This window comes from Amycolatopsis sp. NPDC004747 (genome assembly GCF_053601335.1).
In genome coordinates this window covers 57,113-112,945 of sequence record NZ_JBSGBQ010000029.1, presented here as the reverse complement: position 1 = coordinate 112,945, position 55,833 = coordinate 57,113, and the positions used below count along the sequence as shown (strand labels likewise).

Genomic DNA, 55,833 nt, shown 5'->3' with positions numbered 1-55,833 from the left:
TGCTGGTTCTGGGGACCGGGCTGGTCCTCGGCACCGGCACGACCGCCGACGACGCCTACGCCGCGGGCGCGCCGGCCCCGGTCACCACGCCCGTCACCACTGCGGCCCCCAGCCCCGTCACCACTTCGGCTCCGGCCCCCGTCGCCTCGCCCGCTCCGGCGGCACCCGCCGTCCCACCGGTCGGGGCGCTGTTCGCGAACGGCCGTCACTTCTGCTCGGCGAGCGTCGTGCACTCCGCCGCGGGCGACCTCGTGCTGACCGCCGCGCACTGCGTCCGGGACGGCATGAGCTTCGCCCCGGGCTACCACGACGGCGTCGCGCCGGCCGGGATGTGGACGGTGACCTCGGTGGCCGTCGCCGGCGGCTGGACGGCTTCGGCGGACCCGGATCTGGATTTCGCGTTCCTGACCGTGCGGCAGGCCGGAAACCCGGCTTCGCTGGAAAGCCTCACCGGCGCGAACGCGCTCGGCACGAATCGCGGGTTCGAGCACCGGATCACCCTCACGGGCTACCCCGACACGACCGATTCCCCGGTGGTTTGCGAGGGGAACACGACCCGTTCCGACACTTATCAGCTGCGCGTGGCGTGCCCCGGTTTCCCGGACGGAACCAGCGGCGGGCCGTGGGTCACCGGCGGCGAAGTCATCGGCGTGATCGGCGGTTACCAGCTCGGCGGCGACACCCCGGACGTTTCCTACAGCCCCTATTTCGACGACGACATCGCGAAGCTCTACGCGTCGGTCACGGGCTGAAACGCAAACCGGGCCCGCGTCCCTGGCGGAGGACACGAGCCCGGTTCACCTCTGTAACATTCAGCAGGTCACGATCAGCCCAGTGAGCGCCTGGCACGTCTTCGACGCGCTGTCGTCGGCGGGGTTGGGATCCGACGGCGAGCTCGCCGTCCGCACCGCCGTCGTGGTGTACGAACCGAGCGCGAGCAGGCCGCCGTTCACCGAGAACTTCGGCGTCGCCGACGCGCCACTGGCCAGCGAAGCGACGTCGCAGTTCACGGTCCGGGTGCCGGCGACGTGCGCGCAGCCGGTGCCGGAAGCGAACGACAGACCGGCCGGATACGTGGCCACGACCCGGGTTCCGGTCGCCGCCGCCGGGCCGTTGTTCGTCACGGTGACCGTGTAGTCGATGCGCGCGTTCAGCCCGCCGTGCCCGGTGGCGCCCAGCGCGACCTTGATGTCGGCGTTGGTCACCGGGTTGCCGATCGTGATGACCGGGCCGTCGAGGGTGTCGAAAGCGTAGTTGTCACCGACGAACTGGTGCTGCAGCGTGAACTGCCCCGGTGCCGCGGTGTCCTTGACGCGCAGGGTCCACACCGTGGTCCGCGTGCCGCCCGCCTCGAGGTCGCCGAACGCGGCGCGGTAGCTGCTGCCGGCCTGGAAGCAGCCGACGGCCGTCGTGTTGGTGCAGGACACGATGTCGGCGACGTCGACGATCGCGGTCGGCGTGCCGTAAATGGCGCCCTTCGCGAAAGTCACCGTGAAATCGCGGTCGTTGTGAATGGTTTGCGTGATCGTGAACGTCTGTCCCGGCAGCACCGTGGTGGGACTGACTTCGACGGAACTGCTGGGGGTGTCCGCGTGCGCGGCGGGGGCGATTGCGATGAACGCCGTGGCCAGTGCGGCCACCGAGGACAGGATCGTGGTCCGTCGCCAGCTTCTCTGCATAGTCGTCATCTCGCTGTTCCGGTCCGGGGAATGCCGCTCTGACTGATGGTGCATTGGGGTCTTATTGGACAGCCGACGCTGTTCAGTCGTCGCACTCCCGGAATTCGTTACCCGCCATCCGGACGCATTGCGGCACCGCCGTCAGGAGGGACGCCAGCGGCCGTTCATCTCACCCGGCCGCGGCGGTGGGCCCGGCAGATCCGGGCCTTTCGCCGACAACCCCTCGATGAGCAGCGCGAGGTAGCGGTGGCGCAGCTCGAGCATCCGGTCCTCGTCGTCGACGCGGATGGCGGCGCAGCACTCGAGGATCATGCCGACGTCCTCGGGGACGGCGTCCGGGCGCAGGCGCCCGCTTTCGTGCGCGCGCTCGACCAGCTTCCGGGTCAGCTCGCCCGCGCGCCGCGCGTCCTCGCCCATCTCGGGGGTCGGGGTGAACGTGCCGGCCAGGTGGACGGTCAGGGAGTGCACGTCGAGTTCGACGACCCGGGTGAGGAACCTGGTCAGCGCGCCCCAGCCGTCCGCCTCCTCCGTGGCGCCCTCGGCTTCGCCGATGTACCTGAGGAGGCCGTCGTGGCAGATGCGGCGCAGCAGGACCTCCTTGCTCGGGTACCGGCGGTAGAGGGCGCTGATGCCGACCCCGGCGCGCTCGGCGACCTGCGAGATCGGCGCCTTCGGATCGGCGAGGAAGACGTGGCGGGCGGCGTCGAGGATGACGACGTCGTTGCGGGCGGCCTGGCCTCGGCGGCCGGGCAGGGCGGTGTCGGGCGTGGCTGTCTCGGGCATGGATCGAGATTAGCACTGGAACGGATCGTTCCGGTCTGATACAGTTCGGAACGAAGCATTCCGTTCCACCCCGAAGGAGCAAGTCATGACGGTCCCCGCCCTCCGCCCGTTCCGCGTCGAGATCCCGCAGGCCGCCCTCACCGACCTGGAGAACCGCCTGCGCGGGGCGCTGTGGCCGGACGACCTGCCCGCCGAGTACGGCGTCACGAACGAGCGGGTCCGCGCGCTGGCCGAGTACTGGCTGGAGAAGTTCGACTGGCGGGCGTTCGAGGCCCGGCTCAACGCGTACCCGCAGTTCGTGACGGAGATCGACGGCGAGGAGATCCACTTCCTGCACGTCCGCTCGTCGCGGGAGGACGCGACGCCGCTGGTGCTGACCCACGGCTGGCCGGGCTCGATCGTGGAGTACCTCGACGCGATCGGCCCGCTGACCGAGCCGGCCTCGGCCGACGAGCCGGCGTTCCACCTGGTCATCCCGTCCCTGCCGGGCTTCGGCTTCTCCGGCCCGACGCGCTCGGCCGGCTGGGGCACGCACCGCACGGCGGCGGCGTGGACCGAGCTGATGAGCCGGCTGGGCTACGAGAAGTACGGCGCGGTGGGCAACGACGCGGGGTCGATGATCTCGCCGGAGATCGGGCGGCTCGCGCCGGAGCAGGTCGTCGGCGTGCACGTCACGCAGCTGTTCTCGTTCCCGTCGGGCGACCCGGCCGAGATGGCGGACCTGAGCGAAGCCGACCAGGCGGCGCTGGCGCACCTGCAGTGGTTCTACGAGAACATGTTCTCCTTCAACACGCTGCACAGCCAGCAGCCGCACACGCTGGCGTTCGCCCTCGCGGACTCGCCGCTGGGCCTGCTGGCGTGGAACGCCCAGCTGTTCGGCGAGCACCTGGACCCGGAGTTCGTCCTCGCGAACGTGGCGCTGTACTGGCTGACCCGCACCGGCGGCTCGTCGATCCGCTTCTACTACGAGGACGCGCACACGTCGGCGCACCCGGAAGGCCCGACGACGGTCCCGACGGGCCTGGCGATGTTCGCGGGCGACTTCCAATCGATCCGCCGGTTCGCCGAGCGCGACCACGCGAACATCGTCAGCTGGAACCGCTACGACGTCTCGGCGAGCTCCGGCGGCCCCCGCGACGCGGCGGGCCACTACGCGGCGCACGAAGCCACGGAGGTCCTGGTGGCCGACATCCGCCGGTTCTTCGCGAGCCTGGACCGCGGCACGTCCTGGCCGGTCCTCGAAGCGGCCCACGAAGCACTGCGGGCGGCGATCGCGGGCGTCACGGACTGGTCGGCCCCGACGCCGTGCGCGGAGTGGAACGTGACCCAGGTCCTCCAGCACGCGGCGGGCGACCAGCTGGGCTACGCGGCGGCGATCACCGGAACGGGCGGCCCGGACTTCAACCCGTTCGCCCCGTCGGGCACCCTCCCGGCCCCGGCGGCGGAGTACCTCGAGCCGACGCTCGCGGCCGCTGCGGCAGCCTTCGCCAAGGTGTCCCCCGACGCGGAGGCGGTCCCGACGCCGTTGCCGCAGGGCGCGCTCCCGGCCCCGGTGGCGGCCGGAGCGGCAGCACTGGACGCGGCGGTCCACGCGTGGGACATCGCCCGCGCGGCGGGCCGGACGTCCCCGCTGACGCCGGAGCTGGCGGCCCGGCTGCTCCCGGTGGCCCACGAGCTGACCGAACCCCTGCGCGGCTTCGCCTACGCCCCGGCCCTGGAGGCCTCGGCCGACGACGACGCGGTGGCGACGCTGCTGCGGTACCTGGGCCGCGACCCCGAGTGGACCGCCTGAGCCGAGCACGCGAGAGTGCCGGGGCCGCCGTTGCGGCCCCGGCACTTCGCCGCATCCCACCGACCCTCCGGGCACACAGGCCGACCTACCCGGCACGCCAACCGACCCTCCCGGCGCACAACCCGACCTCCCCGGCACACCAACCGACCCACCAGGCACACCAGCCGACCGCCCCCGCACACCAACCGACCCCACCAGGCACCCCAACCGACCGCCCCCCGCACGCAACCCGACCGAGCCGCACCCACGCCCCGCCGCTCCCGGCCCTCGCCCAGCCGGCCAGCCTCACCCGAGCGCTCTCCCCAGCCCCGGCCGTCCACCGCGAGCCACCCGACAAACCGCCCCTCACCTGCGGTCCTGACTGTCCGCACAGGCCGAGGACCCCACATTCGGCGCCTGCCGCGCACCCGCTGCCCCTCGGTACGGTGGCCGCATGATGCGGAAGGCCGTTGCCGTGCGGCGGGAGGAAATCGTGCGCGCCGCGCTCGAAAACATCCGCCTGCGGGGGATTGCCGGTGTCCGGGCCGCCGATGTCGCTCACTCACTCGATGTCAGCACCGCGCTGATCTTCTACCACTTCGGCACCCTCGAAACGCTCGTCATCGAAGCCTTCCGGCAAGCCGCCGAGCACGAACTCGCCAAGCTGGACGACGAGCTCGGCAAAGGCGGCTCGGCCGACCAGCGGCTGCGGGCCGTGCTCGCCCTCTACGGACCCACGAAACACGACAACTGGCCGCTGTGGATCGAAGCCGGCGCCGCCGCCGTGCGGGACGACGCCCTGCGGGCCGTCCTGCAACGCCTCGACCTGCGGTGGCGGGATGCCGTCGTCGCGCTGATCGCGGAGGGTGTCGGCGCCGGGACCTTCCGGTGCCCCGATCCGCACGGCGCCGCGTGGCGGCTCACCGCCCTGCTCGACGGGCTCGCCGTCCAGGTCGTCGCCCGGCAGGGGACCGTCACCGCCGGGGACTGCGCGCGGTGGGTCGAGCAGGCGATGGTGCACGAGCTCGGGTGTTGACCGGGGGATCAGGAGGGGCGATGACCGAAACTGCCTTGCTCGAAGTGGCGTGGACCGATCCCGTCACCGGGTGCCGCGGGTACCTGGTGATCGACCGGCTCGTGCGCGGGGTGGCCAGCGGGGGCCTGCGGATGCGCCGCGGCTGCTCGCTGTTCGAGGTCCGCGGCCTGGCCCGGGGCATGACGCTCAAAGAAGGCCTCAACTACGACCCCGACGGCCGGTACGTCCCGCTCGGCGGCGCCAAGGGCGGCATCGACTTCGACCCCTACGACGAACGCGCGCGCGACGTCGTCGCCCGGTACCTGCGCGCCATGCGGCCGCTCATCGAGCAGTACTGGTCCATGGGCGAGGACCTGGGCCTGCGGCAGGACGTCATCGACGGCGTCATCGCCGAAATCGGCCTGATCAGCCCGGTGCAGGCGATCTACCCGCTGCTCGAAGACCGCGAAGCGGCCACCGCCCGGCTCGAGGACGCCTTCCGGATCGAGGTCGGCGGCCTCGGGCTCGACGAGCTGGTCGGCGGCCTCGGCGTCGCGCAGGCCACGCTCACCGGGCTCGAGATGCTCGGCCTCGAAAACGAGGACAACCGCGTCGTGCTGCAGGGCTTCGGCGCGATGGGCGGTGCCACCGCCCGCTTCCTCGCCGACGCCGGCCTGCGCGTCGTCGGCGTCTCGGACGTGCGCGGGGTGGTCGCCAACCCGGCCGGGCTCGACGTCGAAAACCTGCTGCGGCACCGCGACCGCTTCGGCGGGATCGACCGCGACAACCTCAAACCCGGCGACGAGCTCCTCCCGCCGGAGGCCTGGCTCGACGTGCCGGCCGAGGTGCTGGTGCCGGCCGCGATCTCCTACTGCGTCGACGCCGACAACCAGGCCAAGATCGGGGCGAAACTGATCGTCGAGGCCGCGAACCTGCCGGTCACGCCGGACGCCGAAGAGCTCCTCGACGCCCGGGGCATCCGGGTCGTCCCGGACTTCGTCGCCAACTCGGCGACGAACTCGTGGTGGTGGTGGACGCTGTTCGGCGACGTCGGCGCGGACGCCGAGCAGGCCTTCGGCAAGGTCCGCAGCCGGATGCGCGCCCTGGTGACCAGCATGTTCGAGGTCGCCACCCTCGACGGCCTCAGTCTCCGCGACGCCGCGCTGCAGCTGTCGGAGAAGAACCTCGAGGCCATCCAGGCCCGGTTCGGGTGAGGCCCGGAGCCCCGGGAACGAATCCACCGCCGAGATAGTTGAGCGTTGTATGAAACTCGGCATCTACAGCTTCGGCGACCGCGCGCCGGACCCGCGCACGGGCGACCAGCCCAGCGTCGCGCAGACGCTGGCCAACACCCTCGAGCGGATCAAGCTCGCCGACGAGCTGAGCCTCGGCTTCTACGGCCTCGGCGAGCACCACCTCGACCAGTACGCGATCTCGAACCCCGGCACCGTGCTGGCCGCCGCCGCGAGCGTGACGAACCAGATCACCCTCTCCTCCGCCGTCACCGTGCTGAGCACCGAGGACCCGGTCCGCCTCTACCAGCAGTTCACCACGCTCGACCAGCTCAGCCACGGCCGCGCCGAGCTGCTCGCCGGCCGCGGGTCGTTCACCGAGTCGTTCCCGCTGTTCGGCAACGACCTCGGCGACTACGACGAGCTCTTCGAGGAGAAGCTCGCCCTGCTTCTGCGCATCGACCGCGAAGACCCGCTGACCTGGTCCGGCAAGTTCCGCCCGCCGCTGGAGAACGCGCGGATCCTGCCCCGGCCGTACGGGAAGCGCCTGCGCATCTCGGTCGGCACCGGCGGCAACCCCGAGTCGTCGATCCGCGCCGGGCTGCTCGGCCTGCCCGTGGTGTACGCGGTGATCGGCGGGCAGCCCGAGCGTTTCGCCCCGCTCGTCGACCTCTACCGCCGCGCCGGGGAAGCGGGTGAACAGCAGGACCTGCACGTCACCATGGGCGCGATCGGCTTCATCGCCGAGAAGTCCCAGGACGCCAAGGAAACGTTCTACCCGTACTGGCTCGAGACGATGAAGTACGGCGCCCGCGCCCGCGGCTGGGCGGTCCCGACCCGCGCGGAGTACGACGAATACACCCGGGACGCGAACGCGTTGTTCGTCGGCAGCCCGCAGGAGATCGCCGAACGCCTGATCGCGGTCGGCAAGCTCACCGGCGCGGACCGGTACGCCATGCAGATGGACTGGTCCGGTGTCCCGCACGCCGAGGTCATGCGGGCCATCGAACTGCTCGGCACCGAGGTGCTCCCGCTGGTGGAAAAGGAGTTCTAGACGTCGTTCGCGGCGATGTAGCCGAACGTCATCGCGGGGCCGATGGTCGACCCGGCGCCGGCGTAGCTGTGGCCCATCACCGCCGCGCTCGCGTTGCCCGCCGCGTACAGGCCGGGGATCACCGAGCCGTCCGGGCGCAGCACCCGCGCCCGGGCGTCCGTGCGCATGCCGCCTTTCGTGCCGAGGTCGCCGGGGACCAGCCGCAGCGCGTAGTACGGCGCCGTCCGCAGCTGGGCCAGGCAGGAGTTCGGCGTCACCGCCGGGTCCGTGTAGTAGTGGTCGTACGCGCTGGCGCCGCGGTGGAATTCGGTGTCCGCACCGGAGCGGGCGAAGCCGTTGAAGCGGTCCACAGTGGACTTCAGCGCGGCGGACGGCACGCCGATCTGGCCGGCCAGCCCCTGGACGGTCGAGGCCTTGAACACCGCACCCGCGTTGTACCAGGCGTCCGGGAACGGCAGCAGCGGCGCGATGTCGCGGAACAGGTACCGGTTGCGGTAGTTCTGGTCGACGATCAGCCACGCCGGGATGTCCGGCGCCGTGGGGTTCTTGTCGTACATGGTGTGCACGACGTCGCTGTAGGGCGCGGCTTCGTTGACGAACCGCTGCCCGGCCTGGTTCACGATCAGGCCGCCGGGCAGGGTCCGTTCGGCCAGGCAGAAGTACGGGTCGCCCGGCGTCGGGATGGCCGGGCCCCACCACGCGTCTTCCATCAGGTCGAGGGCGGCGCCCGCGCGCTGCCCGGCGCGGTGGCCGTCGCCGGTGTTCTCCTTCGCGCCGACGGTCCAGTCGGTGCCGATCGGCTGCCGCTGGTACTGCGCGCGCATCGCCGCGTTGTGCTCGAACCCGCCCGAGCCGACGATCACGCCGCGGCGCGCCCGCACCAGCCCGCCCGGCGTCACCACCCCGGTCACCGCGCCGTTTTCCACGTTGAGGTCGACAAGCGGGGTGTTCAACAGGACCGGGACGTTCGCGCGCTGCAGGCCTACGCGCAGGCCGGCGGCGAGCGACTGCCCCATGGTGAGCGGCTTCTGCCCGGCCAGCGCGGCGGCCGTGCCGCGGGCCAGGCATTCGGCGGCGACCGCGGCGCCCTTGGCGTTCACCAGGGCGAGGTTCAGCCACTTGTAGTCGGCGCTGAAGACGACGAGCCCGGCCGGCGTGGCGAGGTAGGGCGGGTTCAGGTTGGCGAGCTCGGCACCCAGCAGGTTCCCGTCGAACTGGTCCGGCTCGATCGAGCGGCCGTTCGGCAGGCCGCCCGGGAGTTCCGGGTAGTAGTCGCTGTAGCCCTCCATGAACCGGAACCGCAGCGGGCTGTTGGCCATGACGAAGGCGATCATCGCCGGGCCGTTGCGCAGGAAGGCCTCCTGCCGCGCGGCGGGGACGTCCGGGCCGACGACGGCGGCGAGGTACTGCGCGGCCTTCGCGGGGGTGTCCGGCACGCCGGCGGCGAGCAGCACCGGGTTGTTGGGGATCCAGATACCGGCGCCGGACCGGGCCGCGGACCCGCCGAAGGTTGGCGCCTTCTCGAGGACGACGACGCTCAGCCCGCGCTTGGCCGCGGTGAGCGCGGCGGTCATGCCCGCGGCACCGGAGCCGACCACGACGACGTCGTACTCGCTCGGCGCGGCGGCCGCGGCGGTGGCCGCAGGGGCGGCGAGCCCGGCGGTGACGGCGAGGCCCACCCCGGCGGCGCTGCCGCGGAGGAGCTGACGGCGGGTCAGGTCGGCATCCATGGCGACTCCTCGCTCGCAGGAACGGCGAGGGCCATGGTCTACGGCCCGGCCGCAGAACTGGAACAGGTTCTACCCAGTTGGAGCAGTCTCCGCCTGTCGCATTCGCCCAGTGGTGCCACTGGGACCCGGCATTCGGACCAGATTCACAAAGATAACCGGTTGCAGCGCGCCTGGCCCGCGACGTTCTTTGTGGACACACCCAGCAAGTTGACGACCCCCTCAACTTGCGGATAAGTTGAGGACATACTCAACTTGAGGAGGTTCCCTTGCCGAAAGTGCTCGCCGTCCTGGGCGTCGGTCCCGGGCTCGGCCTGTCGGTCGCCCGCCGGTTCGGCCGCGAAGGCTTCACGACAGCGCTGGTTTCCCGCACCGACACGCGGCACGCGGGTTACCGCGAGTCGCTGGCCGGGATCGACGCCGCCACCTACACGGCGGACGTGACCGACCAAGCCCAGCTGCGCGACGTGCTCGTCCGCATCACGGCCGACGCCGGCGAGATCGACACGGTGTACTTCGGGCCGGCCGACGCCACGGCCGGCCCGGGCATCACGCCGCTCACCGAAGCCGGCGCCGGCACCCTGCGGGCGACGTTCGATTCCGTCGTGCGCCCGGCCGCGCAGCTCGTCGAAGCCGCGCTGCCGGGCCTGCTCGCCCGCGGCTCGGGCTCGCTGCTGTTCGCCGGCGGCCTGAGCGGCAAGTACCCGATGCCGATGCTCGGCAGCCTCGCCCCGGCGTCGGCGGCGCTGCGGATGTACGTGCTCACCCTGCACGCGGCCCTGCGGGAAACCGGTGTGCACGCCGGGATCCTCACCATCGGCGGCCTCATCGAACGCGGGGACATCCACCGCGTGTTCACCGCGCAGGACCACGGCTTCACCGTGGGCACGCTCGACCCGGACGACATCGCCGACCGCGCGTGGCGGCTCTACACCGAGCGGGAAGCCGAAGCGGAGTTCAACGCGATGGCGGCGGTCTAGGCGAGGTACGCGAGTTCCGGGTGCGCGGCGACGTAGGCGTCGAGCAACCGCCGGGCGACCGGCACCGAGCCGACCAGCGGGTGCAGCGCGAACGCCCGCAGCGCCGCCGCCCGCGAACCCGTCGTCGCCGCTTCGAGCACCGCCCGCTCGACGGCCTTGACCGTCGTCACCAGGCCGAGCGCGTGGTCCGCGAGCGGCGCGGCGGCGAGCGGGCGGGCGCCGCCGGCGTCGACCGCGCACGGGACCTCCACGACGGCGTCGCCCGGTACGCCCGGAAGCGCGGAACCGTTGCGGACGTTGAGGATCAGCGTCGTGCGCTCGCCGTGCGCGAGGGCGCGCAGCAGGGCCAGCGCGACCTTCTCGTAGCCGCCGCCTTCGAGGTCGTCACGCTCCCCCTCGCGCGTCTCGGCCATGTACGTCGCTTCGCGTTCCAGGCGCGTTCGTTCCCACGAAGCCAGTGACGGTTCCGCGTAGAAGTCCCGTTGCTGTTCCAGGAGAAGCGCTCCGCGTGACTCCGAACCGACGTGGGCGAAGTAGTAGTAGTGCAGGTATTCGTTGGGGATCGCGCCGAGCGTGCGCAGCCAGTCCGCGCCGAAGAGCCTGCCCTCCTCGAACGACTCGCACGCGGCGGTGTCGGCGAGCAGCCGCGGCAGGACGTCCTCGCCACCGACGCGCACCGAGCGGAGCCAGCCGAGGTGGTTGAGCCCCGCGTAGCCGAACTTCGCCGCCGCCGCGTCGATCCCGAGGGCCCGGGCGACGCGGCGGCACAGCCCGACCGGGGAGTCGCAGATGCCGATCACCCGGCCGCCGAGGTGCGCGGCCATCGCCTCGGTGACCATCCCGGCGGGGTTGGTGAAGTTGATGACCCACGCGCGCGGCGCCAGCTCGCCGATCAGCCGGGCGAGGGCCACCGCCACCGGGACCGTCCGCAGCCCGTAGGCGATCCCGCCCGCGCCGACGGTTTCCTGGCCCAGCACGCCTTCCGCCTGGGCGATCCGTTCGTCCAGCCGCCGGCCGCGCAGGCCGCCGACGCGGATCGCGGAGAACACGAAGTCCACATCGGACACCGCGGCGGCGAGGTCGGTGGTGGTGCGCACCCGCGGCGCGTCCGGCGCGCCGACGGCCTGCTCGGCCAGCACCCGCTCGATCGCCGCGAGCCGGCCGGCGTCGACGTCGTGCAGGACGAGCTCGGTGACTTCGCCGCCGTCCAGCAGCGCCCCGTGCACCAGCGGCACGCGGAACCCGCCACCGCCGAGGATCGCCAGCCTCAACGCGGGACACTTCGCTCGGTTGAGTGACAGCTGTGCCGCATTCCGTGACCCTAGCAGCCGGAGCCACCCAATCCGTGGCCGAAGAGGCCCAGCTCTTGCGGATCTCGCGCGGCTGACGCAGGCTCGGGCCGTCCGCCCCGAGTGATCCCCTGGAGGCGCCTGTGCCGGCCGAGCCCGCCCCCGAAGTCGACGTCTTCCTGTCCGGCCTGCTGTTCTTCGACCTGGTGTTCACCGGGCTGGAGCACCCGCCGTCACCGGGCACCGAGGTGTGGACGGGCGGCATGGGCTCGGGCCCGGGCGGGATCGCGAACTTCGCCGTCGCGCTGAGCCGGCTCGGCCTGCGGACGTCGCTGGCGGCGGCGTTCGGTACCGACGTCTACGGGCGGTACTGCTGGGACGTGCTGGCCCGCCAGGAGCACATCGACCTGTCGCGGTCGCGGCGGTTCCCGGAGTGGCACTCGCCGGTGACGGTCTCGCTGGCCTACGCGGGCGACCGCGCGATGGTCACCCACGGCCACCCGCCGCCCGTCCCGGTGGCGGAGCTCGCCGGCTCGCCGCCGCCGAGCCGGGCGACGGTGGCGCACATCGGCCTCGACACGGCCGAATGGGTCCACACCGCACACCAGTCGGGCAGCCTGGTGTTCGCCGACGTCGGCTGGGACCCGTCCGAAGCCTGGTCGCCGGCGCTGCTGGAGCAGCTGGCGTGCTGCCACGCGTTCCTGCCGAACGAGGTCGAGGCCATGCGCTACACCCGCACGGACACCCCCGAGGCGGCGCTGGCCAAGCTGGCCGACCTGGTCCCGATCGCGGTGATCACCCGCGGTGGCGAGGGTGTGCTGGCGGTGGACGGGACGACGGGCGAGACGGCGGCGGTCCCGGCGCTGCCGGTCGACGTCCTCGACGCCACGGGCGCGGGTGACGTGTTCGGCGCCGGCTTCGTGGCCGCGACGCTGACCGGCTGGCCGCTGGTGGAACGCCTCCGGTTCGCCTGCCTCACGGCGAGCCTGTCGGTCCAGCACTTCGGCGGCGCGCTGGCGGCCCCGGGCTGGCACGAGATCGCCCAGTGGCACGCCCGCACGCGCAGCCCGGAGTACGCGTTCCTGGACGAGGTGCTGCCGTCGGAGACGGTGGCCGGCATCCGCCGCGGCCCGGTGACCCTCGGCTTCGGCGAGGACAGCTGGCGCTGACACACCCCGGCCCGGCCGATCTCGACCTTCCGGACATCCCCCTGCTTCGCCCCGCTCGGGCGCGAATCCGTGCCACGATGGGAAGAGCGGCGACGGAAGGAGGCACCCGGTGCCCCAGCGGGACGTTCGGAACCTGCCTCCGGCCGCGCGGGCACGCATCGAGCGCTTCGAGGCGTCCGGGCCGAAGACGTCGCTGCTGAGCGTGCCGGGCGCGGTCGGCGCCGAGGCCGCCGGCTTCACGCCGGTCGGCGAGGTCATGGGCTGCGTCGTGCAGCAGCTCGGGTGGACGGCGTTGAGCCAGTGGGCCACCGACCAGGCCTGGCTGCTGGCGGACACGCTGCGAGAGGCCTACGCGACCGCGCTCGGCCGGCTCACCGAGGAAGCGAGCGCGCTCGGTGCGGACGGCGTGCTCGGCATCCGGTTCACGACCACCTCCCGCGACGGCACCGCCCAGGAGCTCGTCGCGATGGGCACCGCCGTCCGGGCCGAGACCACGCAACGGCCCGGGCGGCTGTTCACCACCGACCTGCCGGGCCAGGACGTCGGCAAGCTGATGCAAGCCGGGTGGGTGCCGGTGCGCGTCGCGGTCGGCGTGGCCGCGCGCGGGCGGATCGACAACACCATGCCGAACCAGACCGACTTCTGGACAGGCAACGTCGAAGTCGACACCCCGACCAGGGTCGTCAACCAGGTCCGGGCCGCGGCCCGCGCGGAGTTCGCCCGCGCGATCCAGGACTGCGGCGCCGACGGCGGTATCGTCTCCGACCTGCGGTTGTGGACGTGGCCGGTGCAGGAGGTCGCGGTCTACGGCATCGCCAGCGTCATCGGCACCGCGATCGCGCGCTTCCACGACGGCCCCGCCGCGCCGACCAGCGCGCTCAAGATCCTGCCCTTGAACCGTTCCTGAGGAGGCTTCGTGACCACCGCGGACCCCGCCGCGCAGCACATCCCCGAGGATGCGATGCGCCGGCTCGCCGAGATGAAGCCCGGGCAGAAGACCAGCCTGTTCACCTCGGACCTGAGCGTCAACGAGTTCCTCCTCGTGCGCGAAGCCGGCTTCCGGCCGCTCGGGCTCGTGCTCGGCTCGAGCATCTACCACGTCGGGTTCCAGCGGGGACGGTGGAGCGAGAACCAGGAGCTGGAGCGGCTTTCGCAGGCGATGTACCACGCCCGCGAGCTCGCGATGTCCCGGATGGAGCGGGAGGCGGACATCCTCGGCGCCGACGGGATCGTCGCGGTCCGGCTGGAGATCGAGTTCAAGGAGTTCGGCAGCGACCTCGCCGAGTTCATCGCCGTCGGCACCGCGGTCAAGGCCGACGAGCCCGGCGAATGGCGCAACAACACGGGAAAGCCGTTCACCAGCGACCTGTCCGGACAGGACTTCTGGACGCTCGTGCAGGCCGGCTACGCGCCACTGGGCATGGTGATGGGCACGTGCGTCTACCACATCGCGCACCAGCGGTTCCTGCAGAAGATGGGCAACATCGGCCAGAACGTCGAGATCCCGCAGTACACCGAGGCGCTGTACGACGCGCGCGAGCTCGCGATGTCGCGGATGCAGGCCGAGGCGGAGCAGCTGGAAGCGGAGGGCATCGTCGGGGTGCAGCTGCTGTCGCTGCCGCACCGCTGGGGCGGCCACACGACGGAGTTCTTCGCGATCGGCACGGCGGTGAAGCCGTTGCGAGCCGACCACCGGATCGCCAAGCCGCAGCTCGTGCTGCCCCTGACCGACTGATGGACGGCGAGCTGGACTTCCACCTGGTGGCGGCGGCCCTGCGCACGGACCGCGCGGACGTCGAGTCCTACCACCGGGTCCTGGCGGAGACGCTGGGCAGCGCGCTGCCGCCGGGGATGGTCGAGGTCGACCGGCGCCGCACGTTCGCCGACCGCGTGGCCGGCCGGGACGGGCAGGCGACGGCGGTGCGGGTGCGGACGCCGGACCGGGTGCTGGTGCTGAGCGCCGGGAAGCACGGCGGGGTGGCGGCGGAGATCCACCAGGTGGTGCGGGGTGTGGTGATCAGCCGGAAGGAAACCGCGGTCGACGACTGGCTGACGGCGCTCGCCCGGGAGCTGACGGCGTTGGCGGAGAAGGACGCGAGAGCGCGGGATGCGCTCTCGCGTCTGCTCGGCGGCTAACCGTCCAACCGGGACCAGAACGCGGTCAGGGCGCGCGCCACCGGGTGCGGGTCCGTCACCGGCCACCAGTGTCCGGTACCGGGGAGCTCGGCGAGCTCGGCACCGGCCGCCTCGCCCGCGAACCGGTGCTGCGCGGGCGTTCCGCTGGCCTGGTCGACGTCCGCGAGGGCGATCAGGGCCAGCCCGGGCCGCTGCCGCGCCTTCGCGAGGTCGCGGCCCGCCTCGGCCATGGCGGGCTGGGCGGCCGACCGCAGCAGTGAAAGCACCGCGCGCCCCATGCCGTCGTCCATCCCGGCGGCCACGCGTTCCGCGGCCGAACCGGTCATCCCGAGCGCGGTGACGACCGCCAGCCGCTGCTCGAAGCTGCCGCCGAAGATTTCCTTCACCGAGGCTTCGCCCGCCCCTTCCTGCTGCCACACCTGCGCCCGCGCGTGCCAGACGTAGTCCGGCGCGAAGAGGCCGAGCGCGTCCGAGGCCCAGCTGCGGATCAGGTCCGGGCGGGTCATCGCGATCCGGGCGACGTGCGCGCCGCCCCAGTCGTGGCCGACGAGGTCGACCGGTTCCTTGAACTGCTCCAGCCGCGCGGCGAGCCATTCGCCGTAGCCCGCCACCGTGGCGGAGAAGCCGTCCGACGCGGGCACCCCGAAGCCGGGCGGGGACAGCGTCACCGCGTCGTCCCGGCCGAGGGCGGCGATCAGCGGTCCCCACACGCCTGAGTTCTCCGGGTTGCCGTGCACGAGTACCAGGGGAACAGCCATCTCCACTCCTAACTTGCGTGCATGTATGCAAGTAAGTGTAGCAGCGGACGGCGCCGGGCGGCCACGGCCGGAAACTACGGCGTGACGGCGAACGCCGCGCGCACCGAGCGCGTCGCCTCGCGGATGAGAGTGGGGACGTTGCGCACCGGGGGTTGCGCGATGAGCTGCAGCCCGGTCCCCCGGACCAGGGCGACGACCAGCACAGCGGCCGCGGCCGGGTTCACATCGGACCGGACGGACCCGTCGGCGACGCCCTGGCGGACCACGTCCGCCAGCAGCTGCCGGAAGTCGGCGTCCCGGCGGGCGAACAGCGGCGCCAGCAGGGGGTCGGCCGCGATCGCCTCGCCCCACAGCTGCAGGAAGGCGCGCGCCGACGGCGTCCGCCGCACGACGTTGCGCAGGTACGCCTCGACGATCCGCACCAGGTGCTCCAGGCCGTCCCCGTCGTAGGCGGGGACGTCGAACCGCTGCGCCGCGTCGAGCACGGCTTCCAGCAGCCGTTCCCGGCTGCCGAAGTGGTGGTAGACGATGCCGCGGCTGTAGCCGGCGGCCTCCCCGACCTCGGCGAGGGTGACGGCGCGGGACCCGCTGCGCGCGATGAGCGCCATGGCCGCGTCCAGCACGCGCCGCTCGGTCTCGGCGCGTCGTTGCTCCTGCGTTCGCCTCGCCGGACGATCGGTCATGCGCGGTGCTCCCCTGCCGGGCGTAGTGGTCGACGAAGTGTGCCACGCTCCGCCGACCACCGTGCCGGCCGGACCTAGCCCACCGACACCCGCAGGATCTTGTTGTGGCTGTTGTGCGGCGTGCTGTCCTTGTCACCGTCCACGCTGGTCGCCAGCCACATCTGGCCGTCCGGCGCGGGCTCGACCGTGCGGAGCCTGCCGTACGTGCCGTTGAAGAACGTCTGGAAGTTCGTCAGCGAGCTGCCGCTGATCACCGCGCGGTAGAGCCGCGCCCCGCGCTGGCAGGCCACGTAGAGCGCGTCGTGGATGATCGTGATCCCGCTGCACGACCCCTGCGCCACCGGGTAGGTCTTCTTCGGCGCGATGAAGCCGTCACACGAACCCGACGTCCCTTCGCAGGACGGCCAGCCGTAGTTGCCGCCCTTCACGATCAGGTTCGTCTCGTCCATGATGCTGTTGCCGAACTCCTGCTCCCACAACCGGCCCTGGGAGTCGAACGCCAGGCCCTGGACGTTGCGGTGGCCGTAGCTCCACACCGCGTTGTGGAACGGGTTGTCGGCCGGGATCGAGCCGTCCGGGTTGATCCGCAGCACCTTCCCGTTGAGGCTGCTGGTGTTCGGGGCGTTGGCGCTGTTCTGCGCGTCGCCCGTGCCGGCGAACAGGTACTTCCCGTCCGGGCTGAACCGCAGCCGGCCCCCGTTGTGGAACTTGTTGCGCGCGATGCCGGTCAGCAGGACCTGCTCGGTGCTCGTGGTCAGCGAGTCGGCGGCCGGGTCGTACTTGATCCGCACGATCCGGTTGTCGCTGCCCGAAGTGTGCATGATGTAGAGCCAGTGGTCCGAGGCGAACGACGCCGGGTTGATCTCCAGCCCGGTCAGGCCTCCTTCACCGTCGGTGCTCTGCACGTTCGGCACGGTCCCGATCGTCTTCTTGGCCCCGGTCTTCGGGTTCAGGTGCACGATGTCGTGCGCGTCGCGCTGGTTGTAGAGGATGGTGCCGTCCGGCAGGGTCACCAGGCCCCACACGACGTCGTCGTCCGTGCCGACCTGCGTGGCGCCGCAGACGCCCTGCGACGGCGTGCAGCTCGACCCGCCGGTGGTGGTGACGTCGAGGACCGGCGTGCTCGGGTCGCTGAGGTTGCCGTTCCCGTCGATCGCCCGCACCTGCAGGTGGTACGTCGTGTTCGGGGTCAGCCCGCCGAGCGTGGTGCTCGTCGTGTCCGACGTGCCGATCTGGGTGCTGCCGTTGTAAATCCGGTAGCCGGTGACGCCGACGTCGTCGGTCGACGCCGTCCACGCGAGGCCGATCGACGTGCTGTTCACCGCGGTGGTGTGCACGCCCGTCGGCGCGGACGGCGGTGTGTGGTCGTCGGACGGCGGCGTCTTCACCGTCAGCGTGCCGCTGGCCTGCGAGACGTTGCCTGCCGCGTCGCGCGCGTTGACGTAGAAGCCGTAGCTGCCGTTCGGGCCGAGGTTGCCGCAGGTCGCCGTCAGCGCGCCGGTCGTGCTCGCGCAGAGCTGGCCGTCGCGGTAGACGTCGTAGCCCGTGACGCCGGTGTTGTCGGTCGCGGCGGTCCACTCGATCGTGGCACTGGTCGGCGTCACCCCGACGAGCGTCGGCGTGCCGGGCGGTGACGGCGGCTGGACGTCACCGCCCGAGCCGTAGACGCCGAACTCCTGCAGCGAGTAGCCCTTCGACGAGTCCGTGCGGCAGCGTTTCGTGCCGTACACCCGGACGTACCGGCCGGTGCCGTCGAGGGCGGTCAGGTCCTCGACGCCGCCCTTGCCCGCGTCCGTCGCGTAGATCTTCGTCCAGGTGGCGTGGTCGGTGGAGGTGTCGATTTCGTAGGCGGTGGCGCAGGAAGCGTCCCACTGCAGCCGGACGCGGCTGACGTGCACGCTCGCGCCGAGGTCGACGTAAATCCACTGTGGATCGACGCCGGCCGCGCTGGCCCAGCGGGTCGCCGAGTTCCCGTCGACCGCGTTCGCCGCCGGGCAGCACCCACCCGACGAGGACGCGGTGACCGGCTTTCCCTGCGACAGCAGGGGATCCGCGGCCGCTGCCGGGGTGATCGCCGCGGCGACGAGCGCGAGCGCGATCGCCGCCGCCCGAATCAGTCGACTCATACCGTCCTCCATGGCTGATGACGACGGCGGAGGTCGGGAAAACCCTACGAGCGCGCCGGTCCGGTGGTCAACTGGCGTCCCGGTCAACGGGCAGCACCCGCCCGAGGAACCCGCGGATGTACCCGGCGATCGCGTCCAGGTGCGTCTCCAGGGCGAAATGGCCGGAATCGAGCAGGTGGATTTCGGCGTCGGGCAGGTCGCGGGCATAGGCGCGGGCCCCGTCGGCGACGAAGATTTCGTCGTTGCCGCCCCAGACGGCCAGCAGCGGCACCCGGCTGGTCCGGAAGTACTCCTGGAACTTCGGGTACAGGCCGATGTTGTGGTGGTAGTCGGCGAGCAGCGCCTGCTGGATGGCCGCGGCACCGGGCCGGTCCAGCAGCGCCTGGTCGTGGATCCAGACGTCCGGGCTGACCAGCGAGGGGTCGGGCACGCCGTCGAGGTACTGCGCCTTGGTGGCTTCGAGGGTGACCATGCCGCGCAGGTCGTCGTCGGAAAGCGTGCCGGCGGCGAGCTTCTGCGGGAGCCCGGCACCGAGGCCGTCGACGTAGGCGTTGCCGTTCTGGGTGACGATCGCCGTCACCCGATCGGGGTGCGCGGCGGCGATGCGCAGGCCGATCGGCGCGCCGAAGTCCTGGATGTAGAGCGCGAAGCGGCCGAGGCCGAGCTGGTCGAGCAGGCCGAGGGTGAGTTCGGCGAGCGCGTCGAAGGTGTAGGTGAACTCGCTGGTGGACGGCGCGGCGGAGGCGCCGGCACCGAGGTGGTCCGGCGCGACGACGTGGTAGCGGTCGGCCAGCGCCGGGATGAGGTGCCGGAACATGTGCGAGCTCGTCGGGAAGCCGTGGAGCAGCACGATCGTGGGGGCGTCGGCGGGGCCGGCCTCCCGGTAGAACAGCCGGTGCCCGGCGACGGTGGCGTGGCGGTGGTGCACGGTGACCATCGTGTCGTCCTCTCTCATGTTTATTTGCTCATTTATCCATGAGATGACGTAGACTGTCAACCGTCGGGGACACTTCGAGGACGGACTCGGGAGGCGAACATGGTCACGGCGGCACCGGGCGAGGACCGCTCACCGGCGTTGGCGCTGGTCAACACCGAACGCGTGACGGGAGACGACCTCGCTTCCCCCGGCTCGGCCGGTTCGTGGCTGGACTCCCACGGACTGACGGCTTCGGTGCCCGACGCGGCGTCGCTTGGCCGGTTGACGGAGTTGCGTGGCGCGGTCCGGGAGCTGCTCGCGGCACTGGCGGCAGGCCGTCCCCCGGAACCGGCGGCACTGTCGGCGGTGAACGCGGCGGCCCGCGCGGACGCGGCCGCACTGACGCTGACCTGGGATGACGGACCGGTCCGCGGGTGGGACAGCGCCCGGCCGGGCAGCCTCGACGCGACACTGGGAGCGTTGGCCCGGGACGCGATCGAGGTGGTCAGCGGGGAGGTGGGGGCGTTGGTGCGCCCGTGCGAGGCCCACGGCTGCATCAGGTACTACGTCCGCGAGCACGCCCGCCGCCGCTGGTGCTCCACGACCTGCGGGGACAGGGTGCGCGCCGCCCGGCACCAGAAGCTGGTGGTCGAGCAGCGCGAAGGGGCTCGCTGAGGTTCCGCGACGGCCGGCCGGCTCCGGCGCCTCGCGGTCAAGCGGTTCGGGAGCCGAGGCCATGGGTGAGCACCAGCCTCGGGTTCACCCCCCATTCTTGTCTTCTACCAAGGGCTAGGTAGAGTAAGACCATGGCCGGGCTCAGGATGACGCTGCCCACACAACTGGTCCTCCGTGCGCTGCTGGAGGACGCCACTCGGGAGCTGTACGGGCTGGAGATCTGCGCTATGGCAGGCCTGCCCAGCGGCACGATCCACCCGATCCTGGCCCGCCTCGAGAGAGTTGGCTGGCTGCGCAGCCGATGGGAAGAGATCGACCCGGCGGCGGAAGGGCGGCCACGGCGGCGGTACTACCGCCTCGACCCCAACAGCCTGGGCGCGGTCCAAGCCGCCTTGCACCGCACGGCAGCCGCGACGAACGCACTCACGCGGTTCCGCCCGCGTCCGGCCGGGGGAGAAGGATGACCGACGGCATTGAAGATGCCTACCAGCCGCCCGGCTTCCGCTTCGCCTTCCTCCCGCCAGGTCCCCGCCCGTACATCTTCACCCGCGCCTTCTGCTCCGCCCTCGGGCCACCGACGGACTCCGCCGTCTGCGTCCGCCCCTACGCACGCGCTTGCTTCACCGACATCGCCGCCGCGCCGGACAACGAATTCGATGCCGCGGTGGACTGGCCGGACTGGTGGTCGAACTTCCGTGGTGGTGTCGAATTCGGCGCGCTCGACGAGGAGTCCGTCCTGACCCTGCCGGCTTCCCCGGCGATCCGGGTGCCGAAGGCTTCGCGACAGCTCACCAAGTGGGCGGTCTGGGTGCTCCCCGCGGAAAGCCGGACCGAGTTCGCCGAGCAGTTCAGCGCGGACCTGGTCCACCTCGCCCGCCAGCAGAAGAGCTGGTTGGCACAGGTACGGCACTCCACGCGGGTCCTCGTCCGGGCACCCTGGCTGCGCCGGGAACTGAGAACTCCCGCACCCGCGTTGAGGAAGGGCACACCTTGACCGCCGCCCGAACGGTTCCACCGTGCCCGGAGCCGGCGCACCCCCACGGCTGGATCGGCTACGTGGTGGCCGACTGCGACCGCACGCGGAACGTGATCCGCCTCGCGCGCTGGGCCGTTCTGGCCGCTGTGCTCACGTTGTCGATCATCGTCGGCGGGCTGGTGATCCTCGCACTCGTCTCGCCGGCGGCAGCAGCCACGCTGCTCGCCGGATCCACCGCAGCCGGTGGCGTGGCCCTGAACCGCCTGCGAAGGCGGCACCTCCGCGCGACCAAGCACCGCCAAGCAGTCCGGCTGTACCCCGGCCGGCCCACGCCGAACAGCACAACCCGCTAGATGATTGATTCCAAGGGGTGAGCCCGGCTCTGGGCATGAGGCGAGGGTGTCCATGATCATTGTGTGACGAATGACGTGGACACCCTCGCGGCCGCACTCTATGTCAGAACCGACGATCTGCTAGCAGCGGCACCTGATCTTGCACCATGGCGGCCGAAGATCGGGATCAAGCCCCGGCTCACCGACGCCGAACTGGTCACCCTGGCGGTGATGCAGGCACTGCTCGGGTTCACCTCCGAAGCCCGCTGGCTGCGACACGCACGAGCCCATCTGGGCCACCTGTTCCGTTACCTGCCGCTGCAACCCGGCTACAACAAGCGGCTGCGGCGGGCTGCGGCCCTGATCCGATCGGTCATCCGGATCCTTGCCTCCGACACGTCGTTATGGACCGATGACGTGTGGCTGGTCGACTCCACCCCGGTCGAGTGCGGACGCTCACGGGAGACCTCGAAACGCTCGGACCTGGCCGGATGGGCGCAGTTCGGCTACTGCTCCAGCCACTCCCGGTTCTTCTGGGGCCTGCGTCTGCACCTGGTCTGCACCCCGGGCGGACTACCCATCGCCTACGCGCTCACCAGCGCCAAAGCCGACGAACGACAGACCCTGCTGGGCATGCTCGAAGCCGACCCGGCCCTGGCACGCCAGCGTCCCGGCCAGACCGTGATCGCGGACAAGCACTACTACGGCCGCGACTTCGAGCACGCCCTGCGCACAGCCGGGCTGGTCCTGCTGCGCCAGGCCCGCAAAGGCGAGGCCCCACGGCCCGGTGCACGCCTGTTCAAGCCGCTGCGCCAGACCATCGAGTCGATCAACCAGACCTTCAAAGGCCAGCTCGATCTGGAACGACACGGCGGACGCACACCAGCCGGCGTCATCGTCCGCATCCTGCAACGCATCCTCGCCCTGACCGCCGCAATCTGGCACAACGACAAAACCAGCCAGCCAATCAAACGATCACTGACCGCCTACGACCACTGACCTTGGAATCAACCATCTAGTCGACCAGGGCGCCGCAGCTGATGTTCACCGTTGCCGCCGTCATCGAGGCGGCACGGTCCGAGGCCACGAAGGCCGCCACCGCGCCCACGTCGGCCAGCGTGGCCGCGCGGCCCACCATCGTCTTGGCCGCGATGCTCTCCTCGATCGCGGCCCGCCCCGCGAAGTCCGCCGGGAGGGTCTCCGGGATGCCGCCCGTCCGGAGCGTCACCGTGCGGATCCCGTGCGGGCCCAGCTCCGCCGCGAGCTGGCGGCGCATCGCCTCGAGCGCGTGGAAGGCCACCTGCAGCCCGCCGACCGCGAATTCGCGGACCGGCTCGCCCGCGCCCCCGAAGAACAGGATCGCCCCGGACCGCCGCGGGATCATGTGCCGGGCGGCCGCGCGGGCGGTCAGGAACTGGGTGCGCACGGCCGTCACCACCGGGCGTTCATAGTCCGCGAGCGCCATCTCCGCCAGCGGCGTCCCCTGGACGTCCCCGTGGGCGATCAGGTTGAACGAGACGTCGATCCCGCCCTCGGCGTCGACGGCGGCGGCGTGCTCGTCCACCGCCCGCTCGTCGAGGGCGTCGACCTCGGCGGTCTCGGCCCGGCCGCCGTCCGCCCGGATGCGGCCGGCCACCTCGTCCAGCCGCGCACGGGTCCGGCCGGCGAGGAACACCCGCGCCCCTTCCCCGGCGAAAGCGGTGGCGACGGCCGCGCCGATCCGCCCCGCGGCACCGTAGACGATCGCGTTCTTGCCGGTGAGCAGCGTCATGAGAGCCTCCTGAGTGGGTCCGGTCGCCTGTGCGTCGAACGGCCGCACCCGGAATCGACACTCAGGGCCGCGGCACGCCCATCGGGTTCGGCACCGGGACGACCCCGCCGTCGATCACCGCCCGGCTCAGCGGCACGGCCAGCGCCAGCACCCGTTCGACGTCGGCGCCCAGCGCCTCGACCGGCGCGGCCGCCAGCCGGTCCGTGTCGTCCTCGATCCCGCGGCGCAGGTCACGGCCCGCTTCGGTCAGGACGCCGCCGGAGTCGAGGATCCCGCGAACCCGCAGGCGGTCCACCGCGGCGTCCCACTCCGCGTCCGACCAGCCGCGGTGGCGCTGGATGCCCGCGCGGGCGATCACGCCGGCACCGACGTGGGTGAGCGTGGTCTCGAGCCCGGTCAACCCGGCGTGGACCGCCGCGAGGACGTGGCCGTCGCCGCGGTGCTCGCGCAGGATCGTCGTCGCCAGCCACAGCCGGGCCACCGGGTCCGCCGGCTTCGGCACCGACGCCCACGCCGCCGCGAGCGGGCGGCCGCCGAACTCGCCCGCGTCCGCCGCCCGCCAGAGCAGCGCGCTCAGCTCCTCGACGTCGCCGGCGACCGGACGCAGGGCGGCCGCGACCGCCTCCATCCGGGAACCGAGAACGGCTTCGGGCGCGGCGAACGACCACGCGTCCGGCAGTGCCCGCGCCACCATCGCCGGCGCGAAGCCGAACAGCATCGCCGCCGCGGGCCCGGGATCGATCGGCCCCAGCGGCGCCAGCCGCCCGGCGAAGTAGCCCATCCAATAGCCACGAAGGCCGGCCGCCTTCGCCGCTTCGGCCGTCTCGGGCGCGAAGTAGACGACGGCGTGCAACGGTTCCACGGCCGCCCAGAGGCGTCGAGCTGTCATGGCCCCTCCTCACCGCCCACGCCGAGAGCACCCGTTCAGCCCCAGGCGACCGGCATCTCCCGAACACCGTAGACCAGCGTGTTGTGCTTGAACCCCAGTTCCTCCCGCCCCACGGCCAACCGCAGGTCCGGTATCCGCCGGAACAACCCCGTCAACGCCTCCTGCAGCTCCACCCGCGCCAGCTGCTGCCCCACGCACTGGTGCGCCCCGAACCCGAACGCCACGTGCGTCCGCGGCGACTCGCGGTCGAAGTCCAGCTTGTCCGCCCCCGGGAACACCGACTCGTCGCGGTTCGCCGAGTTCAGCGCCGCCACCAGCCACTCCCCCGCCCGGACCGACCGGGACCCGACCTGGGTGTCCGCCGTCGCGTAGCGCAGCACGCCCCACTGCACCACCGACAGGTACCGCAGCAGCTCCTCCACCGCGCGCTCCGGTTCCGCCAGCGCGGGCGCCAGCAGGTCCGGGTTCTCCAGCAACACCAACGTGCTCATCGCGATCATGTTGGCCGTCGTCTCGTGGCCGGCCACCAGGAGGCTCAGGCCGAGGACCACCAGCTCCTCCATCGTCAGCGGGTCGTCCGCGCCGTCGGAAATCAGCCTGCTGAAGAGATCGTCCTGCGGATTCCGCCGCTTCTCGGTGAACAACCCCGCCAAATAATCGGATAGCTCGTGGTACGCCCGCTCGCCGTCCTCCCGGGTCGCGTCGGTGCTCACCATCGTGGCGCTCTGCCGCTGGAAGCGTGCCCGGTCGGCGTACGGCACCCCGAGCAGCTCGCAGATCACCAGTGACGGGATCGGCAACGCGAAGTCCCGCACCAGGTCGGCCGGCGCCCCCTGCGCGAGCATCGCGTCCAGGTGGCTGTCCACCAGTGAACGCACGTATCCGCGCAGGGCCTTCATCCGCCGCACGGTGAACTCTGCGATCACCTTCTTCCGCAGCCGCGCGTGCGCGGCGCCGTCGAGCTGGATGATCGACCCCGGGCTGACCTCCTCGTCGAGGTCGGCGTTCGGGTTGACGTGCACCGAAGACGCGCCGCGCGAGCTCAGCGTGCGGTCGGCGAGCACCGCTCGGACGTCGGCGTAGCGCGTCACCAGCCACGCGTCCATGCCCGCCGGGCACCGCACCGTCGACGTCGGTGCGGTTTCGCGGAGGGCGGCGTACTCCTCTGGCGGGTCGAACGGGCAGCCGGGCGGCCGGGTCGTCGGGAGGGCCGGGGTTTCGGGAGCGGCCGTCACGGCGGATCACCTCTCTCTTCCGGTGGTTCCAACACTTCCACCATGGAGAGAACCGCAGCCGCGCGCCGCACTTGCCGCCCGGATGGCCTAGCGGGCGCCGTACGCGCCGCCGTTCACGTGCACCACCTGGCCGGTCAGGTGCGCCGCCTCCGGCGCGGCCAGGAACCGCACCGTGTCGGCGATTTCCTCCGGACGGCCCGCGCGCCCGTTGAACGCCAGGGAAATCCGCGGCGCCAGCCATTCGTCGGTCAGCGTGCCGTGGAAGAACTCCGTGTCGAGGACGACGCCCGGCGCGACGACGTTGGCCGTTCCCCCGGCGCCCAGCTGCCGCGCGAGGTCGGTGTTCCACGCCTCGATCGCCGCCTTCGCCGCGCCGTACGAGCCTGAACCCTGCTTCGCCGCTATCGAACCCAGGGTCACAACCCGCACGTTGTCCGCGAAGCGCGGCTTCAGCGCCGCCGTGACGAGCACCGCGGAGAGCACGTTGGCGTCGAAGTTCGCCTGCCACGCGTCGGCGAGGCCCTTCAGGTCGCCGGGCGCCGGTGCCTCCCGGATCCGGTCGGTGTTGCCGCCGGCGTTGTTGACCAGGACGTCGACCCGCGCCGGCAGGTCCGCCAGCGCCGCCTGCACCGCCGCCGGGTCGCTCGCGTCGAAGGCCACCGCCCGCGCGCCGAGCTTCTCCGCCGCCGCTTCGAGGACGTCCTTGCGCCGCCCGGTGACGGTCACCCGCTCGCCCGCCGCCGCGAACCGGGCGGCGATCGCCAGCCCGATGCCGGTGCCGCCCCCGGTGACCACGATTTCCCGCTGTTCGCTCATGGCGCCATCTTCGCCGAGGAAGCCGGACGGCCACCGGAATTTCCCGCCGAGCGGGACACGAAAGCCGGTTTGTTAGGAAACTTTACGAATAGGTCTTGACGAGCGGCCACCGCCCGGCGAACCTGGACCCACGCCGCAGTCATCGTCCGCCCAGTCCCCCGGAGGCAGCATGACCCGGCGCGCGCCCGTGCTCGTCGTGACCCTGTTCCTCGCCTTGGCCGCCGCGCTCTCCGGCGCCGCCACCGCGAGCGCGGCCACTACGCAGCCGACCTTCCTCACCTTCTACGGCTGGTGGGACAACACCCCGCCCGGCGGGGACATCTCCTACCCGCAGATCCACGACACCGCGGGCGGCAAGGGCAGCTACGCCGACCCGATCACCTTCGCCACCAGCAGCGCCGAACTCAAGCCCGGCACCAAGGTCTGGGTGCCACGGGTGAAGAAGTACTTCATCATGGAGGACGGCTGCGACGAGTGTTCCGACGACTGGAACGGCCACGGCCCCAACGGCGGGCCCGGCCTGCGCCACATCGACCTCTGGCTCGGCGGCAAGGGCGGCAGCGCCTTCGACGCGATCGACTGCGAAGACGCGCTCACGCACTACAACCCCGACAACACGCCGGTGATGGAACCGGTCGTCGTCGACCCGCCTTCGGACGAACCCTATGACGCCACCCCGATCTTCAACACCAGCACCGGGGAGTGCTGGGGTGGCGCGAAGCCGAACACGACGGTCGGCCAGTACCGGAACAACTCCACCGGCACCTGCCTCGCCGCCCCGAGCAGCGGCAGCACGCTGAAGGTGGCCGCCTGCACCGGAACCGCCGAGCAGCGGTTCACCTTCCACGGCGCCTTCCTGGTGATCAACGACAGGTGCGCGGGCATCTCCGGTAGCTCGATCGTGCTGCAGACCTGCACCGGCGGCCCGGCCCAGCAGTGGTCGATCAACCCCGACGGCACCATTTCCGACATCCAGACGAGCAAGAAGTGCTTCCGCGCCTCGGGCACCACCCTCACCGCGGGCAGCTGCTCCGGCACCCAGGCCCGCTGGACGTTCACCGCGGCGGGCAACACCTCGGGCCTCAGCGTGACGCCGTCGTCGGTGTCGGTCGCGCCGGGCGCTTCGGCGACGGCCACCGTCACCAGCTCCGACGCCGTCACGTTGGCCGCGAGCGGCGCTCCCGCGGGCGTGACCGTCTCCTTCTCTCCCGGGTCGTTGCCCGCCGGCGGCTCCTCGACCGTCACGGTCGCCGCCGCCACGACCGCGTCCCCCGGTTCGGCGACGATCACCATCACCGGCGGGACGAAGACGGCGTCCCTCGGCGTCACGGTGACCGGTGGCGGCGGCTCGGAAACCCTGCTCTCACAGGGAAAGCCCGCGACGGCGTCCTCCACCGAGTCGTCGTCGTACCCGGCGGGCGCGGCCTTCGACGGCAACCTGACCGGCACCCGCTGGGCGTCCAAGGAGGGGAGCAACGCGGAGTGGCTGCGCGTCGACCTCGGCGCCACGAAGCCCGTCTCGCACGTCAAGCTGACCTGGGAAGCCGCGTACGGGAAGGCGTACAGCATCCAGACCTCGGCCGACGGCACGACCTGGACGACGATCTACAGCACCACGACCGGCAACGGCGGCACCGACGACCTCACCGGCCTGACCGGCTCCGGCCGGTACGTGCGGATGAACGGCGTCACGCGGGGCACGTCGTACGGTTACTCGCTGTACGAGATGCAGGTTTACGGCCAGGTGTAGTTGCCAAACCGGCAACGGAGTTTGCCTCCTCGGGGACGTTGTCCGCATGCTCGGAGAACGTCCCCGAGGAGGAACCATGTCCCACGACCACCCGATGACCGTCGACGCCATGCTCAAGCAGGACTTCTGGGAAGCGATGTACCAGCGTGACGAGCACCGGATCTGGAGCGGGAACGTCAACGCCAACCTGCGCACCGAGGTCGAAGGGCTGAAACCCGGGCACGCCCTCGACCTCGGCAGCGGTGAGGGCGGCGACGCGATCTGGCTCGCCAAGCAGGGCTGGACGGTCGACGGTGTCGACATCTCGACCACCGCGCTCGCCCGCGCCGCGGAAGCCGGTGCCGAGGCCGGCGTGACGGTGAACTGGCTGCACCGCAACATCCTCGAATGGCAGCCGGAAGCGCAGTACGACCTGGTCTCGGCGCAGTACATGCACCTGCCGCCGGACCTGCGCCGCAACGTCTTCACGGCGGCCGCGGCGGCGATCCGGCCGGGCGGCTCGCTGCTGGTCGTCGGGCACTCGCCGAAGGCCATGCGGCAGTTCGACGGCCAGAAGCCGCCGGAGGAGCTGTACTTCGAGCCCGAGGAGATCACCGGCTACCTCGGCGATCCGTGGGGCTGGGTGGTCGAAACGTGCGAGACGCGCGGCGAGGGCCACCACACCGACGCCGTCTACCGCGCGCGGCGGCTCGAAGCCTGAGAAACGGGCGAGGGCCCGCTCACTCCCCCGACGGAAGTGAGCGGGCCCCGCGGCGGTGCGCTCAGGCGAGCTCGAGGCCGTAGGCCTGCAGCTCGAGGGTGAGCGGGTAGAAGTAGCTGGTCACGGTGTCGCCGCCGGACAGCGTGCCGAGGCCCGTGGAGCCGTCGTAGGCCGGGCCGCCGGAGTCGCCGTGGTCGGTGTGCGCGGTGGTGCCGAACTCGTGGTTGAGCACGCCGACGTCGAAGTTGACCGACTCGTCGACCGAGGTCACCTCACCGCTGCCGCCGCCGGTGGTCGAACCCTGCTTCTGGATCTGCTCGCCCACGGTCGGTGCCGCGGCCGACGTGATCGGCTGGCCGGTGTTGATCTCACCGGGGCCGGAGCCGTTCGGGCGGGTCAGCAGGCCGGAGTCGGCGCCGGGGCAGTCGCTTTCGACGACCTGCGCGCCGGAGACGTCGCCGCCGGACCAGGTGCCGCCGAGGTTGGTGCAGTGGCCCGCGGTGAGCAGGAACGGCGAACCGCCGCGCGTCACGTTGAAGCCGAGCGAACAGCGGCCCTGGCTGTTCTGGATCGCGTCGCCGTCGGCGATGTACAGCGACAGCTTGCCGGTGCGGTGCTCGACGCGGACGCTGTCGCCGTACTTCGCGGCGGCCGCGGTCACCTTGTCCGCGGTCTCCTTGCTGGCCGCGTCGTACACCTTCACCACGACCTGGTTGGTCTTGGTGTCGATGCCCCAGGCGGTCTGCGGCACGTTCTTGACCGCGTCCAGCTGGTTCTTGACGCCGGTGAGCGCGGCGAAGGTGTGCTTGACCTTCTTCGCGGTGAGGCCGGCGGCCTGCACCTGCTGCAGCGCGGCGTCGTCGACGACGTTCACCACGGCCTTGCCGTTTTCGAGGTAAACGCCGCCGGACGCGGCGCCGAGCGCGTTCGCCACCTGGGTGGCGCTGGTGATCGCGTGGGCCTGCAGCTCGGCGAAGGCCAGTGGGGACGCGGTGGCAGCCGAAGCGCAAACGCCACTGGTCAGCGCGGCCGCTGACAGGACGGCGAGGGTCTTGAGGGCGGTCTTCCGGGGAGTCATCAACTTCCTCCAGGGGTGGGAGTTCGAAGCCGGTGCCGACACTTTCGTTGCCCGGCAACCAACGCACCACCGACGAAGGTTGGTTAATAACCAAGGGAACCGGACATACCGCGCAGACCACCCCGAACGGCGTAACCGACCGCCCCGTCCGGCCTACCCGCGCGGCCAGCGGACGTGGTCTTCGTACCCCGGGTGCTTCCGCAGGTACCCGGCGATGAACGGGCAGACCGGCACGATCGTGCCGCCGCGGGCGACGACGTCGTCGAGCGCGCCCGAGGCCAGCACCTTGCCCAGGCCTTGCCCGGAGAAGGCGTCGTCGATCTCGGTGTGGGTGAACACGGTGAGGTCGCCGCGGCGGTCGTACTGCGCGATGCCGGCCAGCTTCTCGCCGGCCCACAGCTCGTAGCGGTTCTCGTCCGGGTTGTCGACCACCCGGTTTTCGTCGGTCATCTGCTCTCCTCGCTCGGGGACAACCCCCATCGTGCGACGGCCCGCCACCGCGTGCCGATCGGGCCCGGCGGTGCGCTGGGCCGCCCGGGGGAAGCGCTCGTCCCGTTCGTGTGCTTCGCGGCTGTTCCCCTTGGCGGACACCGCGGCCGGCTGGTTGCCTCGCGGGGTGCCCGATCAGCCGTTCGTCCTCCCCGAGTTCTACCTCCCGTACCCGGCGCGCCTGAACCCGCACCTGGAACAGGCGCGCGAGCACAGCAAGGCGTGGGCGCGCGGGCTCGACATGATCGACGTGCCGCAGCACGGCACGGTGATCTGGACCGAGCGCGACCTCGACGCCCACGACTACGCCCTGCTGTGCGCCTACACCCACCCCGACGCCGGCGCCGACGAGCTCGACCTGATCACCGACTGGTACGTCTGGGTGTTCTACTTCGACGACCACTTCCTCGAGCTGTACAAGCGCACCGGGGACATCGAGAGCGCGCGCGGCTACCTCGACCGGCTCGAGCTGTTCATGCCCGCCGAGGGCGAAATCACCGCGACGCCGGAAAACCCGGTCGAGCGCGGCCTCGCCGACCTGTGGCACCGGACGGTCCCGCACCGGACGCCCGGCTGGCGGCGCCGGTTCGCCGTCAGCACGAAGGCGCTGCTGGACGAGTCGCTGTGGGAGCTGGCCAACATCAACGAAGGCCGGCTCGCCAACCCGATCGAGTACGTCGAGATGCGGCGGAAGGTCGGCGGCGCGCCGTGGTCGGCGAACCTGGTCGAGCACTCGGTGCACGCCGAGGTGCCGGAAGCGATCGCCGCGTCCCGGCCGATGGAGGTCCTGCGAGACTGCTTCGCCGACAGCGTCCACCTCCGCAACGACCTGTTCTCCTACCAGCGCGAGGTGCAGGACGAGGGCGAGCTGTCCAACGGCGTGCTCGTGTTCGAGAAGTTCCTCGGGCTGGGCACCCAGCAGGCGGCCGACGCGGTCAACGACCTGATCACCTCCCGGCTGCACCAGTTCGAGCACACCGCGCTCACCGAGGTGCCCGCGCTGTTCGAAGACCGCTGCGTCGACCCGGCCGCGCGCGCGGCGACGTTCGCCTACGTCAAGGGCCTGCAGGACTGGCAGGCCGGCGGGCACGAATGGCACCTGCGGTCCAGCCGGTACATGAACGAAGGCGCCCTGGCCGGCCGCGGCGCCTCCGCGGGGAACATCTTCGCGTCGGTACTGGCCACCGCACCGCAACGGCTGCGGGCGTACGGCTCGAAGCCGTTTTCCGCGACCGGTGTGCCGCGGCCGTCGCTCGAACTGCCGTGGCCGCCGCGGCTCAGCCCGCACCTGCCCGAGGCCCGCGCCCGGAACGTCGACTGGGCACGCCGCACGGGCCTGCTCGACGGCGTGGTCTGGGACGAGCGGAAGCTCCGCGCCGCCGACCTCCCGCTGTGCGCGGCGGGCATCCACCCGGACGCGACGGCCGAGGCCCTCGACGTCACGAGCGACTGGCTGACTTGGCGCACCTACGCCGACGACCACTACCCGCTGGTGTTCGGCGCCACCCGCGACCTCGCCGGCGCGAAGGCGGCCAACTTCCGCTTGCCGGCGTTCATGCCGGCGGACGGCGCGCCGATGCCCACGCCGGTGACGCCGCTGGAGGCAGGCCTGGCCGACCTCTGGCCGCGGACCGCCGCGGAGCGCCGGCCCGCCGTGCGCCGGGCGGTCGAAGCGATGACGTCGAGCTGGCTTTGGGAGCTGGCGAACCAGGCGCAGAACCGGATCCCCGACCCGATCGACTACGTCGAGATGCGGCGCCGGACGTTCGGCGCGGACCTCACGATGAGCCTCGCGCGCGGCCGCGCGGTGCCGCCGGAGCTGCACCGCACGCGCCCGGTGCAGACGCTCGAGCACGCGGCGGCGGACGTGGCGTGCCTGGCCAACGACCTGTACTCCCACCGCAAGGAGATCCAGTACGAAGGCGAGCTGCACAACGCGGTGCTGGTGGTCCGGAACTTCCTGGACTGCACCGAGGAGCGCGCGGCCGAGGTGGTGACCGACCTGGTCCACGCCCGCCTGGCGGAGTTCGAGCACGCGGCGGCGACGGAGCTGCCGGCGTTGTTCAGCGACGACACCACCGAGGAGACGCTGCTCGGGTTCGTCCAGGAGCTGCGCGACTGGATGGCCGGGATCGTGCACTGGCACGAGCACACGGGCCGCTACACCGAACCGGAGCTGGGCTACCACCCCACACCGGCCCCGGTCTTCGGCGGCCCGACCGGCATCGGCACGTCCTCACTCCGCATCTCGTCCCTGCTGCCGACCCCCTGACCGCCGTGTCGACCCTCCAATCACGCGTGTCGGCTTCCCGATCACGCGTGTCGGCTTCCCGGTCACACGCCGGCGTTGCCCTGGCCACTCCGCCGGGCATTCCCCGCCGGGGGAGGTGATACTCGGGGCGTGAGCGGCTTCAGCCTGCGGTTCCTCGGCCATTCGACCGTCCGCGTGGAACTCGGTGGCCGGGTCGTGCTGACCGATCCCGTGCTCACCGCGCGGGTCGGCGGGCTCGTCCGGGTCGTTCCCCTCCCCGCGCCCGAGTCCTACGCCGACGTCGACCTCGTCCTGCTCTCCCACCTGCACGGCGACCACCTGCACCCGCCGTCGCTCAAGCTGCTCGGCAAGCGCCCCCGGATCGTCGTCCCCCGCGGCGCCGGGACGTGGCTGCGCAAGAAGGGCTTCACCCGCGTCGAGGAGATCGCGCCCGGGGAAACGCTCACCGACGGCGAACTCACCGTCACGGCCACCGAAGCCGTCCACTCCGGACACCGGTGGGGCCCGCGGCTGACCCACGGACCCCAGAGCCCCGCGCTCGGCCACCTCCTGGAGAGCAACGGCACGACCGTCTACAACGCGGGCGACACCGACCTCTTCGACGGCATGCGCGACCTCGGCCCGGTCGATGTCGCCCTGCTGCCCGTCTGGGGCTGGGGACCGAACCTCGGGCCAGGACACCTCGACCCCGCCCGCGCCGCCCAGGCCGCCGCACTGGTCCAGGCCCGCGCGGCCGTCCCCGTGCACTGGGGCACCCTCGCCCTGCCCGGCGTCCGGCGCACCGCCCGGATGCGACGCCTGCTGGCCGACCCGCCGCGCGTGTTCGCGGCCGAAGCCCACGGCCGCACCCGAGTGCTGTTCACCGAACCCGGCGCCGCCGTCGCCCTGCCCGCGGACCGCGCATGAGCTGGACCGACCCCGCCGCCATCGGGTACCCCGCGGTGTTCGGCGGCGTGCTGCTCGGCTCGATCGTCCCCGTCGTGCCGACCGGCGCGGTCGTCGGCGCCGCGGCCGCCGTCGCGACGACCACCGGCAACCTGTCCCTGCCGCTCGTGATCGTCTTCGCCACCCTCGGCGCGTACGTCGGTGACGTCGTCACCTTCGGCATCCCGCGCCTGGGCAGCGAAGCCGCGTTCCGCTGGATCAGCCGCCGCCAGCCCGCCGAACGGCTCGAGAAGGCGCGCGAGCAGTTCGCCCGCCGCGGCTGGCAGCTCGTGGTGATCGGCAGGCTCGTCCCGGCCGGGCGCATCCCGGTGCTGCTCGCCGCGGCCGCGCTGAGCTACCCGTGGCGGCGCCTGCTGCCCGCCGCGCTCGGCGCCTGCGTGCTCTGGGCGTGCGCGTACGCCGTGCTCGGCATCGTCAGCGGCGGCATCTTCGACTCGCCCCTCGTCGCGACCCTGCTCGCCACCGTGCTCGTCCTGCTGGTCACCGTGCTGGCGAACCTGATCGCCCGGTGGCGCCGCAGGACGAAGGAGCGGGTGTGACGTCGGCGGCGCCGAAGGGCAGGCTGCTGCGCGGCGGACGGGCCGTGGCCCGTGCGGTGGGCGTCTGGATCGCGGTGACCGGCGCGCTGCGCCTGCTCGACGTGCTCCTGCCCGGCTTCCGGATGACGCACTGGTGGCAGCCGACGGTCTGCGCGCTGCTGCTCGGGCTGCTCACCGCGGTCGTCTGGCCGCTGGTCATGCGGATCGCCTACCCGCTGGCGTTCTTCACCTTCGGCGGCTTCGGGTTCCTGCTGCTCGGCGCGGGCACCCTCGCGGTCTTCCGCACCGTGCCCGGCGTCGAGGTGGCCGGCTTCCGGACGGCGGTGATCGTCACGCTCGGGATGGCCGCGGTCGGCGCGCTCATCTCCAGCCTGCTCGCCGTCGACGAGGACGAGATCTTCTTCCGCCGCGCCGCCCGCCGCCGCCGTCGGCAGAGCCCGGCCGGTGCCGCGAACCAGCCGCCCGGTGTGCTGTTCCTGCAGATCGACGGCCTCGGGTACGACACCGTCCGCCGCGCGATCCGCGACGGCGACATGCCGACGTTCGCCGCCTGGCTCGCCGAGGACAGCCACACGCTGAACCGGTGGCACACCGACTGGAGCTCGCAGACCGGGGCGAGCGTCTGCGGCATCCTGCACGGCTCGAACCACGACATCCTCGGCTTCCGCTGGTACGAAAAGGACCGCGACCACGTGATGGCGTGCGCGCACCCGGCGGACGCGGCCGAGATCGAGCGGCGCCACTCCGACGGCCGCGGCCTGCTGGCCGGTGACGGCGCGAGCCGCGGCAACCTGTTCTCCGGCGACGCCGCCCACGTCAGCCTCACCATGAGCTCGATCCCGGTGCTGGTGCCGAAGAAGCTGCTGCGCCGGCACCGCGACCGCGTCGGCGCGGGCTACTACGCCTACTTCGCGAACCCGGTCAACGCGCTGCGCACGTTCGCCGTCGCGCTCGTCGACGTCTTCCGCGAGATCAGCGCGTCGGTGCGCCAGCGCCGGGCCGGGGTGGTGCCGCGGATCCCGCGCGGCGGCTGGTACCCCCTGGCCCGGCCGGGCACGACGGTGATCGCGCGGGACGTCGTCGTGTCCGCGATCCTCGGCGACATGCTCGCCGGGCGGCCCGCGGTGTACGCGGACTTCCTCGGCTACGACGAGGTCGCGCACCACTCCGGCATCGAGCGGTTCGACACGCTGTCGGTGCTGCGCTCGATCGACCAGCAGATCGCCCGGCTGCACCGCGCCTCGCGGCTCGCTCCGCGCCGCTACCACGTCGTCGCGCTGTCGGACCACGGCCAGACCCAGGGCCAGGCGTTTTCACAGCGGTTCGGCGAGACGATCGAGGCGTACGTCGGCCGGCTGTGCGGCGGCTCGCCGTCGCCATCGGCGGGCAAGCGGCGGCAGGCCGAGAGCTGGCAGATCAACGCGGCCCTGGCGGAGGCGACGAAGAGCGGCGGCCTGATCGCCCGCCGGCTGCGTGCGCGGGTGGAGGACGCGGAGTGCGCCGAAGACCGCCCGCGCACGACGTCCGGTTCGCCGGGCGCGGTCACCCGCGTCGCACCCGGCGTGGTGGTGGTCGTGTCGGGGCACCTCGCGATGGTTTCGTTCACCGAGCACGAAGGCCGGGTCGAGCTGGAGACGATCGAGCGGGAGTTCCCGGACCTGCTGCCGTCCCTGGTGGACCACCCCGGTGTGGGGTTCCTGCTGGTCTCGAGCCGGGAGTTCGGCCCGGTGGTGCTCGGCCGCGACGGCCTGCACCGGTTGAAGACGGGCGTGGTCATCGGCGAGGACCCGCTGCTGCCGTACGGCGCGCACGCGGCGGAGCTGATCGCCCGGGTGGACACCTTCCCGCACTGCGCGGACGTGATGATCAACAGCCGCTACGACCCGGATTCGGACCAGGCGTCGCCGTTCGAGACGCACGTGGGTTCGCACGGCGGGCTCGGCGGGCCGCAGCAGCGGGGTTTCGTGGTGCACCCGCGCCGGCTGGCGTTTCCGGACGAGGTCGTCGGCGCGGAGGCCCTGCACCGGGTGTTCCGCGGCTGGCTGGCAGAGTTGGGCCACCCCGAGCCGGCCGGCTCCGGGGCCTCGGTTCCGGAGGTGGTGACGTGAAGCTGCTGCGGGAGTTGCCGCTCGGGACCCGGGTGGTGGTCCGCTACCGCATCGAAGGCGGCTTCACCGACGCGCTCGGCGACCTGACCGCCCGCGACGAAACGACGTGCACGGTCGAGACCCGGCGCGGCCCGGTCGTGGTGGCGTTTTCCGCGGTCGCGCTGGCCAAGCCGGTGCCCCCGCCGCCGGTCCGGAAATCGGGTGGCGGCCCGCCGTCGGCTTTGTGACGATCGGAGCCGTGTTCGACGACCTGGTGGCCGAAGCCGCGGCGGTGTCCGTCGACGGCTGGGACTTCTCGTGGCTCGACGGCCGCGCCACCGAGGCCCGCCCGTCGTGGGGCTACCAGCGCCTGCTGGGCGCCCGGCTCGCGGTTGCGGAAACCGCCCTCGACCTGGAAACCGGCGGCGGCGAAGTCCTCGACGGCTGCCCCACGCTGCCGCCCCGGACGGTGGCGACCGAGTCGTGGCCGCCGAACGTGGCGAAGGCGTCGGCCCGGCTGCGCCCGCGCGGGGTCACCGTGGTGTCCACTTCGGACCTCCCGTTCGCCGGCGGCGTGTTCGACCTGGTTTCCAGCCGCCACCCGGTGACGACCGACTGGGCCGGGATCGCCCGCGTGCTGCGTCCCGGCGGAACGTACTTCTCGCAGCAGGTCGGCCCGGCGAGCGTGTTCGAGCTGGTCGAGTTCTTCCTCGGCCCGCAGCCGCCCGAGGCGCGTGACAGCCGCCACCCGGACCACGCGGTGAAGGCGGCCGAGCAGGCCGGGCTCGAAGTGACGGACTTGCGCTCGGAGTCGCTGCGCACCGAGTTCTTCGACATCGGCGCGGTGGTCTACTTCCTGCGCAAGGTGATCTGGATGGTGCCGGGCTTCACGGTCGGGCAGTACCGCGACAAGCTGCGGGAGCTGCACGAGAAGATCGAGCACGACGGCCCGTTCGTCGCCCACACGACGAGGTTCCTCATCGAGGCCCGGAAGCCTTGACGATCGCCGCTTCGACGCCGTCCAGCAGCAGCTCCAAGCCCGCTTCGAACGACAGGCGGGCCTCTCGCTCCAAGTAAGGCTCGTCGGACCCGGAAGCCTCGTACTCGCCCTCCTCACCGAGCCGGGCCACCGTCGGGAACCGGGCCGGGAGATCCGGTGCCAGCTCGCCCAGCAGCGCCGACCGCGCGTACCACCAGTCCTCTTCGGACTGTCCGGTCTCGCGGGCCGCCTGGCGGGACTCCGCCGCCGCCTGTACCGAGCCGCGGACGATGTTGAACAGGGCCGCCACCACCCAGCGGACGCGGGACAGCGGCAACCCCGTCGACGCCAGGACCGAAAGCAGCGTCTCCTGGACGTGGAACTCACCCGGCCCGAGCACCGGCCGTGCCGGTGAGACCTGCAGCAGCCACGGGTGCCGCAGGTGCAGGTCCCACAGCGCGTCGGCCAGGGCCAGCGCCGCCGAGCGCCAGCCCGGAGACGACGGGTACGACGACGGCAGCTCCCCCAGTGTCCGGTCGTACATGAGGTCGACCAGCTCGGTCTTGCCCGGCACGTACGTGTACAACGCCATCGCCGTGCGGCCGAGGCGCTCGCCCACTGACCGCATCGACAGCGCCGCCATGCCCTCGGCGTCCGCGATCTCGATCGCCGCCGCGACAATCGCCTCCACCGACAGGCCCGGCTTGGGCCCCGGGCCGGTGCGCGGGGCCACCATCCGCGGCCCCCACAGCAGCTCCATGGACCGCCGGGCGTCGCCCTGACCCGCGAAGACGACCACCTTGCCGACTCCTTACACCCTAAAGTAATGTACGCTGGACAATCACTTTACGGCCTAAAGTATCAAAGAAGGACGGTATGACCTCACCCAGGCGGGCCGCCGACACCCACGACGTGATCGAGGTCCGGGGGGCCCGGGAGAACAACCTGACCGGCATCGACCTGGACATCCCGAAGCGACGGCTCACGGTGTTCACCGGTGTCTCCGGCTCCGGCAAGTCGTCCCTGGTCTTCGGCACCATCGCGGCCGAGTCCCAGCGGCTGATCAACGAGACCTACAGCGCGTTCCTCCAGTCGTTCATGCCGAGCCTTTCGCGCCCGGACGTCGACCTGCTGGAGAACCTGAGCGCGGCCATCGTCGTCGACCAGGAGCGGATGGGGGCCAACTCGCGCTCCACCGTCGGCACGGCGACCGACGCCTACGCCATGCTGCGGATCGCCTTCTCCCGGCTCGGCGAGCCGTACGTCGGCACGTCCGGCGCTTTCAGCTTCAACCTGCCCGAAGGCATGTGCCCGGCCTGCGAGGGCCTCGGCCGCGTCTCCGACCTCGACGTCGGCGCCCTGCTCGACTTCGACCTCTCCCTCAACGAAGGCGCGATCCAGGTGCCGGGCTTCACGCCGGACACCTGGTACGTGCAGACCTACCTCTCCTCCGGCTTCTACGACCCCGACGCGAAGCTCCGCGACTTCACGCCGGAGCAGCTCGACGCCCTGCTGCACAAGGATTCCTGCAAGGTCAAGGTCGGGAAGACCAACGTCACGTACGAGGGCCTCGCGGTGAAGGTCCGGCGGCTCTACCTGCACAAGGACGTCGAGTCGCTGCAGCCGAAGCTGCGGGCGTTCATCGAGAAGGCCGCCACGTTCGCCACCTGCGGCGAGTGCGGCGGCGCCCGGCTCAACCAGGCCGCGCTGTCGGCCAAGATCGACGGCAAGAACATCGCCGACTGCGCCGCCCTGCAGATCAGCGACCTCGCCGAGTTCGTCCGGAACCTCGACGCGCCGTCGATCCGGCCGCTGCTGGGCAACCTGCGCGACACGCTCGACTCGCTGGTCGAAATCGGCCTCGGCTACCTGTCGCTGGACCGCGAATCCGCGACGCTCTCCGGCGGCGAGGCGCAGCGCGTGAAGATGGTGCGGCACCTGGGCTCGAGCCTCACCGACGTCACCTACGTCTTCGACGAGCCGACCGTCGGGCTGCACCCGCACGACATCGAGCGGATGAACAACCTGCTGTTGTGCCTGCGGGACAAGGGGAACACGATCCTGGTCGTCGAGCACAAGCCGGAGACGATCCGGATCGCCGACCACGTCGTCGACCTCGGCCCCGGCGCGGGCACCGACGGCGGCCGGCTCTGCTACACCGGCAGCGTCGACGGCCTGCGCGCGTCCGGCACGCTCACCGGCCGCCACCTCGACCACCGGGTGACGCTGCGGGAGCAGGTCCGCACGCCCACCGGGCACATCGGGATCACCGGCGCCCGCCTGCACAACCTCAAGGACGTCAGCGTCGACGTCCCGCTCGGCGTGCTGACCGTGGTCACCGGGGTGGCCGGGTCCGGGAAGTCGTCGCTGATCCACGGCTCGCTGGCCCGCCGCGAAGACGTCGTCGTGGTCGACCAGTCGGCGATCCGCGGGTCCCGCCGGTCCAACCCGGCGACCTACACCGGCCTGCTCGACCCGATCCGGGCGGCGTTCGCCAAGGCCAACGGGGTCAAGGCGAGCCTGTTCAGCGCCAACTCCGAAGGCGCCTGCCCGAAGTGCAAGGGCCTCGGCGTGATCTACACCGACCTGGCGATGATGGCCGGGGTCGCGTCGGTCTGCGAAGAGTGCGAGGGCCGGCGGTTCACGCCCAAGGTGCTGACCTACGAGCTGCGCGGCAAGAACATCAGCGAGGTGCTGGCGATGTCCGTCGCCGAGGCCCGCGAGTTCTTCGCCACGGGCACCGCGCGGACGGTGCTGGACCGCCTCGCCGACGTCGGCCTCGGCTACCTCACGCTCGGCCAGCCGCTGACCACGCTGTCCGGCGGCGAGCGGCAGCGGCTCAAGCTGGCGATCCGGATGTCGCAGAAGGGCTCGACGTACATCCTCGACGAGCCGACGACCGGGTTGCACCTCGCCGACGTCGACCAGCTGCTGGCGTTGCTCGACCGGATCGTCGACGCGGGCAACACGGTGATCGTGATCGAGCACCACCAGGCCGTGATGGCCCACGCCGACTGGCTGATCGACCTCGGCCCCGGCGCCGGCCACGACGGCGGCCGGGTCGTCTTCGAAGGCACGCCGGCCGCGCTCGTCGCCGACGCCTCGACGTTGACCGCCCGCCACCTGCGCGAATACCTGGGGAAGCCGTGAAACCGACGGGCCTGCTCGAAGTGACGGCGGTCCGGCGGGTGACGCCGCGGACGGTGCGCGTCACCTTCACCGGCGATGGCCTGGCCGGGCTGGAGGCGTGGCCGGACCAGCAGCTCAAGCTGCTGTTCCCGCCGCCGGGCCGCCCGGTGCGGCTGCCGTCGGCCGACGACGACGTCATGCGCTGGTACCAGGCGTACCTCGCGATCCCGGCGGACGAGCGCCCGGTGATGCGCAGCTACACCGTGCGCTCGCGGGACGGCGACACGATCGACGTCGACTTCGTGCTGCACGCCGGCCGTCCCGGTCCGGCCACGGCGTGGGCCGCGCGGGCGGCGGTGGGTGACGTCCTCGGCCGGTACGGGCCGGACCCGGCGTACCGGCGTCCACTGTCCACAGCGGACACGCTGCTGTGCGCCGGCGACGAGACGGCGATCCCCGCCATCGCTTCGATCTTGTCCGAAGTGGACGATGCAGTGGTGTTCGTCGAGATCGAGGCCGCGGCGGAGGAGCAGCCGCTGCCCGGCGTCCGGTGGCTGCACCGGGACGGCGCCGAGCACGGCCGCCGGCTGCTGGAGGCGGTGCGCGGGACCGCCCTCCCGGAAGCGGCGTGGCTGGCCGGAGAGGCGTCGACGGTCCGGGCGGTGCGCCGCCACCTCGTCGAACGCGGCCTGCCCAAGAGCGCCATCGAGTTCACCGGCTACTGGCGGCGGAGCCTGACCCAGGACGACGCCCCGACACCGGAAGACCTGGCCGACGCGGCGGAAAAGCTGGAAGACTCGGCGGGGTGGACCGGGAGCTGACGGCATCGGGCATCGACCCGGCTTCGGTGGTGGCGGCCGAGGACCTCGGCGGCGGGACGTACAACCGGGCGGTCCGGGTGACGCTGGCGGACGGACGGCGGCTGGTGCTCAAGATCGCGCCGTCCGGTCCCGGCCTGACCTACGAGCACGACCTGCTGGCCACGGAGGCGGAGTACTACCGCCTCGCTTCCGGGCCGCTGCCGTCGGTGGTGGGCGCGGGGCCGGGGTTCCTGCTGATGACGGAGGTGCCGGGGACGCCGTGGAACCGCACGCCCGGCGCCGGCCCGCAGCTGCGCACGGAGCTGGGCAGGATCGTGGCGCGCCTGCACGAGACGACCGGCGACGGCTTCGGCTACCTCCAGGACCCGCTGCACCCGACGTGGTCTTCGGCGTTCACGGCCATGGTGGACGCGATCCTGGCCGACGCGGTCTCCTACGGCGTGCGCCTCCCGCGCCCGGCGGCGGAGATCGCGCACCTGGTCCGCCGCCACGAGCCGCTGCTGGAGCTGGTCGAGACGCCGGTGCTGGTCCACTTCGACCTGTGGCAAGGCAACATCCTGGTGCACGGCGGCCGCGTGTCGGGCATCATCGACGCCGAGCGGGCGTTCTGGGGCGACCCGGTGGCGGAGTTCGTCTCGCTGACGTTGTTCCACGACCTGGACGCACCCCTGCTGGACGGCTACGGCCCAGCGCTTTTCGACGCCCCGGCCCACCGGCGCCTGACGTTGTACCGGGTGTACCTCGGCTTGATCATGCTGGTGGAGATGGTGCCGCGGAAGGACACGAACGCCGACCGCGAGCGGTTCGTCTCGGCGTGGCTGGCGGAGCACCTGGACGCGGCCCAGCGGGCGATCCGATGACGTCGCAAAACCGCCAGCCCGCTGAGGCTGCGCGCGGTTAGGGTCGCGATCATGTCGAGCCGCGAGATCGTCGAGAACGCCTGGAAAGCCTTCGCCACCCACGACGCGGACCGGATCTCCGCCGTGTTCACCGAGGACGCCGAATGGCTGGCACCGCCCGGGAACGCCACCGCCGTCGCCCTCGGCGGCCCGTCGCACCTGGTCGGCCGGGACGCCATCGTGCAGTTCCTCGCCGAGGACTTCACGAAGTTCTTCGTCGGCGACGTCACGGTGACGTTCACCGGCTTCCACGCGGACGGCGACCGGGTGGTCGTGGAGGAGACGATGACGGCCACCCTGGCCAACGGCAACCACTACGCCAACGACTACTGCTTCGTCTTCGAACTCCGCGACGGGCTCGTCCACCGCGTCCGCGAGTACATGGACACCGCTCGCGGCCACCGCATGGTCTTCGGCGAGGCCGCCGTCACCACGTGACCGGCAGGCTGTGCACCCCGTACACCAGCATGTCGTCCTTGAACGCCAGCTCGTCCACCGGCACCGCGAGCCGCAGCCCCGGGATGCGGCGGTACAGCGTCCCGTACACCACCTGGAGCTCGACACGCGCGAGCGTCTGGCCGAGGCACTGGTGCACGCCGTACCCGAACGCCACGTGGTGGCGGGCCTCGCGGGTCACGTCGAGGCGGTCCGGGTCGGCGAACACCGCCGCGTCGCGGTTGGCCGCGTCGCCCGCCGCGATGACGCCTTCGCCCGCGCGGATGGTCTCGCCGCCCAGTTCGATGTCCGCGGTGGCCACGCGGCGGCGGCCGGTGTGCGTGATGTTCAGGTAGCGCAACAGCTCTTCGACCGCGCGGCGCAGCAGGTCCGCGTCGCCGGTGCGCACCAGCTCCAGCTGCGAGGGGTGCTCCAGCAACGCCACCGTGCCGAGCGCGATCATGTTCGCCGTCGTCTCGTGGCCGGCCACCAGGAGCAGCTGGCCCATCGAGGCGACCTCTTCGGCGGTCATCCGCCCGGTCGCGTACTGGCCGGCCGCCAGCCTGCTCAGCACGTCGTCGCCCGGAGCGGCCGCCTTCCGCTCGACCAGGCCACCGAGGTAGGCCAGCAGCTCTTCGGTGGCTTTCACCGCGTCTTCCGGCGTCGCCGTGCGAGACACCATCACCTTCGTGATGTCCTGGAACAGCTCGCGGTCCTCGTACGGGACGCCGAGCAGTTCGCAGATCACCAGTGAGGGCACCGGCAACGCGAACGCCGGCACCAGGTCGACCGGCTTCGGGCCGGCCAGCAACCCGTCGACCAGGTCGTCGACGATGCGCTGGATCGCCGGGCGCAGCGCTTCCATCTTCTTGACCAGGAAGTCGCCGGTCAGCAGCTTGCGCTGGGCGGCGTGCGCGGCGCCGTCCATGGTGATGAACGACTTCGCGCGGTGGCGGCGGGCCGCCGACGCCGCGCTCTGGTGCGGGTAGCCCGGGTGGTCGGAGTCGGCGCTGACCCGGGCATCCCGCAGCACCGCGCGGACGTCGTCGTAGCGCGTCACCAGCCACGGCGTGCTGCCGTTCCACAGGCGCACCCGGGAAACCGGGGGCAGTTCGCCGAGTTCGGCGGGCGGGTCGAAGGGACACCGCCGGGTCATCGGAAACGCGGGCACGCCGTCCACCGGATACCTCCCGGAGCCGCCGGAAATTTACGTAGCCATGCTAAGCATCTTCCCGGCGGACGCGCCACCGTCCGATCAGGCGAACACGAGCGACACGAGCTCGTCCACGAACGGCTCCACCAGCTCCGCGCCGGTCCGGTTCAACGCGCTGTGGAACAACGCGACCCGGCCGTGCGCGCCGACGAACACCACCGCCGCCGCGCGGCCCGGCGTCACGCGCAGCTCGTGGCCCGCCTCGACGCAGCGCTCGAACCCCGCCGTCAGCCGGTCGATCAGGTCCAGGAGCGGGCCCGTCGGCCGGGTGCCGGGCTCCAGGTCGGACGCACCGTTCGCGAGCATCAGCCGGTAATGCCCCGGATTCTGCATCGCGAAGGCGCAGTAGGCGTGAATCTGGGCCCGGATCCGGCCGACGGGGTCGGTTTCGCCGATTGCCTCCTCCGCCGCGCGCATCGAATCCCGCAGCCGGGCGTATTCGTGGTCCAGCAAACCGCGGACCAATTCCGCACGATCGGAGAAATGCTGGTAGATGCTCGCCGGGGCGATGCCGACCGCGCGGGCGACGCCCCGGATCGTCAGCCCGTCCTCGCCGCCGAGTTCGGCCAGCAACCGGCCGGCCGCGGCCAGGATCTCACCGCGCAACCGTTCGCCTTCGCCCCAGCGGTTTCTTCTCCGGCCCATTCCCGCTTCGACGCGTTCCGCCACCCGCCTATTCATACGCCCGCGGCGGAGAGGCCGGTATTCCGGGGTCCGGAAAACCGTTCAGGAAACCAGCGCGGGGTACAGCGCGGGGAGATCGCCGGCGAGCCCGGCCCGCACGTTCCGGCTGACGTCGTCGGCGAGCACCTCGAAGCGGCCCTCCTCGACACCGTCCAGCGCCAGCTTCGCCACCAGCGCCGGGTCGACCTTCGGGCCGTCGACGTGCTTGGCCATGTCGGTGTCCATGTAGCCGACGTGCAGCGCCGTCACCTGCGTCTTCTGCGGGGCCAGTTCCAGGCGCAGCGCGTTGGTCAGCGACCACGCCGCGGACTTCGCCGCGGAGTAGGCCGCGACCTGCGGTGCGGTGAACCAGGAAAGCACCGAAAGGACGTTGAGCACCGCGCCGCCGCCGTTGCGCTCGAGGACCGGCGCGAACTCGCGCGTCACGGCGAGGGTGCCGAAGTAGTGCGTGTCCATCTCCAGCCGGATGTCCTCGACGGACCCGCCGAGCAGCGACGCCCCGGTGGACGAACCGGCGTTGTTCACCAGCAGCGTCACGTCACTCGCCACCGCGGCGGCTTCCCGGATCGACTCCGGGTCGGTCACGTCGAGCCGCAGCGGGACCACGCCCGGCAGGTCGATCAACTCGGGATTCCTCGCGGCGGCATACACCTTGACCGCCCCGCGCTCCAGCAGCTCCGCGGCGAACCGGCGGCCGAGACCCCGGTTGGCCCCGGTGACCAGCGCGACCGCACCCGTGATGTCCATGACGAACTCCTCTCGCACCTGACTTGCTCGTTGCAAGCTAGCTGAAGACGAGACTACGACGTAGACTTGCTCCAAGCAAGTCAGGTCGAAGGGATCACACGATGAGCCGTCGCATCACCTGGGCGGACGCCGCCTGCCCGATCGCCCGCGCCGCCGACGTCCTCGGCGAGCCGTGGACGCTGCTGATCCTGCGCAACGCCACCGCGGGCACCACCCGGTTCGAGGACTTCCGCAGCCAGCTCGGCATCGCCGACAACGTGCTGACCACCCGGCTGGCCAAGCTCGTCGACCGCGGCCTGCTGACGAAGCTCCCCTACCGCGACGGCGGCCGCACCCGGCACGAGTACCGCCTCACCCAGGCCGGCTCGGACGCCCTGCCGGTGCTGCACGCCCTCGGCACCTGGGGGCACACCCACACCTCCTCGGACGCCGGGCCGACGACGCTGGTCCACTCCCGCTGCGGGCAGCCCACCCGGCCGGGCGCGAAGTGCGACAGCTGCGGAAAACCGCTGGACAGGACCGAGCTGGCGTGGCGCGGATCGTGGCTCGGCGAGGACGACATCCCGCTGGCCGAACCGGTCGGCTGAGCCGAACGGCCCCAAGCCGGTACGAAAGTCGGGTCACAAACGCCGGGCGATTCCGTAAGTTCGACACCCAGCGCGCGCAGACCCGGTAAATTCCCCACGGCAAGGAGTCGTCCCGATGTCCAGGAAGTACCTGCTGCCCGGTGCCGCCGTCGCCCTGGCGATGATCGCGACCCCGCTGACGGCCGGCCCGGCCTTCGCGGCCCCGGAAGCGGCCACGATCGTCTACTACGACACCTCGGACGCCCCGAGTTTCCGCGCGGTGATCAACGCGGGCGCGGCCAACTGGAACGCGGCGGTGTCGAACGTCAAGCTCCAGGAGAGCTCGTCGGGCGCGTCGCTGCACTACACCGAGGGCAACGACCCGCGCGGCTCGTACGCCCAGACCGACGGCCACGGCAGCGGCACGATCTTCATCGACTACACCCAGGCCCAGCAGTACGACCAGACCCGGATCGCGGCCCACGAAACCGGGCACGCGCTGGGCCTGCCGGACCACTACGAAGGCCCGTGCTCGGAGCTGATGTCCGGCGGTGGCCCCGGCCCGTCCTGCACGAACGCGAACCCGAACGCCACCGAGGCGTCACAGGTGGAATCCCTGTGGGCCAATGGCTTCACCGGCGCCCGCAAGGCCGCGTCCCGCGTCTACGAAGTGACGATGCCGGTCGGGTAACGCCGTCAGAGTCGGTCGAGCAGGCGGTCCCGGGCCACTTCGAGGTGGTCGGTCATCGCCTTGCGAGCTCCCGCCGGGTTGCCCGCGATCAGGGCGGCCACGATCCGGCTGTGCTCGGTGATCGTCTGCTCGCCGAACGGCTGGTTGTAGTTCAGCCGGAAGAAGTGCAGGTGGCAGTGGGTGCGGGCGAACGCCTGCTCGACCGCCGCGTTGCCCGCCAGGTGCAGGATCAGCTCGTGCAGCCGCTGGTCGTGCGCGGTCAACGCCTTGTAGTCGCGGTAGGCGTCTTCGGCCGGCGCGGCCGGGCAAGTCGCCATCTCGGCTTCGAGCAGCGCCACGTTCTGGTCCGACATCGCCGCCGCCGCCAGTGCCGCGGACGGCGGCTCCAGCAGCAGCCGCAACGCGTACACGTCGTCGACTTCCTTGCGGTTCAGCAGTTCCGTGACGCGGTAGCCGCGCAGCGGCAGCCTGCTGACGAGCTCCTCCGACTCCAGCCGCGCCAGCGCCTCGCGCACCGGTGTGCCCGAAACGCCGAGCTCGCGGGCGATCTCGTCGATGTTCACGCGGGCACCCGGGGCGATGCCGTCGTTCATGATCAGCGCCCGGATCTGCTCGTAGACGCCGTCGGCGAGCACCTGCCGGCTCGGCAGGGCCTCGAGGCGCCGTCCGCCTGCCATCGGTCCCCTCTCGATTCGTCCCGTCCAGGCTACTGCCCGAACACCGGGCCGAACGCGTCGAGCACCGCACGCAGGTCGTCGTCCCCGCCGGCTTCGTGGCCGCCGTACTCCCAGACCGCGAGCTCCTTCGGCCCGCGGTAGGCGTGGTAGGCGCCGAAGACGGTCGACGGCGGCACGATGCCGTCCATCAGCCCCACCGAGAACCACGCGGGTGCCGCCGCGCGGCTCGCGAACCCGACTCCGTCGAAGTAGGACAGGACGTCGAAGACCCGCTCGGCCCGGGTCCGGTGCATGGCCAGGTAGCCGGTGAGTTCCGTGTACGGCCGCTCCCCCGCGACCAGGCTCGCGCGCCGGAAGTCGCAGAGGAACGGCGCCTGGGCGTGCAACGCCACGACGTCCGGCACGAGCGCCGCCGCGGCCAGCGCGATGCCGCCGCCCTGGCTGTTGCCCACCACCGCCACCCGCGCCGGGTCGACCGGCCCGATCGCCCGCACCGCGTCGACCGCGCGCGCGGCGTCGGTGAAGATCCGCCGGTAGACGTAGGTTTCGCGGCTCTCGATCCCGCGGGTGAGGTGGCCGGGGTATGCCGGGCCGGTCCCGGCCGGGTCCGGTGTCACGCCGCCCTGGCCGCGCACGTCGACCTGCAGGTGCGCGTACCCCGCGGCCGCCCAGTGCAGCTGGTCGAGCTCGCTGCCGCGGCTGCCGCCGTAGCCGTGGAACTGCACGACCGCCGGCCGCGGTCCCGCCGCCTGCCGGGGCAGCTTCAGCCACGCCCGGATCGGGTGCCCGCCGAAGCCGGCGAAGGTGACGTCGAAGACGTCGATCGCCCGCAACGGCGTCTCGACCGGCGTGAGCCGGACACCGATGTCGTGCACCCGCGCTTCGGCCAGCGTCGAGGCCCAGAAGGCGTCGAAATCGGCGGGCGCCGTGTAGTCGCTGCGGTATTCCCACAGCGCGTCACGGCCGAGGTCGGTCAGCATCACAATCCTTTCAGGACGGTCGATTCGCCCACCGCGGGCCGGAGTTCCGCGGTCGCGCAGCGGAACCGGACGGCGACCGGTTCGGCCGGGTCCCCGCCGGTCCGCGTCACCCGGACGAAGTCCGGCTCGCCGCCGCGCCAGCGCAGGTCGACGGTGACACCGCCACGGCAGCGCAGGCCGCGGAGCTCGCCGTCCGGCCAGGCGGCGGGCAGCGCCGGGAGCAGCACGATCGTGCCGGAATGGCTCTGCACCAGCAGCTCCGCGATGCCCGCCGGGAAGCCGAGGTTGCCGTCGATCTGGAACGGCGGGTGGGTGCTGAACAGGTTCGGCAGCAGCCCGCCCCACGCCGAGCCGTCGACCGGGGCATCGCGGTGGCGGTCGCCGGTGAACGGCTGGACCGCTTCGCGCAGCAGCGAGAGCGCGGTCTCGCCGTCGCCGAGACGAGCCCGCAGGGCGATCTTCCACGCCCACGACCACCCCATCGCGCCCGGGCCGCGCCGGTCCAGGACCCGCTCGGCGGCCGCGGCGAGCCCGCCCGGAGTCGACAAACCGACCTGGCCGAGCGGGTAGACCGAGACGAGGTGCGAAAGGTGCCGGTGGAGCGGGTCCTCCTCGGGCAGGTCTTCGGCCCACTCCCCCAGCCTGCCGTCGGGGAGCACGGGCAGCGGGCGCAGCCGCGGCAAAGCGGCCTCGATCTCGTCGCACAGCGGATCGTCGACGCCGAGCGCGCCGGCCGCGGCGAGAGCGCGCTCGAACACCGCCCCGATCAGCGCGATGTCCATTGTGGATGACCAGGTCAGCGACTCCTTCGTCCCGGCGCCGGAGAGGAAGAGGTTCTCCGGCGACGTCGACGGGCAGGTGCCGAGGACGCCGTCCCGCTCGACCAGCCAGTCCAGGCAGAACTCGGCGCAACCGCGCAGCAGCGGCCAGGCCGTCGTCGCCAGGAACCCGCGGTCGCGGGTGAAGTCGTAGTGCTCCCAGGCGTGCTGGACCAGCCACGCGCCGCCCATCGGCCAGATGGCCCAGGACGGGTTGCCGTGGCCCATCCCCACCGGCAGCGCCCAGCCCCACGGGTCGGTGTTGTGGTGGACGACCCAGCCGCGGGCGCCGTACAGCTCGCGCGCCACGTCCGCGCCGGTGACCGCGAGCTTGCCGAGCAGGTCGAACAGCGGGAGGTGGCACTCGCCGAGCCCGGTCGTCTCGGCCGCCCAGTAGTTCATCTGCGTGTTGATGTTGACCGTGTAGTTCGACGACCAGGCCGGGCGGAGGTCGTCGTTCCAGATGCCCTGCAGGTTGGCCGGGGGCGCGCCGGGCCGGGACGCACTGGCCAGGAGGTACCGGCCGTACTGGAAGAGCACGGTGGCCGTCAGCTGCTCGTCCTGCCCGGCGAGCAGTTCCGCGACGTCGTGCGTGCCGCCGCGGCGGCCGCCGATCCGGAGCGAAGCCGCGCCGAGCAGCGGCCGGAGGTCGGCCTCGTGCGCGCGGCGCAGCTCCTGAGCCCCGGCGGCGGCCGCCCGCTCGGCCAGGACGGCCGCGCGTCGGCGGTGTTCGTCGCGGGTGCGCTGCCGGTCGCCGATCCAGGCGTCGTACGCGCTGGTCGAGCCGGCCAGCACGACCAGGGTCCGGGTGCGCTCGCGGACGACCCGGACGGCGACCGCGCCGAACGGGTCGTAGCCGTCCGCGGTCCCGTACCGCAGCGGTCCGGCGACCTGGGGCTCGTGCCGCGGCGCGCCGTCGACCGGGATCTCGATGCCGAGGTCGAGGCCGTCGCGCCACACTTCGCGCAGCGGCGTCGTCACCTCGACCCCGACGTCGGCCGACGTCACCGCCACGCAGAGGACCTGCGCGGGCCGGCTCACCCAGGTCGTCCGCTCGACGTCCCGGCCGCCGACGGTGAGCCGCTCGGTGACGACACCGTTGTCCAGGTTGAGCGTCCGGCCGTGCGAGGTGCCCTCGGGCAGCGTCAGCCAGAGGTCCACGTACGGCAGGAACTCCTGGCTGTACGGGCCTTCGAAGCCCATCAGGAGCGCTTCGGCGCGCCGGAAGTCCTTGCCGAACACCGCTTCCCGCACCTCGGCGAGCTGCTCCGGCCCGGCGGCGACGTCCTTGAGCGCCGCCGCCGGGCCGTGCGGGGTGCCGGACCACACCGTCGCGTCGTTGACCTGGACACGGGTGCGGCCGGCGCCGCCGAACACCATCGCGCCGAGCCGCCCGTTGCCGACCGGCAAGGCTTCGGTCCAGTCCGCCGCCGGGTGCGGCCACGAGAGCAGGAGGTCCTGGTCCACTAGACGGTGATCCGGTCGACGTCGTAGACGTACCCGGCCTGGTTGCCGACCTGGATCGTGTTGGCCCCGGCCTGCAGGTACACCGGGACGGTCACCGTCTGCGGGGTGTTCCAGTCGTCGTCGTTGCTGCCGGCGACCGGCAGCGGGAACGACGTCCCGTTGACCGTGACGATCCCGGTCCGGCTCGAGTCACCATCCACATAGGACAGCTGCATCAGGTACGTGCCCGCGGCCGCCGCCGCCACCGTGGGCAGGACGACGTAACCGCTGCCGCCGAGGTAGCCGACCTTCTTGCCGCCCGAACACGCGCAGTCGTAGACGGTCGCGCCGCCCTGGGGGCTGCCGTTCTCGGCCTCGTACGTCCTGGGGCCGCCGGCGGCGGGGGTCGTCAGGCTGATCTTCTTGCTGGGTGCGGAAGGGCGGCCGGACCGCGGGTTCGCGACCACCGTGAACTCGTACGACGTCGACGGCTCGAGGCCGGTGACCGTGCCGCTCGCGCCGCTGGTGGACGTCGCCTTCCGGCCGTTGACGAAGACGTCGTAGCCCTGCGCGCCCGTCGAGGCGTCCCAGGCCAGGGAGACGCTGGTGCCGGTGGCCGCGGTGCCGTGCACGACGGCGGGCGCGGCGAGGGCGCCGCGGTCGCGCGGGGTGACCTTGAACAGGCGCGAGCCGTGCACCGGCAGGTCCGCCGCCGGGTCGCGGACGTCCCGGTGGGCCCAGAGGTCGCGGATCTGCACCGGGCCGGTGATGCCGAGCTGCGCGAGGTCCGCGCTCACCCGGGCGGGCACGGCGGCGAGGTTGAACAGGGCGACCGTGTAGCTGCCGTCGGCGTTGCGGTTGTACCAGACCTGTTGGTCGGATGTCTGGCTCACCGGCTTGGCCGGGATCCCGGCCTGATCGACGGCGATGACCTCGTCGTTGGTCAGCAGTTCGACCCCGTAGTCGTCCAGCTGGGTCAGGTCGTCGCCCAGGTAGAGCGGTGCGGCTTCGATGGCCCACAGCGTCAGGTAGCTCTGCCGTTCGGCTTCGGTGAGCCCGTCCATCCTGCCGCTGCCGACGTCGAGGGAGTCGAGGTTGTTCCAGTGCCCCGGCCCGGCGTCGGGGATCCACTGCACGACGTCGTTCCAGCGCTGCTTGACCGAGTTGTTCCAGGTCACGAGGGTGTCGCAGTAGCACTCGACGTCGGTGTCGACGCGCCAGCCGTTGGTGTTGGCCTTCCAGACGCCGGCCTGCCGGTGGCTCAGCGCCCAGGAGACGACGAACTCCATCGGGCGCCCGGTCTTGGCGATCGCCTTGTGCCAGGCTTCGACGTCGGCGGTGTTGGTGTGGTTCTCGCCGCCCTTGAAGGAGCCCGGGCCGACGCCGTCGAGCTTGAGGAAGTCGACGCCCCAGCCGGCCAGCAGCCGCGCCACCGAGTCCACATAGGACTGGGCGCACGGGTTCGCGAAGTCGATCTTGTAGGCGGAGTCCCAGCCGTTGGTCGTGCGCAGGTCGGGGTAGACGAGGTCCCGGGTGTGGCAGTTCGCGGTGCCGGCGATCGGCGAGTTGCCGTCGTGGTAGGCCTTGAGGTCCAGGCCCACGGCCAGGTACGAGCCGAGCTTCAGGCCCTTGCGGTGGACGTAGTCGGCGACGTGCTTCATGCCGTCCGGGAACGTCACGGGGTTGACCACCGGGCGCGCGTACTGGTCGAAGCCGTTCGCCCAGCCGGCGTCGATGTTGACGTAGGTGTAGCCGTGCTGCTTGAACTTCGCGGCGAGCACGTCGGCCTGCTGGAGGACGTGCTGCTCGGTCAGCCAGCTGGCCGTGCCGTTCGGGTTGACGCCCGGGTAGTTCGTCGACTCGAGGCTCCAGCTGCTCCAGCCCAGGTAGGGCTGCTGCGCAACGGGCTGCTGGAGTTCTTCCGCCGTCGCCGCCACCGGCGCGGTGAGCAGGCCCGCCGCCACCGCGAGCCCGGCGAGGGCACCGAGAGCCCGTGCTGCCATGACCACTCCTTCGAGGTCCGAGCAAAACCGTGGATCCTATAGGATCTGCGATTTTGGTCGGCGCGGCTCGGCGGTGTCAACGACAGGACCGGACAAACATCGGACGAATCAACGGCGGACTAGGTTGCGGGGCATGCTCACCACGCTGGCTGTCGCGAACTACCGCTCACTGCGTGACCTGGTGCTGCCGCTGTCCGGCCTGACGGTCGTCACCGGACCGAACGGCAGCGGCAAATCGAGCCTGTACCGGGCGCTGCGCCTGCTGGCGGACGCGTCGCGCAACGGCGCCGTCGCGGCACTGGCGCGGGAGGGCGGCCTGCCCTCGACGCTGTGGGCCGGCCCGGAGAACGGCGTCCGGCGGGGCACCACGCGGGTCCAGGGCAAGGTGCACACGAAGGCCGTCGGGCTGCGGCTCGGCTTCGCGGGCGACGAGTTCGGCTACGCGCTCGACCTCGGGCTGCCGGTGCCGGGCGCGACGCTGTTCAACCTCGACCCGGAGTTCAAGCGGGAAGCCGTGTGGTCGGGGCCGGTCCTGCGGCCGACGGCGCTGCTGGCCGACCGGGCGGGGCCGTCGGTGCGCACCCGCGTTTCGTCCGGGGCCTGGGGTGACGAGCGGTTCAAGATCCGGCTGACCGACAGCATGCTGAGCGAGTTCGCGGATCCACGGGCCTGCCCGGAGCTGCTGGTGCTGCGGGAGCGCATCCGGTCGTGGCGGTTCTACGACCACTTCCGCACCGACGGCGACGCCCCCGCCCGCCAGGCCCGCATCGGCACCCGCACGCCGGTGCTGGCCCACGACGGCGCCGACCTGGCGGCGGCCCTGCAGACGATCATCGAGGTGGGCCGCGCCGCGGAGCTCGCCGAGGTGATCGACGGGGCGTTCCCCGGCTCGACCGTGGAGGTACGGCGCTCCGAGGACGGCCTGCTGTCGGTCGAGTTCCGCCAGCACGGCCTGTTGCGCCCGCTGTCGGCGGCGGAGCTGTCGGACGGGACGCTGCGGTTCCTGCTGTGGGTGGCGGCCCTGCTCACCCCGCGCCCGCCGGAGCTGCTGGTGCTGAACGAGCCGGAGACGAGCCTCCACCCGGACCTCCTGCCGGCACTGGCGGCCTTGATCGCCACGGCGGCGAAGGAGACCCAGCTGGTGGTGGTCTCCCACGCCCAGCCCCTGATCCGCGCGCTGGCGGCGGTGGCCGACGTGGGCACGGTGGAGCTGGAGAAGGAGTACGGCGAGACGAAGGTGGCCGGCCAGGGCCTCCTGGACCGCCCCTCCTGGCACTGGCCCTCCCGCTGACCTCAGCGGCCGCGGGTGCTTTCGCGGATCTCCAGGGCGAACGGGGTCTGGATGTCCTGCGGCGGGGACGTCTTGTCTCCCGTGATGCGCCGGTGCACGAGGTCCACCGCCGCCTCGGCCAGTGCCGTTTTGTCCGGCGCGATCGTCGTCAGCGACGGCAGTGAGAATGCGCTCTCTTCGTTGTTGTCGAACCCCACGATCGCGACGTCCTCCGGCACCCGCAGGCCCAGCTCGGCGACCGCGCGCAGCGCGCCGACGGCCAGCAGGTCGTTGAAGCAGAACACCGCGTCCGGCGGCGAAGGCAGGGCCAGCAACGACTTCATCGCCGCCGCCCCCACCGACCGGTGCCACTTCTCCGCCGGGGCCACCAAAGCGTCCGAATAGGACAGACCGGCCGCCTGCAGGGCCGCGCGGTACCCGGCCAGCCGCTGGGACGACGTCCCGCGTTCCGGATTGCGCCCGATGGCCGCGATGCGCGTGCGGCCCAGTGACGCCAGGTGCGACACGGCCGTGCGCGCCGCCAGGACGTTGTCGATCGCCACGTGGTCGATCGGCAGGTCCACCGCGTGCTCACCCAGCATGACCAGCGGGATCCCGCCCGGGTCGGCCGGGAAGTCCGCCGCCTGCAGGGCTTCCGGGTGCACCAGTGCCCCGTCGACCAGGTGCGGGCCCAGCGAGGCGAGGGTCTCCCGCTCCCGTGACCGCGTCCCCTGCGTCTGTTCGATCAGGACGCTCCAGCCGCGCTGCTGGGCCGCCGTGATGACCAGGCCGGCCAGCTCGCCGAAGTACGGGATCGACAGCTCCGGCACCATCAGCGCCAGGAAGCCGGTGCGGCCGCGGCGGAGGTTGCGGGCCCCGATGTTGGGCCGGTAGCCGGTCGCCGCCAGGGCTTCCTCGACGCGCCGGCGGTTTTCCGGCTTGACGAAGGCGTAGCCGTTCACGACGTTCGACACGGTCTTCACCGACACTCCGGCAAGCGTGGCGACGTCCTTGAGCGTCACGGTCACGGGCGGTCCCTTCAGAGAGTGAGCACGAAGTGTAGCGAGCGGCTGCCGGTTTACAACGTTGTTCCAACGATGTAAAAAGTACTTCAAGGCTCCCGCGGTGACCCCGATCACCCCGGCGAGCGGGCCACCAACGACGCTGCCCGAGGAGTCGCCGTGCTCTTGTCCTCCCGTCCCCGACTGGTCCTGGTCACCGCGGCCGCCGCCGCGCTGACCCTCACCTCCTGCACCAGCAGGGAGGAAACCCCGGCCGCCCCCGCCAGCGGCGACGGGCCGGCCGCGTCCGCGCAGTCCGCCGCCCCGAGCGCCGACGGCTGCACCCTGCAGAAAACCGGTTACCCCAAGGTCGACCTCAAGACGGCGGTGGTCGGTTTCTCACAGTCCGAAAAGGAGGCCAACCCCTTCCGGATCACCGAGACGCAGTCCATCCGCGACGAAGCCGCGAAGCTGGGCATCGCGGAAGACAAGCTGCTGGTCACCAACGCCCAGAGCGACCTGAACCGGCAGATCAGCGACATCAAGTCGATGCTCGACCGCGGCGCCCAGCTGCTGGTCGTCGCCCCGCTGAACTCCGACGGCCTCCAGCCCGCCCTCGACGCGGCGAAGGCCAAGAAGGTCCCGGTCGTCACCGTCGACCGCAAGGTGACGTCGCAGCCGTGCACCGACTACCTGACCTTCATCGGCTCCAACTTCGTCGAGCAGGGCAAGCGCGCCGCCCAGGCGATGGTGAAGTCGACCGGCGGCACCGGCAAGGTCGCGATCCTGCTCGGCGCGTCCGGCAACAACGTCACCACCGACCGGACCAAGGGCTTCAAGGACGAGCTCGCGAAGACGCCGGGCCTGTCCGTGGTCGCCGAGCAGACCGGCGAGTTCGACCGGTCCAAGGGCCAGTCCGTGATGGAGCAGCTCATCCAGAGCCACCCGGACCTCACCGCCGTCTACGCCGAAAACGACGAAATGGGCGTCGGCGCGGTCAACGCGCTCAAGACGGCGGGCAAGGCACCGGGCAAGGACGTCAAGATCGTCTCCATCGACGGCACCCGCAACGCCGTGCAGCTCATCGTCGACGGCAGCTACAACGCGGTGATCGAGTCGAACCCGCGCTTCGGCCCGCTGGCCTTCCAGACGCTGCAGAAGTTCGAGAACGGCGAGGCCATCCCGGCGAGCATCGTCATCGCCGACGACCAGTACGACGAGACCAACGCCGCGCAGAAGGTCGGGAACTCCTACAAATGACGGCAGCCACCGAAGAGGACGTCGCCATGACGACCGCACCGGTGCTCGAGGTGGCCGGGGTGACCAAGCGGTTCCCCGGCACCCTCGCGCTCGACGGCGTCAGCTTCGCGCTGGCGCCGGGCGAGGTGCACGCGCTGGTCGGTGAAAACGGCGCCGGCAAGTCCACCCTGATCAAGGTGCTCACCGGCGTCTACCAGCCCGACGAAGGCGAGGTGCGCCACCTCGGCGAGCCGGTGGCGTTCAAGCGGCCGATCGACGCGCAGCGCGCCGGGATCTCCACCATCTACCAGGAGGTCAACCTCGTCCCGCTGATGAGCATCGCCGGCAACGTCTTCCTCGGCC

General features: G+C 71.8%; 55 protein-coding genes (2 of these 55 only partly in view). 32 read left to right on the top strand and 23 right to left on the bottom strand.

Translation table 11 applies throughout. The features are described 5' to 3' along the window. On the top strand, positions 1–752 hold the 3' portion of the coding sequence (locus ACWEGE_RS35860) for a trypsin-like serine peptidase (RefSeq protein WP_449664915.1). The gene continues 46 nt to the left of window position 1, outside the view; the window shows 752 of its 798 coding nt (coding positions 47–798); its start codon lies beyond the left edge, outside the window; its stop codon occupies positions 750–752. 60 nt (positions 753–812) lie between these two features. Here the strand turns inward: ACWEGE_RS35860 and ACWEGE_RS35855 are convergent, their stop codons facing one another. Beyond that, on the bottom strand, positions 813–1,640 hold the full coding sequence (locus ACWEGE_RS35855) for a DUF11 domain-containing protein (RefSeq protein ID WP_449664929.1): 828 nt from the start codon (positions 1,638–1,640) through the stop codon (positions 813–815). Positions 1,641–1,820: 180 nt separating this feature from the next. After that, entirely contained in the window at positions 1,821–2,462 is a 642-nt protein-coding gene (locus ACWEGE_RS35850; RefSeq protein ID WP_449664914.1) for a TetR/AcrR family transcriptional regulator, read from the bottom strand. A gap of 85 nt (positions 2,463–2,547) precedes the next feature. Here ACWEGE_RS35850 and ACWEGE_RS35845 point away from each other — a divergent pair, with 85 nt between their 5' ends. From ACWEGE_RS35845 to ACWEGE_RS35830, 4 genes are all read left to right on the top strand, one after another. Beyond that, positions 2,548–4,254: a TIGR03086 family metal-binding protein gene (locus ACWEGE_RS35845; protein ID WP_449664913.1), complete on the top strand. Its 1,707-nt coding sequence runs from the start codon at positions 2,548–2,550 to the stop codon at positions 4,252–4,254. Positions 4,255–4,687: 433 nt separating this feature from the next. Next, positions 4,688–5,269, top strand: a complete 582-nt coding sequence (locus tag ACWEGE_RS35840; RefSeq protein ID WP_449664912.1) for a TetR/AcrR family transcriptional regulator — start codon at positions 4,688–4,690, stop codon at positions 5,267–5,269. A gap of 20 nt (positions 5,270–5,289) precedes the next feature. Then, positions 5,290–6,462, top strand: coding sequence for a Glu/Leu/Phe/Val dehydrogenase dimerization domain-containing protein (locus ACWEGE_RS35835; RefSeq protein ID WP_449664911.1), 1,173 nt, complete (start codon positions 5,290–5,292; stop codon positions 6,460–6,462). Positions 6,463–6,511: 49 nt separating this feature from the next. Further along, positions 6,512–7,534, top strand: coding sequence for an LLM class flavin-dependent oxidoreductase (locus ACWEGE_RS35830; protein WP_449664910.1), 1,023 nt, complete (start codon positions 6,512–6,514; stop codon positions 7,532–7,534). Here the strand turns inward: ACWEGE_RS35830 and kstD are convergent. After that, positions 7,531–9,264 (bottom strand): 3-oxosteroid 1-dehydrogenase, encoded by a 1,734-nt coding sequence (kstD, locus tag ACWEGE_RS35825; protein ID WP_449664909.1) that lies wholly within the window; start codon positions 9,262–9,264, stop codon positions 7,531–7,533. The two genes, ACWEGE_RS35830 and kstD, sit on opposite strands and share 4 nt — an antisense overlap. Positions 9,265–9,539: 275 nt before the next feature. Here kstD and ACWEGE_RS35820 point away from each other — a divergent pair, with 275 nt between their 5' ends. Next, on the top strand, positions 9,540–10,241 hold the full coding sequence (locus tag ACWEGE_RS35820) for an SDR family NAD(P)-dependent oxidoreductase (protein ID WP_449664928.1): 702 nt from the start codon (positions 9,540–9,542) through the stop codon (positions 10,239–10,241). Here the strand turns inward: ACWEGE_RS35820 and ACWEGE_RS35815 are convergent. Continuing rightward, positions 10,238–11,512, bottom strand: coding sequence for a family 4 glycosyl hydrolase (locus tag ACWEGE_RS35815; RefSeq protein WP_449664908.1), 1,275 nt, complete (start codon positions 11,510–11,512; stop codon positions 10,238–10,240). The two genes, ACWEGE_RS35820 and ACWEGE_RS35815, sit on opposite strands and share 4 nt — an antisense overlap. Positions 11,513–11,673: 161 nt before the next feature. Here ACWEGE_RS35815 and ACWEGE_RS35810 point away from each other — a divergent pair, with 161 nt between their 5' ends. The 4 genes from ACWEGE_RS35810 to ACWEGE_RS35795 all read left to right on the top strand — a co-directional run bounded on the left by ACWEGE_RS35810 (position 11,674) and on the right by ACWEGE_RS35795 (position 14,835). After that, on the top strand, positions 11,674–12,699 hold the full coding sequence (locus ACWEGE_RS35810) for a carbohydrate kinase family protein (RefSeq protein WP_449664907.1): 1,026 nt from the start codon (positions 11,674–11,676) through the stop codon (positions 12,697–12,699). 109 nt (positions 12,700–12,808) lie between these two features. Continuing rightward, positions 12,809–13,606 carry a heavy metal-binding domain-containing protein gene (locus ACWEGE_RS35805; protein WP_449664906.1) on the top strand — a complete coding sequence of 266 codons (798 nt, stop codon included), beginning with the start codon at positions 12,809–12,811 and terminating at the stop codon, positions 13,604–13,606. Positions 13,607–13,615: 9 nt separating this feature from the next. Further along, complete coding sequence (locus ACWEGE_RS35800) at positions 13,616–14,434, top strand: heavy metal-binding domain-containing protein (protein ID WP_254896963.1); 819 nt, start codon at positions 13,616–13,618, stop codon at positions 14,432–14,434. Further along, positions 14,434–14,835 (top strand): hypothetical protein, encoded by a 402-nt coding sequence (locus ACWEGE_RS35795; RefSeq protein WP_449664905.1) that lies wholly within the window; start codon positions 14,434–14,436, stop codon positions 14,833–14,835. Before ACWEGE_RS35800 ends, ACWEGE_RS35795 begins: the two co-directional genes overlap by 1 nt. On the opposite strand, the gene ACWEGE_RS35790 is transcribed toward ACWEGE_RS35795, so the two are convergent. The 4 genes from ACWEGE_RS35790 to ACWEGE_RS35775 all read right to left on the bottom strand — a co-directional run bounded on the left by ACWEGE_RS35790 (position 14,832) and on the right by ACWEGE_RS35775 (position 19,339). After that, on the bottom strand, positions 14,832–15,593 hold the full coding sequence (locus ACWEGE_RS35790) for an alpha/beta fold hydrolase (protein ID WP_449664904.1): 762 nt from the start codon (positions 15,591–15,593) through the stop codon (positions 14,832–14,834). The genes ACWEGE_RS35795 and ACWEGE_RS35790 overlap by 4 nt on opposite strands. Positions 15,594–15,667: 74 nt before the next feature. Then, entirely contained in the window at positions 15,668–16,276 is a 609-nt protein-coding gene (locus ACWEGE_RS35785; protein WP_449664903.1) for a TetR/AcrR family transcriptional regulator, read from the bottom strand. A 74-nt stretch (positions 16,277–16,350) separates the two neighbouring features. After that, positions 16,351–18,402 (bottom strand): PQQ-dependent sugar dehydrogenase, encoded by a 2,052-nt coding sequence (locus ACWEGE_RS35780; protein ID WP_449664902.1) that lies wholly within the window; start codon positions 18,400–18,402, stop codon positions 16,351–16,353. Between the two features lie 67 nt (positions 18,403–18,469). Further along, positions 18,470–19,339 carry an alpha/beta fold hydrolase gene (locus ACWEGE_RS35775; protein WP_449664927.1) on the bottom strand — a complete coding sequence of 290 codons (870 nt, stop codon included), beginning with the start codon at positions 19,337–19,339 and terminating at the stop codon, positions 18,470–18,472. Positions 19,340–19,438: 99 nt separating this feature from the next. On the opposite strand from ACWEGE_RS35775, the gene ACWEGE_RS35770 reads away from it, so the two are divergent. The 5 genes from ACWEGE_RS35770 to ACWEGE_RS35750 all read left to right on the top strand — a co-directional run bounded on the left by ACWEGE_RS35770 (position 19,439) and on the right by ACWEGE_RS35750 (position 22,300). After that, positions 19,439–19,993: a CGNR zinc finger domain-containing protein gene (locus ACWEGE_RS35770; RefSeq protein ID WP_449664901.1), complete on the top strand. Its 555-nt coding sequence runs from the start codon at positions 19,439–19,441 to the stop codon at positions 19,991–19,993. 131 nt (positions 19,994–20,124) lie between these two features. Then, positions 20,125–20,457 carry a PadR family transcriptional regulator gene (locus ACWEGE_RS35765; RefSeq protein ID WP_449664900.1) on the top strand — a complete coding sequence of 111 codons (333 nt, stop codon included), beginning with the start codon at positions 20,125–20,127 and terminating at the stop codon, positions 20,455–20,457. Next, on the top strand, positions 20,454–20,987 hold the full coding sequence (locus tag ACWEGE_RS35760; protein WP_449664899.1) for a hypothetical protein: 534 nt from the start codon (positions 20,454–20,456) through the stop codon (positions 20,985–20,987). Before ACWEGE_RS35765 ends, ACWEGE_RS35760 begins: the two co-directional genes overlap by 4 nt. After that, positions 20,984–21,322, top strand: a complete 339-nt coding sequence (locus ACWEGE_RS35755; protein ID WP_449664898.1) for a hypothetical protein — start codon at positions 20,984–20,986, stop codon at positions 21,320–21,322. Before ACWEGE_RS35760 ends, ACWEGE_RS35755 begins: the two co-directional genes overlap by 4 nt. Positions 21,323–21,385: 63 nt before the next feature. Continuing rightward, complete coding sequence (locus ACWEGE_RS35750; RefSeq protein WP_449664897.1) at positions 21,386–22,300, top strand: IS982 family transposase; 915 nt, start codon at positions 21,386–21,388, stop codon at positions 22,298–22,300. A 16-nt stretch (positions 22,301–22,316) separates the two neighbouring features. Here the strand turns inward: ACWEGE_RS35750 and ACWEGE_RS35745 are convergent, their stop codons facing one another. From ACWEGE_RS35745 to ACWEGE_RS35730, 4 genes are all read right to left on the bottom strand, one after another. Beyond that, complete coding sequence (locus ACWEGE_RS35745; protein ID WP_449664896.1) at positions 22,317–23,072, bottom strand: SDR family NAD(P)-dependent oxidoreductase; 756 nt, start codon at positions 23,070–23,072, stop codon at positions 22,317–22,319. Positions 23,073–23,133: 61 nt separating this feature from the next. Further along, positions 23,134–23,961, bottom strand: a complete 828-nt coding sequence (locus tag ACWEGE_RS35740) for an SCO6745 family protein (protein WP_449664895.1) — start codon at positions 23,959–23,961, stop codon at positions 23,134–23,136. Positions 23,962–23,996: 35 nt separating this feature from the next. Next, entirely contained in the window at positions 23,997–25,196 is a 1,200-nt protein-coding gene (locus ACWEGE_RS35735; RefSeq protein ID WP_449664894.1) for a cytochrome P450, read from the bottom strand. A gap of 87 nt (positions 25,197–25,283) precedes the next feature. Continuing rightward, entirely contained in the window at positions 25,284–26,012 is a 729-nt protein-coding gene (locus ACWEGE_RS35730; RefSeq protein ID WP_449664893.1) for an SDR family oxidoreductase, read from the bottom strand. A 169-nt stretch (positions 26,013–26,181) separates the two neighbouring features. Here ACWEGE_RS35730 and ACWEGE_RS35725 point away from each other — a divergent pair, with 169 nt between their 5' ends. Together ACWEGE_RS35725 and ACWEGE_RS35720 are read left to right on the top strand one after the other, a co-directional pair. Then, the gene (locus tag ACWEGE_RS35725; RefSeq protein ID WP_449664892.1) at positions 26,182–27,762 is read left to right on the top strand and encodes a discoidin domain-containing protein; all 1,581 of its coding nucleotides are present in this window, start codon (positions 26,182–26,184) and stop codon (positions 27,760–27,762) included. A 76-nt stretch (positions 27,763–27,838) separates the two neighbouring features. After that, positions 27,839–28,462 (top strand): class I SAM-dependent methyltransferase, encoded by a 624-nt coding sequence (locus tag ACWEGE_RS35720; protein ID WP_449664891.1) that lies wholly within the window; start codon positions 27,839–27,841, stop codon positions 28,460–28,462. A 61-nt stretch (positions 28,463–28,523) separates the two neighbouring features. Here the strand turns inward: ACWEGE_RS35720 and ACWEGE_RS35715 are convergent, their stop codons facing one another. Beyond that, a complete protein-coding gene (locus ACWEGE_RS35715) occupies positions 28,524–29,540 on the bottom strand; it encodes a S1 family peptidase (RefSeq protein ID WP_449664890.1) in 1,017 nt (338 codons plus the stop codon). 153 nt (positions 29,541–29,693) lie between these two features. Continuing rightward, complete coding sequence (locus ACWEGE_RS35710) at positions 29,694–29,990, bottom strand: GNAT family N-acetyltransferase (protein WP_449664889.1); 297 nt, start codon at positions 29,988–29,990, stop codon at positions 29,694–29,696. Between the two features lie 166 nt (positions 29,991–30,156). Between ACWEGE_RS35710 and ACWEGE_RS35705 the strand changes: the two genes are divergently transcribed. The 6 genes from ACWEGE_RS35705 (at position 30,157) to ACWEGE_RS35680 (ending at position 36,872) form a co-directional block, all read left to right on the top strand. Further along, positions 30,157–32,301 carry a terpene synthase family protein gene (locus ACWEGE_RS35705; protein ID WP_449664888.1) on the top strand — a complete coding sequence of 715 codons (2,145 nt, stop codon included), beginning with the start codon at positions 30,157–30,159 and terminating at the stop codon, positions 32,299–32,301. A 129-nt stretch (positions 32,302–32,430) separates the two neighbouring features. Beyond that, entirely contained in the window at positions 32,431–33,207 is a 777-nt protein-coding gene (locus ACWEGE_RS35700) for an MBL fold metallo-hydrolase (RefSeq protein ID WP_449664887.1), read from the top strand. Then, positions 33,204–33,785 (top strand): DedA family protein, encoded by a 582-nt coding sequence (locus tag ACWEGE_RS35695; RefSeq protein ID WP_449664886.1) that lies wholly within the window; start codon positions 33,204–33,206, stop codon positions 33,783–33,785. The genes ACWEGE_RS35700 and ACWEGE_RS35695 overlap by 4 nt, the downstream gene beginning before the upstream one ends. After that, entirely contained in the window at positions 33,782–35,893 is a 2,112-nt protein-coding gene (locus ACWEGE_RS35690) for a phage holin family protein (protein ID WP_449664885.1), read from the top strand. Before ACWEGE_RS35695 ends, ACWEGE_RS35690 begins: the two co-directional genes overlap by 4 nt. Continuing rightward, the gene (locus tag ACWEGE_RS35685) at positions 35,890–36,120 is read left to right on the top strand and encodes a putative acetyltransferase (RefSeq protein ID WP_449664884.1); all 231 of its coding nucleotides are present in this window, start codon (positions 35,890–35,892) and stop codon (positions 36,118–36,120) included. The genes ACWEGE_RS35690 and ACWEGE_RS35685 overlap by 4 nt, the downstream gene beginning before the upstream one ends. Beyond that, positions 36,117–36,872 carry a methyltransferase domain-containing protein gene (locus ACWEGE_RS35680; RefSeq protein WP_449664883.1) on the top strand — a complete coding sequence of 252 codons (756 nt, stop codon included), beginning with the start codon at positions 36,117–36,119 and terminating at the stop codon, positions 36,870–36,872. The genes ACWEGE_RS35685 and ACWEGE_RS35680 overlap by 4 nt, the downstream gene beginning before the upstream one ends. On the opposite strand, the gene ACWEGE_RS35675 is transcribed toward ACWEGE_RS35680, so the two are convergent. Next, positions 36,850–37,650 carry a TetR/AcrR family transcriptional regulator C-terminal domain-containing protein gene (locus ACWEGE_RS35675; RefSeq protein WP_449664882.1) on the bottom strand — a complete coding sequence of 267 codons (801 nt, stop codon included), beginning with the start codon at positions 37,648–37,650 and terminating at the stop codon, positions 36,850–36,852. The genes ACWEGE_RS35680 and ACWEGE_RS35675 overlap by 23 nt on opposite strands. 77 nt (positions 37,651–37,727) lie before the next feature. Between ACWEGE_RS35675 and ACWEGE_RS35670 the strand changes: the two genes are divergently transcribed. Genes ACWEGE_RS35670 through ACWEGE_RS35655 form a run of 4 tightly spaced genes read left to right on the top strand, consistent with a single transcriptional unit; the run spans position 37,728 to position 42,138 of the window. Then, positions 37,728–40,001 (top strand): ATP-binding cassette domain-containing protein, encoded by a 2,274-nt coding sequence (locus ACWEGE_RS35670; protein WP_449664881.1) that lies wholly within the window; start codon positions 37,728–37,730, stop codon positions 39,999–40,001. After that, a complete protein-coding gene (locus ACWEGE_RS35665) occupies positions 39,998–40,801 on the top strand; it encodes a siderophore-interacting protein (protein WP_449664880.1) in 804 nt (267 codons plus the stop codon). Before ACWEGE_RS35670 ends, ACWEGE_RS35665 begins: the two co-directional genes overlap by 4 nt. Beyond that, the gene (locus tag ACWEGE_RS35660) at positions 40,786–41,661 is read left to right on the top strand and encodes a phosphotransferase family protein (protein WP_449664879.1); all 876 of its coding nucleotides are present in this window, start codon (positions 40,786–40,788) and stop codon (positions 41,659–41,661) included. Before ACWEGE_RS35665 ends, ACWEGE_RS35660 begins: the two co-directional genes overlap by 16 nt. Positions 41,662–41,712: 51 nt before the next feature. Continuing rightward, positions 41,713–42,138 (top strand): nuclear transport factor 2 family protein, encoded by a 426-nt coding sequence (locus ACWEGE_RS35655; RefSeq protein WP_449664878.1) that lies wholly within the window; start codon positions 41,713–41,715, stop codon positions 42,136–42,138. Here ACWEGE_RS35655 and ACWEGE_RS35650 read toward each other — a convergent pair. From ACWEGE_RS35650 to ACWEGE_RS35640, 3 genes are all read right to left on the bottom strand, one after another. Next, the gene (locus ACWEGE_RS35650) at positions 42,128–43,291 is read right to left on the bottom strand and encodes a cytochrome P450 (RefSeq protein ID WP_449664926.1); all 1,164 of its coding nucleotides are present in this window, start codon (positions 43,289–43,291) and stop codon (positions 42,128–42,130) included. The genes ACWEGE_RS35655 and ACWEGE_RS35650 overlap by 11 nt on opposite strands. Before the next feature lie 99 nt (positions 43,292–43,390). After that, complete coding sequence (locus ACWEGE_RS35645) at positions 43,391–43,993, bottom strand: TetR/AcrR family transcriptional regulator (RefSeq protein ID WP_449664925.1); 603 nt, start codon at positions 43,991–43,993, stop codon at positions 43,391–43,393. Positions 43,994–44,074: 81 nt separating this feature from the next. Continuing rightward, positions 44,075–44,779 carry an SDR family oxidoreductase gene (locus tag ACWEGE_RS35640; protein WP_449664877.1) on the bottom strand — a complete coding sequence of 235 codons (705 nt, stop codon included), beginning with the start codon at positions 44,777–44,779 and terminating at the stop codon, positions 44,075–44,077. A gap of 101 nt (positions 44,780–44,880) precedes the next feature. On the opposite strand from ACWEGE_RS35640, the gene ACWEGE_RS35635 reads away from it, so the two are divergent. Both ACWEGE_RS35635 and ACWEGE_RS35630 read left to right on the top strand, forming a co-directional pair. Continuing rightward, positions 44,881–45,366, top strand: a complete 486-nt coding sequence (locus ACWEGE_RS35635; protein WP_449664876.1) for a winged helix-turn-helix transcriptional regulator — start codon at positions 44,881–44,883, stop codon at positions 45,364–45,366. A 115-nt stretch (positions 45,367–45,481) separates the two neighbouring features. Then, complete coding sequence (locus tag ACWEGE_RS35630) at positions 45,482–46,036, top strand: snapalysin family zinc-dependent metalloprotease (RefSeq protein ID WP_449664875.1); 555 nt, start codon at positions 45,482–45,484, stop codon at positions 46,034–46,036. A gap of 5 nt (positions 46,037–46,041) precedes the next feature. On the opposite strand, the gene ACWEGE_RS35625 is transcribed toward ACWEGE_RS35630, so the two are convergent. Genes ACWEGE_RS35625 through ACWEGE_RS35610 form a run of 4 tightly spaced genes read right to left on the bottom strand, consistent with a single transcriptional unit; the run spans position 46,042 to position 51,960 of the window. Next, a complete protein-coding gene (locus ACWEGE_RS35625) occupies positions 46,042–46,713 on the bottom strand; it encodes a GntR family transcriptional regulator (RefSeq protein ID WP_449664874.1) in 672 nt (223 codons plus the stop codon). A 29-nt stretch (positions 46,714–46,742) separates the two neighbouring features. Next, positions 46,743–47,693: an acetylxylan esterase gene (locus ACWEGE_RS35620; protein ID WP_449664873.1), complete on the bottom strand. Its 951-nt coding sequence runs from the start codon at positions 47,691–47,693 to the stop codon at positions 46,743–46,745. Next, positions 47,693–49,978 carry a glycosyl hydrolase family 95 catalytic domain-containing protein gene (locus tag ACWEGE_RS35615; RefSeq protein WP_449664872.1) on the bottom strand — a complete coding sequence of 762 codons (2,286 nt, stop codon included), beginning with the start codon at positions 49,976–49,978 and terminating at the stop codon, positions 47,693–47,695. Before ACWEGE_RS35615 ends, ACWEGE_RS35620 begins: the two co-directional genes overlap by 1 nt. After that, positions 49,978–51,960 carry a fibronectin type III domain-containing protein gene (locus tag ACWEGE_RS35610; protein WP_449664871.1) on the bottom strand — a complete coding sequence of 661 codons (1,983 nt, stop codon included), beginning with the start codon at positions 51,958–51,960 and terminating at the stop codon, positions 49,978–49,980. Before ACWEGE_RS35610 ends, ACWEGE_RS35615 begins: the two co-directional genes overlap by 1 nt. Positions 51,961–52,093: 133 nt before the next feature. Here ACWEGE_RS35610 and ACWEGE_RS35605 point away from each other — a divergent pair, with 133 nt between their 5' ends. Further along, positions 52,094–53,251: an AAA family ATPase gene (locus ACWEGE_RS35605; protein ID WP_449664870.1), complete on the top strand. Its 1,158-nt coding sequence runs from the start codon at positions 52,094–52,096 to the stop codon at positions 53,249–53,251. Positions 53,252–53,253: 2 nt separating this feature from the next. Here ACWEGE_RS35605 and ACWEGE_RS35600 read toward each other — a convergent pair whose 3' ends face one another. After that, the gene (locus ACWEGE_RS35600; protein ID WP_449664869.1) at positions 53,254–54,258 is read right to left on the bottom strand and encodes a LacI family DNA-binding transcriptional regulator; all 1,005 of its coding nucleotides are present in this window, start codon (positions 54,256–54,258) and stop codon (positions 53,254–53,256) included. A 153-nt stretch (positions 54,259–54,411) separates the two neighbouring features. On the opposite strand from ACWEGE_RS35600, the gene ACWEGE_RS35595 reads away from it, so the two are divergent. Together ACWEGE_RS35595 and ACWEGE_RS35590 are read left to right on the top strand one after the other, a co-directional pair. Continuing rightward, positions 54,412–55,491 carry an ABC transporter substrate-binding protein gene (locus ACWEGE_RS35595; RefSeq protein WP_449664868.1) on the top strand — a complete coding sequence of 360 codons (1,080 nt, stop codon included), beginning with the start codon at positions 54,412–54,414 and terminating at the stop codon, positions 55,489–55,491. Beyond that, positions 55,488–55,833: the 5' end (the start) of a sugar ABC transporter ATP-binding protein gene (locus tag ACWEGE_RS35590; RefSeq protein ID WP_449664867.1), read on the top strand. Its footprint extends 1,220 nt past the window's final position; only the first 346 of its 1,566 coding nucleotides appear in the window; its start codon is at positions 55,488–55,490; the stop codon falls past the right edge of the window. Before ACWEGE_RS35595 ends, ACWEGE_RS35590 begins: the two co-directional genes overlap by 4 nt.

Coding starts and splice junctions, on each gene's coding strand:
- ACWEGE_RS35795 (WP_449664905.1), top strand. CDS start 14,434: ATGGACGGCGAGCTGGACTTCCACCTGGTGGCGGCGGCCCTGCGCACG.
- ACWEGE_RS35695 (WP_449664886.1), top strand. CDS start 33,204: ATGAGCTGGACCGACCCCGCCGCCATCGGGTACCCCGCGGTGTTCGGC.
- ACWEGE_RS35845 (WP_449664913.1), top strand. CDS start 2,548: ATGACGGTCCCCGCCCTCCGCCCGTTCCGCGTCGAGATCCCGCAGGCC.
- ACWEGE_RS35830 (WP_449664910.1), top strand. CDS start 6,512: ATGAAACTCGGCATCTACAGCTTCGGCGACCGCGCGCCGGACCCGCGC.
- ACWEGE_RS35670 (WP_449664881.1), top strand. CDS start 37,728: ATGACCTCACCCAGGCGGGCCGCCGACACCCACGACGTGATCGAGGTC.
- ACWEGE_RS35785 (WP_449664903.1), bottom strand. CDS start 16,276: ATGACCGATCGTCCGGCGAGGCGAACGCAGGAGCAACGACGCGCCGAG.
- ACWEGE_RS35645 (WP_449664925.1), bottom strand. CDS start 43,993: ATGGGCCGGAGAAGAAACCGCTGGGGCGAAGGCGAACGGTTGCGCGGT.
- ACWEGE_RS35710 (WP_449664889.1), bottom strand. CDS start 29,990: ATGACCGACGAAAACCGGGTGGTCGACAACCCGGACGAGAACCGCTAC.
- kstD (WP_449664909.1), bottom strand. CDS start 9,264: ATGGATGCCGACCTGACCCGCCGTCAGCTCCTCCGCGGCAGCGCCGCC.
- ACWEGE_RS35770 (WP_449664901.1), top strand. CDS start 19,439: ATGGTCACGGCGGCACCGGGCGAGGACCGCTCACCGGCGTTGGCGCTG.
- ACWEGE_RS35620 (WP_449664873.1), bottom strand. CDS start 47,693: ATGCTGACCGACCTCGGCCGTGACGCGCTGTGGGAATACCGCAGCGAC.
- ACWEGE_RS35765 (WP_449664900.1), top strand. CDS start 20,125: ATGGCCGGGCTCAGGATGACGCTGCCCACACAACTGGTCCTCCGTGCG.
- ACWEGE_RS35840 (WP_449664912.1), top strand. CDS start 4,688: ATGATGCGGAAGGCCGTTGCCGTGCGGCGGGAGGAAATCGTGCGCGCC.
- ACWEGE_RS35850 (WP_449664914.1), bottom strand. CDS start 2,462: ATGCCCGAGACAGCCACGCCCGACACCGCCCTGCCCGGCCGCCGAGGC.
- ACWEGE_RS35640 (WP_449664877.1), bottom strand. CDS start 44,779: ATGGACATCACGGGTGCGGTCGCGCTGGTCACCGGGGCCAACCGGGGT.
- ACWEGE_RS35745 (WP_449664896.1), bottom strand. CDS start 23,072: ATGACGCTGCTCACCGGCAAGAACGCGATCGTCTACGGTGCCGCGGGG.
- ACWEGE_RS35780 (WP_449664902.1), bottom strand. CDS start 18,402: ATGAGTCGACTGATTCGGGCGGCGGCGATCGCGCTCGCGCTCGTCGCC.
- ACWEGE_RS35760 (WP_449664899.1), top strand. CDS start 20,454: ATGACCGACGGCATTGAAGATGCCTACCAGCCGCCCGGCTTCCGCTTC.
- ACWEGE_RS35775 (WP_449664927.1), bottom strand. CDS start 19,339: ATGGTCACCGTGCACCACCGCCACGCCACCGTCGCCGGGCACCGGCTG.
- ACWEGE_RS35730 (WP_449664893.1), bottom strand. CDS start 26,012: ATGAGCGAACAGCGGGAAATCGTGGTCACCGGGGGCGGCACCGGCATC.
- ACWEGE_RS35725 (WP_449664892.1), top strand. CDS start 26,182: ATGACCCGGCGCGCGCCCGTGCTCGTCGTGACCCTGTTCCTCGCCTTG.
- ACWEGE_RS35630 (WP_449664875.1), top strand. CDS start 45,482: ATGTCCAGGAAGTACCTGCTGCCCGGTGCCGCCGTCGCCCTGGCGATG.
- ACWEGE_RS35650 (WP_449664926.1), bottom strand. CDS start 43,291: ATGACCCGGCGGTGTCCCTTCGACCCGCCCGCCGAACTCGGCGAACTG.
- ACWEGE_RS35720 (WP_449664891.1), top strand. CDS start 27,839: ATGTCCCACGACCACCCGATGACCGTCGACGCCATGCTCAAGCAGGAC.
- ACWEGE_RS35605 (WP_449664870.1), top strand. CDS start 52,094: ATGCTCACCACGCTGGCTGTCGCGAACTACCGCTCACTGCGTGACCTG.
- ACWEGE_RS35740 (WP_449664895.1), bottom strand. CDS start 23,961: ATGACAGCTCGACGCCTCTGGGCGGCCGTGGAACCGTTGCACGCCGTC.
- ACWEGE_RS35655 (WP_449664878.1), top strand. CDS start 41,713: ATGTCGAGCCGCGAGATCGTCGAGAACGCCTGGAAAGCCTTCGCCACC.
- ACWEGE_RS35635 (WP_449664876.1), top strand. CDS start 44,881: ATGAGCCGTCGCATCACCTGGGCGGACGCCGCCTGCCCGATCGCCCGC.
- ACWEGE_RS35610 (WP_449664871.1), bottom strand. CDS start 51,960: ATGGCAGCACGGGCTCTCGGTGCCCTCGCCGGGCTCGCGGTGGCGGCG.
- ACWEGE_RS35715 (WP_449664890.1), bottom strand. CDS start 29,540: ATGACTCCCCGGAAGACCGCCCTCAAGACCCTCGCCGTCCTGTCAGCG.
- ACWEGE_RS35625 (WP_449664874.1), bottom strand. CDS start 46,713: ATGGCAGGCGGACGGCGCCTCGAGGCCCTGCCGAGCCGGCAGGTGCTC.
- ACWEGE_RS35790 (WP_449664904.1), bottom strand. CDS start 15,593: ATGGCTGTTCCCCTGGTACTCGTGCACGGCAACCCGGAGAACTCAGGC.
- ACWEGE_RS35835 (WP_449664911.1), top strand. CDS start 5,290: ATGACCGAAACTGCCTTGCTCGAAGTGGCGTGGACCGATCCCGTCACC.